This window comes from Paenibacillus thalictri (assembly GCF_004307995.1).
Taxonomy (GTDB): domain Bacteria; phylum Bacillota; class Bacilli; order Paenibacillales; family NBRC-103111; genus Paenibacillus_AF; species Paenibacillus_AF thalictri.
Genome location: NZ_SIRE01000021.1, coordinates 115,343 through 173,013 on the forward strand (window position 1 = coordinate 115,343; position 57,671 = coordinate 173,013).

General features: G+C 53.3%; 46 protein-coding genes (2 of these 46 running past the window's edge). 29 read left to right on the forward strand and 17 right to left on the reverse strand.

Going from position 1 to position 57,671, the window contains the following annotated elements:
• From EYB31_RS26945 to EYB31_RS26960, 4 genes are all read left to right on the forward strand, one after another.
• Positions 1 to 203, forward strand: the 3' portion of a protein-coding gene (locus tag EYB31_RS26945) for an ABC transporter substrate-binding protein (protein WP_131016540.1). Its footprint begins 1,147 nt before the window's first position; the window shows 203 of its 1,350 coding nt (coding positions 1,148-1,350); its start codon lies off the left edge, out of view; the stop codon is at positions 201 to 203.
• 22 nt (positions 204 to 225) lie between these two features.
• Positions 226 to 1,371, forward strand: a complete 1,146-nt coding sequence (locus EYB31_RS26950) for an enolase C-terminal domain-like protein (RefSeq protein ID WP_131016541.1) — start codon at positions 226 to 228, stop codon at positions 1,369 to 1,371.
• Between the two features lie 92 nt (positions 1,372 to 1,463).
• On the forward strand, positions 1,464 to 2,339 hold the full coding sequence (locus EYB31_RS26955) for a carbohydrate ABC transporter permease (RefSeq protein WP_165452644.1): 876 nt from the start codon (positions 1,464 to 1,466) through the stop codon (positions 2,337 to 2,339).
• 17 nt (positions 2,340 to 2,356) lie between these two features.
• Complete coding sequence (locus tag EYB31_RS26960; RefSeq protein ID WP_131016543.1) at positions 2,357 to 3,205, forward strand: carbohydrate ABC transporter permease; 849 nt, start codon at positions 2,357 to 2,359, stop codon at positions 3,203 to 3,205.
• Positions 3,206 to 4,138: 933 nt separating this feature from the next.
• Here the strand turns inward: EYB31_RS26960 and EYB31_RS26965 are convergent.
• The 9 genes from EYB31_RS26965 to nikC form a co-directional block, all read right to left on the reverse strand.
• Entirely contained in the window at positions 4,139 to 4,936 is a 798-nt protein-coding gene (locus EYB31_RS26965; RefSeq protein WP_131016544.1) for an IclR family transcriptional regulator, read from the reverse strand.
• A 127-nt stretch (positions 4,937 to 5,063) separates the two neighbouring features.
• Positions 5,064 to 5,228 (reverse strand): hypothetical protein, encoded by a 165-nt coding sequence (locus EYB31_RS40390; RefSeq protein WP_165452645.1) that lies wholly within the window; start codon positions 5,226 to 5,228, stop codon positions 5,064 to 5,066.
• 164 nt (positions 5,229 to 5,392) lie between these two features.
• Positions 5,393 to 6,724 (reverse strand): sodium:solute symporter family transporter, encoded by a 1,332-nt coding sequence (locus EYB31_RS26970; protein WP_131016545.1) that lies wholly within the window; start codon positions 6,722 to 6,724, stop codon positions 5,393 to 5,395.
• A gap of 3 nt (positions 6,725 to 6,727) precedes the next feature.
• A complete protein-coding gene (locus EYB31_RS26975; RefSeq protein WP_131016546.1) occupies positions 6,728 to 7,426 on the reverse strand; it encodes a response regulator transcription factor in 699 nt (232 codons plus the stop codon).
• Entirely contained in the window at positions 7,423 to 8,220 is a 798-nt protein-coding gene (locus tag EYB31_RS26980; RefSeq protein WP_131016547.1) for a sensor histidine kinase, read from the reverse strand. The genes EYB31_RS26975 and EYB31_RS26980 overlap by 4 nt, the downstream gene beginning before the upstream one ends.
• Positions 8,221 to 8,296: 76 nt before the next feature.
• Entirely contained in the window at positions 8,297 to 9,298 is a 1,002-nt protein-coding gene (locus EYB31_RS26985) for an ABC transporter ATP-binding protein (protein WP_131016548.1), read from the reverse strand.
• Positions 9,295 to 10,323 (reverse strand): ABC transporter ATP-binding protein, encoded by a 1,029-nt coding sequence (locus tag EYB31_RS26990; RefSeq protein ID WP_131016549.1) that lies wholly within the window; start codon positions 10,321 to 10,323, stop codon positions 9,295 to 9,297. The genes EYB31_RS26985 and EYB31_RS26990 overlap by 4 nt, the downstream gene beginning before the upstream one ends.
• Positions 10,324 to 10,337: 14 nt before the next feature.
• Positions 10,338 to 11,258, reverse strand: coding sequence for an ABC transporter permease (locus EYB31_RS26995; RefSeq protein ID WP_131016640.1), 921 nt, complete (start codon positions 11,256 to 11,258; stop codon positions 10,338 to 10,340).
• 16 nt (positions 11,259 to 11,274) lie between these two features.
• On the reverse strand, positions 11,275 to 12,177 hold the full coding sequence (nikC, locus tag EYB31_RS27000; protein WP_131016550.1) for a nickel transporter permease: 903 nt from the start codon (positions 12,175 to 12,177) through the stop codon (positions 11,275 to 11,277).
• Between the two features lie 369 nt (positions 12,178 to 12,546).
• On the opposite strand from nikC, the gene EYB31_RS27005 reads away from it, so the two are divergent.
• The 9 genes from EYB31_RS27005 to EYB31_RS27045 all read left to right on the forward strand — a co-directional run bounded on the left by EYB31_RS27005 (position 12,547) and on the right by EYB31_RS27045 (position 24,597).
• Complete coding sequence (locus tag EYB31_RS27005) at positions 12,547 to 14,103, forward strand: glutathione ABC transporter substrate-binding protein (RefSeq protein ID WP_131016551.1); 1,557 nt, start codon at positions 12,547 to 12,549, stop codon at positions 14,101 to 14,103.
• A 54-nt stretch (positions 14,104 to 14,157) separates the two neighbouring features.
• Positions 14,158 to 15,114, forward strand: coding sequence for an amidohydrolase family protein (locus EYB31_RS27010; protein WP_240762907.1), 957 nt, complete (start codon positions 14,158 to 14,160; stop codon positions 15,112 to 15,114).
• Between the two features lie 18 nt (positions 15,115 to 15,132).
• Positions 15,133 to 16,611, forward strand: a complete 1,479-nt coding sequence (locus EYB31_RS27015) for a sulfatase family protein (RefSeq protein ID WP_131016553.1) — start codon at positions 15,133 to 15,135, stop codon at positions 16,609 to 16,611.
• 365 nt (positions 16,612 to 16,976) lie between these two features.
• Positions 16,977 to 18,386: an ABC transporter substrate-binding protein gene (locus EYB31_RS27020; RefSeq protein WP_165452646.1), complete on the forward strand. Its 1,410-nt coding sequence runs from the start codon at positions 16,977 to 16,979 to the stop codon at positions 18,384 to 18,386.
• A gap of 85 nt (positions 18,387 to 18,471) precedes the next feature.
• Entirely contained in the window at positions 18,472 to 19,365 is an 894-nt protein-coding gene (locus EYB31_RS27025; RefSeq protein ID WP_131016557.1) for a carbohydrate ABC transporter permease, read from the forward strand.
• Between the two features lie 16 nt (positions 19,366 to 19,381).
• On the forward strand, positions 19,382 to 20,233 hold the full coding sequence (locus tag EYB31_RS27030; protein WP_131016558.1) for a carbohydrate ABC transporter permease: 852 nt from the start codon (positions 19,382 to 19,384) through the stop codon (positions 20,231 to 20,233).
• Positions 20,234 to 20,270: 37 nt separating this feature from the next.
• Positions 20,271 to 22,379, forward strand: a complete 2,109-nt coding sequence (locus tag EYB31_RS27035) for an FAD-dependent oxidoreductase (protein WP_131016560.1) — start codon at positions 20,271 to 20,273, stop codon at positions 22,377 to 22,379.
• 35 nt (positions 22,380 to 22,414) lie between these two features.
• Entirely contained in the window at positions 22,415 to 23,797 is a 1,383-nt protein-coding gene (locus EYB31_RS27040) for an FAD-dependent oxidoreductase (protein ID WP_131016562.1), read from the forward strand.
• Positions 23,798 to 23,817: 20 nt separating this feature from the next.
• Positions 23,818 to 24,597: an HpcH/HpaI aldolase family protein gene (locus tag EYB31_RS27045; protein ID WP_131016563.1), complete on the forward strand. Its 780-nt coding sequence runs from the start codon at positions 23,818 to 23,820 to the stop codon at positions 24,595 to 24,597.
• Here EYB31_RS27045 and EYB31_RS27050 read toward each other — a convergent pair.
• From EYB31_RS27050 to EYB31_RS27060, 3 genes are all read right to left on the reverse strand, one after another.
• The gene (locus EYB31_RS27050; RefSeq protein WP_165452647.1) at positions 24,594 to 25,370 is read right to left on the reverse strand and encodes a response regulator transcription factor; all 777 of its coding nucleotides are present in this window, start codon (positions 25,368 to 25,370) and stop codon (positions 24,594 to 24,596) included. The genes EYB31_RS27045 and EYB31_RS27050 overlap by 4 nt on opposite strands.
• 60 nt (positions 25,371 to 25,430) lie before the next feature.
• A complete protein-coding gene (locus EYB31_RS27055) occupies positions 25,431 to 27,239 on the reverse strand; it encodes a cache domain-containing sensor histidine kinase (RefSeq protein WP_131016567.1) in 1,809 nt (602 codons plus the stop codon).
• 160 nt (positions 27,240 to 27,399) lie between these two features.
• On the reverse strand, positions 27,400 to 28,983 hold the full coding sequence (locus EYB31_RS27060) for a golvesin C-terminal-like domain-containing protein (protein ID WP_131016568.1): 1,584 nt from the start codon (positions 28,981 to 28,983) through the stop codon (positions 27,400 to 27,402).
• Positions 28,984 to 29,233: 250 nt separating this feature from the next.
• Here EYB31_RS27060 and EYB31_RS27065 point away from each other — a divergent pair, with 250 nt between their 5' ends.
• The 9 genes from EYB31_RS27065 to EYB31_RS27105 all read left to right on the forward strand — a co-directional run bounded on the left by EYB31_RS27065 (position 29,234) and on the right by EYB31_RS27105 (position 44,571).
• Positions 29,234 to 30,307: a GDSL-type esterase/lipase family protein gene (locus EYB31_RS27065; RefSeq protein WP_131016570.1), complete on the forward strand. Its 1,074-nt coding sequence runs from the start codon at positions 29,234 to 29,236 to the stop codon at positions 30,305 to 30,307.
• Entirely contained in the window at positions 30,276 to 30,920 is a 645-nt protein-coding gene (locus tag EYB31_RS27070) for a helix-turn-helix transcriptional regulator (RefSeq protein WP_131016571.1), read from the forward strand. The genes EYB31_RS27065 and EYB31_RS27070 overlap by 32 nt, the downstream gene beginning before the upstream one ends.
• A gap of 102 nt (positions 30,921 to 31,022) precedes the next feature.
• The gene (locus EYB31_RS27075) at positions 31,023 to 32,420 is read left to right on the forward strand and encodes an ABC transporter substrate-binding protein (RefSeq protein WP_131016573.1); all 1,398 of its coding nucleotides are present in this window, start codon (positions 31,023 to 31,025) and stop codon (positions 32,418 to 32,420) included.
• A gap of 378 nt (positions 32,421 to 32,798) precedes the next feature.
• Entirely contained in the window at positions 32,799 to 38,960 is a 6,162-nt protein-coding gene (locus EYB31_RS27080; protein WP_165452648.1) for an S-layer homology domain-containing protein, read from the forward strand.
• A 281-nt stretch (positions 38,961 to 39,241) separates the two neighbouring features.
• Positions 39,242 to 40,771: a bifunctional 3-(3-hydroxy-phenyl)propionate/3-hydroxycinnamic acid hydroxylase MhpA gene (gene mhpA, locus EYB31_RS27085; RefSeq protein ID WP_131016577.1), complete on the forward strand. Its 1,530-nt coding sequence runs from the start codon at positions 39,242 to 39,244 to the stop codon at positions 40,769 to 40,771.
• Positions 40,772 to 40,833: 62 nt separating this feature from the next.
• Positions 40,834 to 41,757: a fumarylacetoacetate hydrolase family protein gene (locus tag EYB31_RS27090; protein WP_131016579.1), complete on the forward strand. Its 924-nt coding sequence runs from the start codon at positions 40,834 to 40,836 to the stop codon at positions 41,755 to 41,757.
• Positions 41,758 to 41,791: 34 nt separating this feature from the next.
• Entirely contained in the window at positions 41,792 to 42,901 is a 1,110-nt protein-coding gene (locus tag EYB31_RS27095; RefSeq protein WP_240762902.1) for a cupin domain-containing protein, read from the forward strand.
• A gap of 76 nt (positions 42,902 to 42,977) precedes the next feature.
• Positions 42,978 to 43,691 (forward strand): class II aldolase/adducin family protein, encoded by a 714-nt coding sequence (locus EYB31_RS27100; protein WP_131016582.1) that lies wholly within the window; start codon positions 42,978 to 42,980, stop codon positions 43,689 to 43,691.
• 124 nt (positions 43,692 to 43,815) lie between these two features.
• Positions 43,816 to 44,571 (forward strand): MBL fold metallo-hydrolase, encoded by a 756-nt coding sequence (locus EYB31_RS27105; protein ID WP_131016584.1) that lies wholly within the window; start codon positions 43,816 to 43,818, stop codon positions 44,569 to 44,571.
• 370 nt (positions 44,572 to 44,941) lie between these two features.
• Here the strand turns inward: EYB31_RS27105 and EYB31_RS27110 are convergent, their stop codons facing one another.
• Positions 44,942 to 48,340, reverse strand: a complete 3,399-nt coding sequence (locus tag EYB31_RS27110; protein ID WP_131016585.1) for an S-layer homology domain-containing protein — start codon at positions 48,338 to 48,340, stop codon at positions 44,942 to 44,944.
• Positions 48,341 to 48,708: 368 nt separating this feature from the next.
• On the opposite strand from EYB31_RS27110, the gene EYB31_RS27115 reads away from it, so the two are divergent.
• The 5 genes from EYB31_RS27115 (at position 48,709) to EYB31_RS27135 (ending at position 51,970) form a co-directional block, all read left to right on the forward strand.
• Positions 48,709 to 49,350, forward strand: coding sequence for a cupin domain-containing protein (locus EYB31_RS27115; RefSeq protein ID WP_131016587.1), 642 nt, complete (start codon positions 48,709 to 48,711; stop codon positions 49,348 to 49,350).
• 43 nt (positions 49,351 to 49,393) lie between these two features.
• Positions 49,394 to 49,966 (forward strand): cupin domain-containing protein, encoded by a 573-nt coding sequence (locus EYB31_RS27120; RefSeq protein ID WP_131016589.1) that lies wholly within the window; start codon positions 49,394 to 49,396, stop codon positions 49,964 to 49,966.
• A gap of 55 nt (positions 49,967 to 50,021) precedes the next feature.
• Positions 50,022 to 50,987: a TAXI family TRAP transporter solute-binding subunit gene (locus EYB31_RS27125; protein WP_206105504.1), complete on the forward strand. Its 966-nt coding sequence runs from the start codon at positions 50,022 to 50,024 to the stop codon at positions 50,985 to 50,987.
• A 34-nt stretch (positions 50,988 to 51,021) separates the two neighbouring features.
• On the forward strand, positions 51,022 to 51,324 hold the full coding sequence (locus EYB31_RS27130; protein ID WP_131016591.1) for a Rieske (2Fe-2S) protein: 303 nt from the start codon (positions 51,022 to 51,024) through the stop codon (positions 51,322 to 51,324).
• 154 nt (positions 51,325 to 51,478) lie between these two features.
• Positions 51,479 to 51,970 carry a GNAT family N-acetyltransferase gene (locus tag EYB31_RS27135; protein WP_131016592.1) on the forward strand — a complete coding sequence of 164 codons (492 nt, stop codon included), beginning with the start codon at positions 51,479 to 51,481 and terminating at the stop codon, positions 51,968 to 51,970.
• A gap of 12 nt (positions 51,971 to 51,982) precedes the next feature.
• Here the strand turns inward: EYB31_RS27135 and EYB31_RS27140 are convergent, their stop codons facing one another.
• Complete coding sequence (locus tag EYB31_RS27140; protein WP_165452649.1) at positions 51,983 to 52,843, reverse strand: helix-turn-helix domain-containing protein; 861 nt, start codon at positions 52,841 to 52,843, stop codon at positions 51,983 to 51,985.
• Between the two features lie 85 nt (positions 52,844 to 52,928).
• Between EYB31_RS27140 and EYB31_RS27145 the strand changes: the two genes are divergently transcribed.
• Positions 52,929 to 54,287 carry a sulfatase family protein gene (locus EYB31_RS27145; RefSeq protein WP_131016595.1) on the forward strand — a complete coding sequence of 453 codons (1,359 nt, stop codon included), beginning with the start codon at positions 52,929 to 52,931 and terminating at the stop codon, positions 54,285 to 54,287.
• Between the two features lie 80 nt (positions 54,288 to 54,367).
• Here EYB31_RS27145 and EYB31_RS27150 read toward each other — a convergent pair whose 3' ends face one another.
• From EYB31_RS27150 to EYB31_RS27160, 3 genes are read right to left on the reverse strand one after another with little or no spacing between them, the layout of a single operon-like run.
• Positions 54,368 to 54,928 carry a DUF1697 domain-containing protein gene (locus tag EYB31_RS27150; RefSeq protein ID WP_131016597.1) on the reverse strand — a complete coding sequence of 187 codons (561 nt, stop codon included), beginning with the start codon at positions 54,926 to 54,928 and terminating at the stop codon, positions 54,368 to 54,370.
• A gap of 24 nt (positions 54,929 to 54,952) precedes the next feature.
• Positions 54,953 to 55,498, reverse strand: a complete 546-nt coding sequence (locus EYB31_RS27155) for a histidine phosphatase family protein (protein WP_131016599.1) — start codon at positions 55,496 to 55,498, stop codon at positions 54,953 to 54,955.
• A 24-nt stretch (positions 55,499 to 55,522) separates the two neighbouring features.
• Complete coding sequence (locus EYB31_RS27160; protein WP_131016601.1) at positions 55,523 to 56,158, reverse strand: pyridoxamine 5'-phosphate oxidase family protein; 636 nt, start codon at positions 56,156 to 56,158, stop codon at positions 55,523 to 55,525.
• 218 nt (positions 56,159 to 56,376) lie between these two features.
• Here EYB31_RS27160 and EYB31_RS27165 point away from each other — a divergent pair, with 218 nt between their 5' ends.
• Positions 56,377 to 57,671 carry the 5' portion of a methyl-accepting chemotaxis protein gene (locus EYB31_RS27165; RefSeq protein WP_131016603.1) on the forward strand. It continues 403 nt past the right edge of the window, so the window shows 1,295 of its 1,698 coding nt (coding positions 1-1,295); it begins with the start codon at positions 56,377 to 56,379; the stop codon falls past the right edge of the window.

A 57,671-nucleotide genomic window follows, 5' to 3' on the forward strand; every position in this document is an offset into this window, starting at 1 on the left:
TGCAGATCGATACGTCCAAAATTCCGAAAGTAATCGTTCAGGCATCGGATATTGCCGATAAAAGACCGGGCAACTATTGGATGGGGAAAAAGATGGATAACGCGCAGCGCGATAAAGTATGGCCGTTGCTCGCCGATTTTTGGGTAGGGAAGTATACCGGCAAACAATTCGCCGAAAAACTGGATGAAGCCTATAAGAAATAAATGGTGAAAGAGGAGATAAAACATGAGCAATTCCCAGTTTCCATCCGATTGGCGGATTGAAAAAATCGAATATGCGGCGCTTGAGGGCATTAGACCGCGATTTGCAGGAGGCAATTCCAGATTGCGCACTCATGGGCTTACGGTTTCATACCCTCTTGTCCGTGTTACGATTGGCGGAATTAGCGGTTTTGGATGGTCACGCATTGACCGCAAGGAAGCGGGAGATCTGGTAGGAGTACATGCATCGCGGTTGTTTGCTGAAGACGGGAGGGTGACCCCGCCGTTTCGCAGCATTGAATTTGCCCTGCTCGATTGGCTCGGCGCTGTCAGGCAGCAACCGGTGTATGCTCTTGTCGGAAAAAGAGATATAGCCGCTCCGCTGCGTGTCCCTTGTTACGACACTTCCCTGTTGTTTGATGACCTTCACCTGCAGCATGACGCGGAAGCGGTAGCGCTGCTGCAAGCGGAAGCGGAAGAAGGCGCGGCACGCGGCCATCGGAATTTTAAAATAAAAATCGGCAGAGGAGCCCGGTTTATGTCATTGGCTGAAGGCATGCACCGCGATATTGCCATTGTCAACGGGGTAAGAGAAAACGTGGGCCCGGCTGCCAAATTGATGGTTGACGCCAATAACGGTTACAATCTGAATATGGCCAAGCAATTTTTGCAGGCAACGGAAGAAGCCGGCGTATATTGGCTGGAGGAAGCTTTTCACGAGGACCCCGAGCTGTACGCGGATCTGAAGGATTGGCTGGGCGGACGCGGATCACATACGTTGATTGCGGACGGTGAAGGATTGGCTGCGCCGCCTGTCATCGAGTGGGCGACCAAAGGACTGATTGACGTCATCCAATACGACGTTCGCTTTTATGGCTTTACGAATTGGCTGGAGTTGGCGGAGAAGCTGGATGCGGCCGGGGTGAGGTCTGCACCCCATAATTACGGCAGCTCGTACGGAAATTATGTAACCGGTCATTTAGCTGCGGCTATCGATCATTTTCAATTCGTGGAATGGGATGAGATGAGCGTGGAGGGCATAGACGCTTCGGCGTATAGGGTTAAAGACGGCATGGTATCGATTCCGGATGTTCCAGGTTTCGGGATTCAATTGGATGACGTTTTGTACCGACGCAAAATTTCTGAAAACGGTTGGATAGCGGAAACGTAAATGAACGGTGCTTTATAGCTGCATGAATGTCAAGAAATGGATCGGCTTGGCGCCGGTCCATTTCAATTTCCGGAGCGGGAGGAACCATTGCGATGGGTGAATTAAAGCTGAGAAAATCAGTTTTGCTATTTCTAGTACCCGGTTTGCTGATTTATTGCCTGTTTTTTATCGTGCCGTTTCTGCAAACTGCATATTACAGCTTTTTTAATTGGGACGGCATCAATAAGCCGGTGTATTCCGGCCTGAACAATTATATGTCGATGTTTAAGGACCCGTTGTTTGTAGGCGGGATTTGGAAAATCGCGGTTTGGGCGCTGCTGGCTGTGCTGATCAAGGTTGGTGCGGCGCTTGTATTGGCCAATGCGCTGAGAGACAAAATCAAAGGTTCGGCTTTTTTCAGATCCAGTTATTTTATGCCCGTTGTTATTTCGTCTTCAGCCATGTGTCTCATTTTTATGCTGATGTATGATAAAGATGTCGGCATCATTAATCAAGCTTTGAGAGCGGTCGGTCTGCAGGAGCTCGCGTGCGGATGGCTTTCCGAAGATAAAACCGCCTTTTACGCTACGATTGCGGTGCCGATTTGGCACACGATCGGATTGTTTTTTATTATTTTGCTTGCGGGATTGCAGGATATCAGCGGAGAAATTTACGATTCGGCAGTTATTGACGGAGCCGGCGCTTGGGTCACGTTCACGCGAATTACGATTCCTTTATTATGGGGAGTGCTGCAAATATGCATCATCCTGGCCATAACGGGCGCATTTAAAAATTTCGATTACATCTTTATATTGACCGGGGGAGGTCCCGGTACGACAACGGAAGTTCCGGCGACCATCATGTATAAAACGGCATTTGTCACGTTGAAGTACGGCTACGGCATGGCGATGGCCATGTTCATTTTCCTGCTCAGCCTTGTCGTTTCGCTGCTCTTTAAACAATTAACGAAAACGAGAGTCGAATTTTAACACTGCCGGGGGGACCTATGGAAAACAGGATGATGTTATCGGCTAAAATTCATTGGATAACGTGCATCAAATATGCGCTGCTTACTTTTCATGCGATTTTAACCATTGTGCCGCTGTTATGGATTTTCTCCAATTCGTTTCGGAGCAATGAAGAAATATTCGCCAGCGGAAAGCTGCTGCCGGAAAAGTTCGATTGGAGCAACTATGTCCATGTATTTAAAGATACGAATATCCCGCTTGCCTTCTACAATTCTTTGACGATCACGCTGATCAGTCTGGCCGGACTGCTTGTATGCGTCATACCGTGCGCTTACGCGCTTTCCCGGTTTAAGTTCAAAGGGGCGCATACGCTTTATATGTTTTTTGCGATGGCCGTGTTTATCCCGAATGTAACGATTTTGGCCAGTACGTTCAAGCTGTATCAGCAGCTGGGACTTTTGGGTGACCGCTATTCCATCGCTTTCACCTATATCAGCCACCAACTGCCGTTTTGCGTTTTTTTGTTGGTCAGCTTTATGCGGGTGATTCCTGTCGCTTTGGAAGAAGCGGCGATTATTGACGGCTGCGGTGTATGGCAGATGTTTTATCGGATTGTGTTGCCCATGAGCCAAAACGGGATCGTGACAATTTCTATTTTATCTTTTGTAGCTATTTGGAATGATTATATATTTGCGCTTATTATGCTGCCCAACCAAAAGTTCCGCACACTTACAGTTGCTGTAGCTTATGCGAAATCGGAGTTTGTGGTGGATTACGGGATGATGTCGGCGGCGATCATCATTGCCGTCATTCCTATGATCTTATTTTATATGATCATGAAGGAACGATTGATCAGCGGCATGGTCGCCGGTTCGGTAAAAGGTTAAGCGATAACATGGAAGCGAAGTCAAACGCTGTGCGCCCAAACCGAGCGTTAGCGATGGTGAGACGCACGAAAGCGCGGGCCCGAGGCAAGCAGCTGTGCCCCGCGTCAATGCGCCGCAGTCAAGCGCTGTGCGCCCAACCGAGCGTTAGCGACGGTGAGGTGCACGAAAGCGCGGGCCCGAGGCACACTCCTCCTGCTAAGGTGGCGGGTCCAGGGCGCAGCGCCCAATGTTGTCAGGCTAGCGATAGATGACCGGTATTCAGATCGCGTATCGGTTGCATTAGCGCAATCATATGGCGATTATGGAGTAACCCGGAATCACAGCATGCTCGAATGCGGCAAATGAAGCGATCTCGATTCAACTTGATGAAAGTTAATCTTTGGCTGGCGGTAACGGACATCCTCGTTGCTATGGTTGGCCTTATGCATGCAAACGTCACGCTCCAACGCTGACGGACAGGAGCGCTCTTATTTGGCAAAAAAATCGAGGTTATCATTTTTAACGGACACCCGCGACTTTATTTGCCCAAAAAAGTCGGGGAAACCGCGATGGCAGGCCAAATAAGAGCGCTGGTGTCCGTCCCATTGAGCAAACCACAGATTTGGTTTATATAGCTGCGCTGATGTCCGTTAACGTTGGGGGATGCACAATGCTTGGATCTGTTCAATGAATCGACAGTCTCACTCAGTCCGTGATCCATCCGGATAGTGCCTATGTCCAGAACGGGGCGCCGCGCATAATCATTCTTGTGACGATACTCTGATCCATCGGCTTCTTATCCTGACAACATTGGCGCAGCGCATGGAGTCCACGTGGGGAATGAGGGGGAAATCGATTTTACCGGGGAAAGCGGCTTTCTCGCAATAATTACCCATTGGTCAATTTAAATGTGCAGGCTGCCATATCCAAGATGGAAGTGGCGGCCTGCTCCTTTTAACCTGCGCTGATGTAACCCAATCTGCCGGAAATGTCGGCTGCGGCCTTGCGCAGCATTTCCTTAAATTGCTGCAGCTGATCTTCGCTTAGCTGAATCGAAGGACAAATGATGCCAGTTGCGGCAACGACATTTTTTTTCGCGTCATAGATAGGGGCTCCGATCGCAGTTACCCCCAACGTTGTTTCGTTGACTTCCACGCAAATCCCGGTTCTCCGAATTTCCGCCAGTTGCTCGAGCATCTGCTGCTTGTCCGTCACCGTATGCGGCGTCTCCTTCGGAATCGGTCCGCTTAACAGCTTGGCGATCCGCTCTTCGGGCAAATAAGCGAGAGCAACCCGGCCCAGCACTCCGTAAAATAAAGACCGGCGTTGTCCGACGGAAGAGGAATATTTCAGCCCTTCTTCTTTTTCCTTTTTAAACACGTATACGAGCTGCTCATCTTCGATCAGCACCATCAGCACCGTTTGCTGCGTCTTGACGTGCAGCCCCGTAAGAATGTCCTCCGCTTCCTTGACGATGTCCAGCGAAGAGGTGAGCTGGTAGCCGTAATCGAGCATTTTCAGCCCAAGCCGGTATTGGTAGGCGGCTGTGTCGTACCGGATCAGCCCTCTCCGCTCCATCGTATACAACAAGCGGTAAGCCGTCGCCCGGGTCAGTTCGGTAATCTTCATCACCTCATCGATCGTCAGCGCCGGTTTTTCCGCGGAAAAAGCGTTTAAAATGTCGATGGCCCGGTCCACCGACTGAATATAGTTGATGTTTAGATCGCGCAATATTCCTCGTCCTTTGTCCATTAAAATAATATCCGCAGGCTAGCAACTTTAATGTACCTGAAAACGGTGCAAATCACAAATAAAAAACGAATATTGACCGGCGAAAAAGGAGGTGCCCGATCAGCTCGATTATCCGCATATCGAAAAGTTACAAGGCCGAACGACGAGGCCACTGAAAAAGTGAACGCTGCATGAGCAAATCTTGCTTACGATCACCAATTGTTCCCGAATTTCTTGAATGTACCTGCTTGCGGCAGGTGAAATTAGGGAACAAAAGCGAACGTTGGCGCTTCTCCAACATGATTTCGCTCACTTAAGCTGCTTTTTCAGTGGCCTCCCGAACGACTAAGAGGTGTTGGGGGGGGGCTTACTGGATCCAGCTCATAAAAAATAGCCGACCGGCGATGAAATACCGGACGGCTTTTCGTGCAATAGAAAAAACAGATGACGCGTGCCGTTGTTACTTTCAACGTACGGTTAGAGGCTGCCGGGAGCCGTCCGCCGGCTCCAATATTTATGCAGCAGCTGGAAGCCGAGATATGCAATCACCAGTGCGGTCGAAACGATCATGCTGATCCACACGGCATTCAGATTGCCGACATGACTGCGCGCTATATAAGCGGACGTCAATCCAAGCACCGTGCATACGGGGATAAAGCTGCCCGCCTTTTGTCTGCTCAGCACGATGACAAGCACGGGAACGGCCAAGGCGGCATAGATGATGCCAAAGAAAAAAAGCAGGTCCAGCAGCGTCGGCGTAAAATAAAAAGTCAGAACAAACGAAAACAAGCCGATCACGATTGCAAGCGAATAGCCTTTGCGGATTTTTTGCCGCTCGCTGGCGTAAGGGTTAAACAAGGAATATACATTGCCCACGATCAGGCTGATCATCGAATGCAGCCCCGCCGAGAAAGCGGAAATAATCGCACCGAAGGTGCACAGCGCAAACAGCGTCAGCAGAAACAAGTTATCGATTTTGCGGACAAGGTCGAACAGCAACGAAAAAATGTTTTGAAACCCGCCGGTAAATATAACGACCATCACAAATGAGGAGAAGGCAAGCGGTATGGTCGACCAGATCAGTCCGGAAAGCACAAACGTCGGCACGACCTTCTTCTCTTCAAGCATGTACAAACGCTGCCAGGAGGCCTGATCGACAAACACTTGCCCAAAGCCGATCAACAGGCCGGTCACGATAAAAAACATCCCTTCGTGATTGTTGACGACAAGCAGATAAGGATGGTACAGGCGGATTCCCTCGTATACGTGCTCGACCCCTTTTTCGATAAAAAAGTACAGGGGAATCAGGATCGCCGTGGCAAACAAAAAAATCATCTGCACCACAGCAAGCCGGTGAATGACCACGATGCCGCCAAGAGCGACATACAGCACACACAACATAAAAAAGATCAGATTGCCGACTGGAATGGGTACGCCAAACAGGATATTGGCCAGCACGCCGGCAGCCATGCCTTGCATAAACATGCCTTCGATGCTTGTCATCAGCAGAATGCCGATCATAATCCAGTAGCCGAGCGGATGCAGCTTGAATTGGAAAAAGTCGCCGATCGTCTGGCCTTGCGAATACTGCTTGCGCACTTGTTTGCCGACCCAGCCGAACGCAACCAAGGTAATCGCACCCATCAGGGCGTATCCGATCCCGCCAAATATGCCGTATTTGACCAGCGCTTCCGGAGAAGCGAAAATCGTATTGCCCGTAACCCATCTGGCCAGGATCGAGACGACGCCGAGACCGATGCCGATTTTGGTCGCGCCTAGCACATATTCGCGAAATGAATGGTAGAGCAATGGTTATTTCCCCTTCTCGCGGTATTCTTTTGGTGTTTTGCCCACGCTTTTGCGAAAAATCGTGGAATAGTAGTGCTGGCTGTTGAAGCCGGTTTTCTCGGCTACGGCCGATATGCTCCAGTCAGGGCGGGAGAGCAGATATTTTTTGGATATTTCAACCCGGTATTGAATCAAGTATTCGGAGAACGACACGCCCACCTCGTCGTGAAAACGGCGGCTTAAATAGGTAGGATTGACGTGTACTTCCCCGGCCAGGTCGGGGAGCGTCAGCTTATCCGCAAATTTCTCATGAATGATCGTCAGCGCATCGTGAATGAGGCGGGAAATTTCCGATTGGGAGCGGTTGTTGCGGTATTTGCCCAATATGTCGGCTAGCTCGCTTTGGATGATCGGTTTGGTCATATAATCGACCACGCCGAGCCGGATCGATTGTTTGGCGTAATGAAAGTTTTGATATGCGGTGACGATGATAATGTCGATTGTCTCGTTATGCAAGCGCAAATCCGCGCCCAATTCAAGCCCCGACTTACCCGGCAAATTGATGTCGAGGAAGGCGAGATGAATTTTCGTCTGCTGGCTGATCGCCATCGCCTGACAGCTGTCTGCGGCTTTGTACAACTTCCAATAAGGGAATATAGGCTGAATTAAATATTCCAGCTGCTCCAGTTCGAGCGGTTCGTCGTCGACCAACAACACGTTCATCGGGGCACCTCTTCCGCAGCGGGTTTTGTAATAAAAGGCCATTTCACATGCACTTCGGTACCGCTTCCTTGTATAAAACGCATCGTGAGATCGGCTTGATCGGCAAAACATAAATGCAGGCGGCGCCGAATATTATCAAGGCCATAGCCGCTTTTTTCCAGCTGCTCCGTTGTCCCTCCCGGTTCCGGCGGTTCATCGGCGGGCGAGTCCGGCGGTCCGTTATCCAGCACGGTGAGGTAAGCGTTTTCATCTTTATGATAAAAACGCACGTTTAAGCTGACGTCTCCGACTTTCCGCTCCAATCCGTGCTTAAAGGCGTTTTCGACGATCGTTTGCAGCACAAAAGGCGGAATAAACGCTTGTTTGAGCCGTTCCTCGCATTCCATGGCGATCGAAAGACGCGCGCCGAAACGAAGCTTTTGAATTTCGATGTAATATTCCGTGTAGCGGATTTCCTCCCGGAGGGGAATCATCGGTTCGTCCGTTTTGTATTTAAATTTCAGAAATTGCGAAAACACTTCCAGCGCCCTGACCAGCTCTTCGTTGCGCTTCAGGCGCGCCAGCGTCAAAATGACGTTTAAGGAATTAAACAGGAAATGGGGCTGAATTTGCTGGTTGAGCTGGCTGTAAAGCGCCTGCTGCAGCTCTTTCTCCAGCTCGATCTTTTTGGCTTTGTTCTCCAGCAAATCGATGCGTTTCTCGAATATAAACAGAAACAATAAAATAATAGCTCCAACGATAGGAGCCAAAATAAACAGCAATATAAGCAGCGTAAAACCTTCGAAGCTAATCATGGGATCCCTTCCGTACGCATGATCGTTTTGCTCTAGCGGGAAAAGCTTACCCTTATCATAATTTATTTTTGCATTTTTATCTAGCGTCAAGCAGGTGGCAAGCGGCCTGGTGGTCTTCGCCCAGACGGCGAAGCGCGGGTTCCTGATGTTTGCACCGCTCGGCGGCCTGTGGACAGCGGGTATGGAAACGGCAGCCCTGCGGCGGATTGATCGGCGAAGGGACGTCGCCGGTAAGCAGGATACGCTCCTTTTTGACCGCCCCGCCCGGCGCCGGTATGGAAGATAACAGCGCTTTGGTATAAGGATGCTGCGGATTTTCAAAAAGCTTTGTTTTCTCGGCGATTTCCACGATTTTACCGAGATACATCACCGCCACGCGATCGGAAATGTGGCGGACGACGCCCAAATCGTGGGATATAAACAAATACGTCAGCTTGTATTCGCTTTGCAGATGCTTGAGCAGGTTGAGCACCTGGGCTTGGATCGACACATCCAGCGCGGAAACGGCTTCGTCGCAGACGATCAATTTGGGTTCCACAGCCAGCGCCCGCGCGATCCCGATACGTTGGCGCTGGCCGCCGCTGAACTCGTGCGGATATCTGTCGATGTGATCGGGCCGCAGACCAACGCCGGCCAGCAGCTCCTTGATCCGCTCGGGCCGTTTGTCGCGGGGGATGACGTTCTGCACGGCCAGTGCTTCGCCGAGAATTTGCCGGACGGTCTGCCTTGGATTCAGCGAGGCAAACGGGTCTTGGAAAATGACCTGCATCTCTTTGCGCAGTTTCCTGAGCTCGCTGCGGCCCAGAGCCAGCACATCCTTCTGGCGGAAGTGGATTTCTCCCGCTGTCGGTTCGTCAAGCCGGAGGATGGCACGTCCAGTCGTGGACTTGCCGCAGCCGGATTCGCCGACGATGCTGAGTGTTTCGCCTTCGTAGATCGTAAAGCTGATGTCGTCCACCGCTTTGACGTAATTGATCGTTTGCCCGAAGATGCCGCCTTTGATCGGGAAATACTGCTTCAGATGGCTGATTTCCACCAGCGGATTCAGTTTGCGTGTTTCTTGTGCCGTCACTGTCATGCAAGAATCCTCTCTTTCGTCGTTTGTTCCGGCTGTTTGTGCCACTCCGGCGTATACATCCAGCAGCGAACCTGGTCTTCGTCCCCCAGATCGGTCAGCTCCGGCAACGCCGTATGGCAAATGTGCTTGGCATGCTCGCAGCGGGGGGCGAACCGGCAGCCGAATGGCATCTGGTAGGGGCTTGGAACACTGCCGGGAATGGCGTTTAATTGCTCCTGGTCCCGGTCGGTGCGGGGCAGCGATTGCAGCAAGCCGACGGTGTACGGGTGCTTAGGCTGCTCGAACAGCCGTTTCGCGGTAGTCATCTCCACGATTTTGCCGGCATACATGACGGCTACGCGGTCGCATGTTTCGGATACGACCCCTAAATCATGGGTGATCATGATGATGCCCATGCCGAATTGCTGCTGCAGCCGTTTCATCAAATCCAAAATTTGCGCTTGAATCGTAACGTCCAGCGCGGTGGTCGGCTCGTCGGCAATCAGAATGTCCGGATTGCAGGCCATAGCCATGGCGATCATCACCCGCTGGCGCATCCCGCCGGACAACTCAAACGGCTCCTGCCCGGCGCGTTTCTCCGGCGAAGGAATGCCAACGATGCGCAGCATCTCGACCGCTTGGGCCCACGCTTCCTTCCGGCCGAGCTTCTGATGGTGGCGGAACACTTCGGCGATCTGCTCCCCGACCGAATATACCGGATTTAAGGAGGTCATCGGCTCCTGAAAGATCATCGAAATTTGATTGCCGCGGATCAAGCGCATTTCGGCTTCCGTTTTTTTCAGCAGATCGTCGCCTCTGAAGCGGATTTCCCCGCCTGCGATTTTACCCGGGGGAGCGGCGATGAGCCGCAGGATGGAGAGGGAGGTAATGCTTTTGCCGCAGCCCGATTCGCCGACAAGTCCCAACGTCTCTCCCTTGTGCAGCGTAAAGTCGATGCCGTCGACGGCTTTGCTTATGCCTTCGTCGGTATAGAAGTGCGTCTGCAAATTGCGCACTTCCAAAATTTTTTCCCGGTGTGTTCCCATGTCGGTTCCTCCATTTATTCCATTTCGATCCGTTTGTTAAAGCTGCGGTACAAGATGTCCACGGCCAGGTTGACGAGCACAAAAATGACGGATGCGACCAGCACGCCGCCTTGTACGACAGGCAAGTCGCGCATGCGAATGGCGTCCACGATGAGCCGGCCAAGCCCGTTAATGGCAAATACCGATTCGACAACAACGGTGCCGCCGAGCAATACGCCGAACTGCAGGCCAACTACGGTGATGACGGGAATCAGCGCGTTTTTCAGCGCATGTTTGTAAATGACGATACTTGCTGCAAGCCCTTTGGCTTTGGCGGTGCGAATATAATCCTGGCGGATGACGTCGAGCATGCTGGAGCGCGTCATTCGCGCGACAATCGCCGCTCCCGCCGCTCCCAGCGTGATCGCGGGAAGCACGATATGTTTCCACGTTCCCCAGCCGGCGACCGGAAACAGCTGCATTTTTACGGCAAAACAATAAATGAGCAGCAGTCCGAGGCAAAAGCTGGGCAGCGAAACGCCAAGCAATGCGGCGATCATGATCGTAAAATCGGCGGCGCTGTATTGTCTTGTTGCCGAAACGATGCCGGCCAGCATGCCAAGCACGATTGTAATGGCAATGCTCGCTACGGCAAGTTCGATCGTAACCGGCAGGCGGATCATAATTTCATTCAGCACCGGACGGTTCGAACGTAAGGAGAGACCCAGCTCTCCGTGGGCGACGTCCGCGACATAACGAACGTATTGCGTGATGATCGGCTGATCCAGACCTAGTTGATGGCGGATGCGCTCGATCGTTTCTGTGGATGCGCCGTCTCCGGCAAGCAGCGCCGCAGGGTCGCCGGGCACAAGCTGCATGACCAGAAACACGACCAAAATAACGCCGAGCAGCACCGGAATCATCTGCAGCAGGCGGCGGACGATGTATATGAGCATCATGATTTGTCTCCTTCTAATGTTTCATTCTTGGATCCAGCGCGTCCCGTAGTCCGTCGCCGAACACGTTGAAAGCGATAACAAGCATCGAGATGGCAAGTCCCGGGTATAAAGCGAGCTGCGGCTGTGTAAACAAAAAGTCGCGTCCGCTGCTCAGCATCGCGCCCCATTCGGGAAGCGGCGGCTGCGCGCCGAGACCAAGAAAAGACAACCCGGCCGCCGTCAGAATCGCCGTTGCCAAACGCAGCGTGGCCTGCACGATTAGCGGTGAGGTGATGTTCGGGAAGATGTGCAGGCAGATGATCCGCAGATCGCTGGACCCCAAGGAGCGGATTGCGTCGATATATTCCAGTTTTTTCACCGTTAACGCAGAACCGCGGGCGATGCGCGCAAACATCGGAACGGAAAACGCGCCGATCGCAATCATTACGTTGACCAGACTCGGACCTAAAGCGCTTACGATGGCAAGCGCAAGCAGAATTCCCGGGAAAGCAAGCAAAATATCGATCACACGCATGATGATTGTATCCGTCCATTTGCCGTAATAACCGGCCAGCAGGCCAAGCACGGTTCCGCAGACGGCGCCGATCAGCACGGCGACAAAACCGACGCCCATGGATAAGCGGGCTCCGAGAATAATCCGGCTCAGCATATCCCGGCCTTTATCGTCCGTTCCCAGCCAATGCTCGGCGGAAGGCGGTTTCAGCTTGTTCGGCAAGTCGACGAGAAAAGGGTCGTGTGTCGTAAACAGCGGTCCGAAAAGCGCCGTCAGCACATACACAACGATGATCGCTCCGCCGACCATCGCCATTTTGTTTTTGCGCAGCTTGCGGTAAAACGTTCGCCACTTGCCCGGGCGTGCGGGCGCCGCCGGTATTGGCAGCGCTTGCTTGGACGATTCCGCATAATCGACATTCATGATGATAACCTCCTTTGGTTACGTTCAACGTTATCAAAAATAAAGGCGTTGTAAATACGGTTTTGCCAATCCGTAAAGATACATTAAATAGTGGTAAAGATTGTGTAAATCAAAGTTCGTACGAGCCGTGAGCATGCTTGCGGCGTGCGCCCCGGAAACGGTTTAAGCTGTTTTATCGCTGCCGGAAACATGGTAAACTGGAGGACAAAACGCGCAATGACCGGAGGGGACACGAATATTAAGCGCACGACGACAAGGCAACATATAGGTCAATATTGTTTAAATACATGTAAAGATTATGAAACTCGGCCGTCTTAAATTTCTCTATGATGTAAAGAGAAAGATCAATTCATGCAAAGGGGAGTTTCCATGAAAAAACAAATTGTTAGCGCTTTCTTGATTGTTGCCCTCACTTTGGCCGGCTGTTCCTCCGGCAAGACGACAAGCGAAGGCAACGCGGGTGCGGCCGCTGCGCCGTCTAAAACCGGGGGGACGCTGGTGATCGCGCGCTTAAGCGACGCCAATAACCTGGATCCGCATTACAGCAATCAGAACGAATCCAACTCCATCGTGCTTCATAAAGTGTACGAAGGGCTTGTCCTGCTGGACAAAAGCAACAACTTTAAGCCGCTGCTGGCTACCGAATGGAAACAATTAAACGACGTTACGTGGGAATTCAAGCTTCGCCAGGGCGTAGCTTTCCATGACGGTACCCCTTTTAATGCCGAAGCGGTGCGTAAGACGGTCATGCGCGTGTTGGATAAAAACCAGCCCACTTCCAAAGCGCAAAACTTCAAAATGATTTCCGAAGTCAAGGTGATCGACGATTATACGGTCCAGCTTGTGCTGAATTATCCTTACGCGCCGCTGCTTTCCCTGCTGGCCAGCGTAGAGGGAAGTATCTTTAGTCCGGCGGCAATCGACAAGTACGGTAAAGAATTATCGAAAAATCCGGTTGGCACCGGTCCGTTCCGCTTTGAATCGTGGACGCCCGGACAAGAAATCGTCTTGGCCCAAAACGACAAGTATTGGGGCAACAAGGCGAAAATCAGCAAAGCCGTCTTTAAGGTTGTACCCGAGGATACGACGCGGATCGCGATGGTGGAAACGGGAGAAGCTCAGGTTGCGGAACAGCTGCCGATCACCGAAATCGAGCGGATTAACGCTTCTTCCACGATGAATGTCGGACGTTTTGACGCCTATCGTGTCGATTATATCGGATTTAATACGAAGAAAAAGCCGTTTGACGATCCGCGGGTGCGTCAGGCGATCTCGTACGCGGTGGATAGGGAGTCGATTGTCAAAGGTGTATTTAACAATGTCGGCAAATTGACCAACTCCATATTGGGCCGGGACGTATTTGGCTACAGCTCCAAGGTGGCGGGATATCCGTACGATTTGAACAAAGCGAAACAACTGCTGGCCGAGGCAGGTTATCCGAACGGCTTCAAAACGACGGTGTTTGTCAGCAACGACAAGCAGCGCGTGAACGTGGCGGAAGTGCTGCAGTCGCAATTAAAAGGCATCGGCATCGAGCTTCAATTAAACGTCATGGAATTCGGAGCTTATCTTGATGCGGCGGTTAAAGGACAGACGGAAATGTTCGTCAGCAGTTGGGCCAACGCCACGGGCGATGCCGATTACAGCCAATTCCAGTTGTTTCACAGCAGCTCCTTCGGCCAACCGGGCAATCATACGTTTTATTCCAACAAGGATGTGGACCAGCTGATTGAAAGCGGGGGAAGAGAATCGGACCCGGAGAGACGCAAGCAAATTTATGAAAAAATTCAAGAGATCGAAAACCGCGACGCGGTGGTCATTCCGTTAAGAAGCACGGAAAGCTTGGCGGCGATTTCGAAGAAAGTGGAAGGCGTCTGGATCAGTCCGTCCGGCTACATTGAAATTAATGATGTGACGATGAAATAAACCGGAGTATCGGATGCGAAGGAGTGAATTCACATCAAACGAACCGTGATTGACATGCATACGCATTTTGTGCCGGAGCGTTATCGGCAAGCTGCGGGGAAAAGCAGTCAGGTGAGCGGGAACAAGCTCATACTGCCGGAATGGAATGAAGACATGCACTTGGAATTTAATGATCAAATGGGAATTGATACAGCGATTGTTTCGTTATCTTCGCCTTTTGTCCATCTCGGGGACGATCGCGAAGCTGTGGAATTAGCCCGGATCGTTAATGAACGGGGATTTGAGCTGGTAAACAAATACCCGGATAAGTTCGGTTTCTTGGCAGCTTTGCCTGTCCCTTATGTAGAGGGCGCGCTTGCCGAGCTTGACTACGCCGTTCATGTATTAAAAGCCGACGGTGTGATGCTGCCGACAAACAGCCGGGGAGTGTATTTGGGCGATCCCTCCTTCGAACCGCTGCTGGAAGCGCTGAACGCCCGCAGCAGCGTTGTATTCATGCATCCGGCGCAGCCCAGCGCGATACCGTCTAACGTACTTGCCGGCGTTCCGGTTTCCATGATGGAATTTTTCTTCGATATTACGCGAGCCGTTGCCAACTTATTGTTTACGGGCAGCTTTGAGCGTTATCCGCATATCCGCTGGATCATGCCGCTAGGCGGAGCGGCCCTTCCCGTCTTGGCCGACCGGATGCAAGCGGCTGCCGCAACCATGGGGTCACACGGACAGGATCAGGAAAACAAGCCTTTGGACGTATTGGGGACGCTGCGGAAGCAGCACTACGATCTTGCCGGTTTACCGATCCCACGGCAAATCGCCGCCCTTCGCCAATTGGTTCCGTCTTCCGCCATGATGTACGGCAGCGACTGGCCGTATAACAAACTTCCAGGCTGCCGCAACCATCTTGACACGTTAATGAACAGCGGAACGTTTACGGAAGATGAGCTGGAGCAGCTGTTCAGCAGCAATCCGCTTCGGTTTTTTACGAGGTTAGCCATTTTGTACGCAACATGAAAGTGGGTGTGGAAAAATATGGGTAAAAATCCGCATATCGTGATTATCAATCCCGATCAATGGCGCTGCGATGTGATGGGCCATATGGGCAATCCGGCCGCTGTCACGCCGCATCTGGATCGGCTAGCGCGGACCGAAGCCGTTTCGTTCCGCAACGCATTTTGCCAAAATCCGGTCTGCACGCCAAGCCGCTGTTCGTTCATGAGCGGATGGTACCCGCATGTGCGGGGACATCGCACGATGCATCACATGATGCAGCCGGATGAGCCCGTGCTGCTCAAGACGTTAAAAGATGCCGGCTACTACGTCTGGTGGGGCGGCAAAAACGACCTGGTGCCCGCGGAGAACGGCTTCGCGGATTATTGCGACATCAAATACCAGCCTGCCGTGCCGCCGCGCCGGGAAACCAATCTGTATGTCAACGACGCATGGCGAGGCCGGCCGGAAGGCGACAATTACTTCTCTTTTTTTGCAGGCAAGCTGGAAAAAGCGGAGGATGAGCAGATTTATTATGACAGAGACTGGGCGAATGTGCTCGGAGCGATCGAGATGATCCGCCGTGCGCCGGCCGATCGGCCGCTGTGCCTTTATTTGGCGCTTAATGTTCCTCATCCGCCGTATGGCGTCGAGGAGCCGTTCTACAGTATGACCGACCGGAGCAAGCTGCCGCCGCGTATTCCGGCCCCGTCCGGCTGGGCGGGAAAACCGAGCATACTTAAGGGCATTTGGGAAAAGCAGGGGATGCAGGGATGGACGGAGGAACGCTGGAACGAGCTGCGCGCGACGTATTACGGCATGTGCGCCCGGGTTGACCGGCAGTTCGGCATGGTTATGGACGCATTGCGTGAGGCGGGAATATACGACGATACGGCCGTGTTTTTCTTCTCCGATCACGGCGATTTTACCGGCGATTACGGGCTTGTGGAAAAAACGCAAAACACGTTTGAAGATTGTTTGACACGTGTGCCGTTTATGATGAAGCCGCCTAAGGGCGTCCCGGTGAAACCCCGAATTAGCGAAGCGATGGTGGAATTGATCGATTTTCCCGCGACGGTGGAAGCGTTGCTGGGGATCACTCCCGGACATACCCACTTTGGGCGCTCGCTCCTGCCGGTGATCGCGGGGGAGACGGACGAGCATCGCGACGCCGTGTTCTGCGAGGGCGGCAGGCTGCACGGCGAGGAGCATTGCATGGAGAAGGAACACGGCGCGACCGGCGGCGCTGCGGGGCTGTATTGGCCGCGGATTCAGTGGCAGCAGCAGGAAGGGCCTGAGCATACGAAAGCGGTTATGGTCAGAACGAAACGGTACAAGTATGTACGACGTTATGATGAGCAGGACGAGCTGTATGATTTGCGGTGCGATCCCGGAGAAAACGTAAACCGGATCGGTGACCCGGCGCTGGCTGAAGTCGTGGCGGAGCTGAAGGAGAGATTGCTTGATTTCTTTCAGGAAACTTGCGACGTTGTGCCGCACAAGGCGAACAAGCGGATGTAACCTAATTCGGTTGATGCGCAGCCGGTGTTACAGCTTGAGCGGATAACCCATCACATAGGGGGTAGAGAAGCGATAGCACCTGCTTTTAAATAAACTGAACAAAAGAACTTTCAGGAAAAACGGAGTGCAGTGGAGAAAGGGAATTGTTTTAGGGACACTCCCCCCTCATTACGCGCAAAAAAATAACTTATCGCACCAAACCGTCCGTTCGCCGGACGGTTTTTTTGTATGTAAAAGAACGCATCGCTTGCCCGCCCGATGATAAATTTGTGCAACAACTGCAAGATTGTACGATTATCGCGGCCTGCAGACCCGTGTTACATTGAGCTTGCAAGCGAAAATATGTTGAAATGGGGGACAACGCAGTGAAGAAGATCGGGGTCAAAAAAGGGTTATCGCTTCTTATGACGGTGCTGATCGCATTTGCCGGTTTAGCCGGCTGCAGCCGCAGCAGCGGAGAAAACGCAAGCAATGCGCCCAAAGCGGCAACCGGAAGCCCGGCGGCAAGCGAACCCGCGGTTACGATCAAGTTTTGGTCATATCCGAAGTGGAACGGCATTACCGGCAAAGAACCCAACGGCACGCTTGGCGATTGGGAAGCGGATGCGGCGAAACGGTTTATGGCGCTTCATCCGAATGTGAAGATTGAGACTGAGTTCCTTAATGCCAAAGGCGGACCGGAGAAGGTCGCGATCGCCATTCAGTCCAATTCCGTGCCCGATGTGCTTGGCGATTCGGATATCCGGCTGTTCGAATATGCGCAAAAAGGACTGACGGTACCGATCGGCGACTATCTTGACGCGGATTATATCGCAGATTATCACGAGAACGTTTGGAAGCAGACGACCATTGGCGACGGAAAACATTATTATTTGCCATGGAGCGTTTCGCCGCAAATTTTGATGGTGAATCGCACCTTGTTTAAGCAAGCCGGCGCGGACGATCTTCTGCCTAAGAACAAGGAGCGCACCTGGACGATCGAAGAGTTTGAATCCGCTATCCGAACGGTATCCTCGAAGTTGAAGGGAGTTTACGGCGTAGGGATGTTCGGCGATACGACCTCCGGCGACGCGTTTTTGCTGAACTGGATCTGGAGTTTCGGCGCCAGGACCTTTGATCCGACTTACAGCAAAATCGCGCTGAATAACGAAAAAGGGCTGGCCGGCATGAAGTTCCTGCAAAAATTAGTCACTGACGGTTTGGCCAATCCGGGAGCCGCCGGCATCAAGCAGGCTGACGCGCTGACGTTGTTTAATCAGCAGAAGGTGCTTACCATTCAGGGAGCCACTTTGCAGTATGCCCGCACAGCCAGTGCGATGAAGCTTGGGGAATTGAATAAATTTGAACTGTATGTCACCACACCGCCTAATGCCAAAGGCGAGCAGCCGACCTCTTTTATGACGACGTACGGATACGGCGTGTTCAAAAATACGGATGCCAACAAGCAGAAATGGGCGATCGAATTCGCCAAATTTCTCGGAAGCAAAGAAAATGCGGCGGCCGTCAAAGCTTCGGAATCGCTTTCCACGCGTAAATCGATGGACAATATGTACAACGACAGCGATGATGAAAACACCAAATTTGCGGCTCAAGTGACACAATACGCGGTGGACGGAGGTTTGGCATCGCCCGGCTTCAATAAACAACGTGCGATTTTCTCCAAGCAGCTTCAGGCCATGTTCACGGGAGCCGCAACGCCTGAGCAGGCGCTGAAGAAGTTCGAGGAGGAAGCAAACAAGGCGATTGCCGAAGAAATCGCCAAGCTGAAGAAGTAACATGAGCCAGCCTGCGCCTTAAGCATCCATAGACCGAGCGGCGCGGAATCGGAAACGAAACCGGTTTCGCTTCGCTCACCCAGAGGTGACCGATCAATTGACGATGTGGTGGAAACAATGGAAGCGGAACGTTCCCGGTTATTTGTTTATCGGGCCTTCGCTGATTCTCTTTCTTGTTTTTCTTGCTTACCCGGCCGTCGAAGCCGTCAGAATCAGTTTCTACAGGCTGACGATGTCGGAAAACGAATTTATCGGGTGGGATAATTTTCGCAAGCTGTTCCAAGACGATACGTTTCTTATGGCCTTTGGCAATACGTTCAAATATGTGCTGTATATTGTTCCGGTCTGCGTGGCCTTCTCTATTCTGATCGCCGTGCTGATTCACAGCATGAGCGAGAGGTGGGCGGCCTTCTACCGCGGCGTCTTCTACATCCCTGTGGTCGCTTCCGTAGTATCGATTTCGCTGGTATGGGCTGCCGCTTTCGAGCCGGTCATCGGCATTCTCAATTATTTTTTGTCGGTGCTTCACATGGCGCCGGTGACATGGCTGGCCGATCCGAATACCGCATTTTTCAGCTTGGTCTTCATCATTATTTCGTGGAGTGTCGGACAGCCGATCATTTTGTATTCCGCTGCGCTTGGCGGAATCTCCTCCGAATATTACGAAGCCGCCTCGATGGACGGGGCGGGACGTTTACGCAAATTTGTGAACATCACATGGCCGCTCGTGAAACCGACAACGCTGTACATTTTGGTCATTACAACGATCCATGCGTTCCAGACGTTTGCCGTGATCAACCTGTTAACCAAAGGCGGGCCTTACGGCACAACGACCTCCGTCATTTACGAGCTGTATCAGCATGCGTTTGTGTACACCGACTTTGGTTACGCCTCCGCGATGGGCACCGTGCTTTTTGTTCTCATCGGCATCGTCTCGTATTTCCAATTCAGGTTCATGACAGCCAAGATCGAGTTCTAAGAGGAGGTGATCGGATATGGGGATCAAAATAACAGGCAAACGAAACGGCACGGATGTATTTCTATGGCTTGCGGCTCGAATCTTCCTGCTGCTTTGCGCAGTTGTCTGGTTATTTCCTTTCTATTGGGGCATTACCGGATCATTCAAAACGGAGCAGGCATGGTTTGCCATTCCGCCGCAGCTGTTTCCGCACGACATGTCGTTTCACAACTATGTGGAGCTGTTTGGCAAAACAAAGATGGACCGCTGGTTTCTGAACAGCTTGGTCGTTTCGCTTGGCACAATGACGCTGGTATGCGCGCTTAGCTGTATGGCGGGTTATGCCTTCGCCAAGCTGGAGTTTCGGGGAAGGAACGCAATATTTTACTTTATGATTTCGATGATGATGCTGCCCAAGTATGTACTGCTTGTTCCACTGTTCCGCTTAATCCGCGACTTGGGCTGGTTCGACACATACATGGGTTTGATCGTACCGGAGGCGGCAGTACCGTTTGGCATATTTCTGATCCGGCAGTTTATGGCGGGCATACCGAAGGAGCTGATGGAATCGGCGAGGCTCGACGGCTGCAACGAATGGTCGGCGTTCTGGAGAATCGTTATCCCGCTTTCCGCTCCGGCCATCGCGGCCCTCGCCATCTTTGAGTTTGTGAAGTCATGGAACGACTACGTCTGGCAGCTGATTATTATCAGCTCGGATGCCATGAAGACGATGCCGCTTGGCGTGGCCGGGCTGCAGCAGGAAAATATGGTCCAATACGGAAAAATGCTGGCTGGAGCGACATTATCCGCGCTTCCGATGATTCTGGTATTTATCGCTTTTCAGAAATTTTTCACGCGGGGCATCACGGTAGGCGCGGTCAAAGGGTAGAAGTCGCGGAATCGCACAACAAATAAAGGAGAACGACATGACGCCAATTCATTCAGTAACGGCAACTTACGATGTTGCCGTATTCGGCTCCACGCCATGCAGTATTGCCGCAGCGCTTGCCGCAGCGGGTTTCGGCCGGAAGGTAGCTTTGATATGCGGGGGCTTGCATTTGGGAGGCATGATGTCGAGTGGCCTCAGCATTACGGATTTGCGGTTTACCCATGCCTTCGGAGGCATTTTCCGGGCATTCGCGGACAAGGTGCTTGACTACTATACCGAACGTTACGGAAGTGATTCCCAGCAGGTGAAAGATTGCAATGGCGGTATCTGGTTCGAACCGCACGTCGCCGAGACGGTATTTGAGCAAATGTTGTCCGAGTTCAGTTCCATTGACATCTTCCGGGACTTTCGGTTGTCGGAGGCTCTAACGGAAGGCGGCTCGCTAAAGGAAATCCGCTGCGTTCACCGCGCGTCAGGTGAAACGCAGGCCTTTCGTGCCGGCGTTTTTATCGACGGCAGCTACGAGGGGGATTTGGCCGCGGCGGCCGGGGTGAAATACCGTGTCGGCCGTGAAGGGCGGGAGGCGTACCGTGAGCCGTATGCCGGATTTATTTTTCTCAAAAATCCCGGCTTGCAGGTGCTTGAAGGCAGCACGGGGATCGGGGACAACTTGATTCAGGCTTATAACTACAGGTTGTGTCTGACAAACCGGCCCGATGTTCGTGTCGCGCCGCAGAAGCCTGACGCATACGACCGCGAGGAATATGTGCCGCTTATTGCCTTGGTTCGCGACGGGGACGTAAAGCAATTTAATGACGTGATCCGTCTTGCCCCGATTCCAAACGGCAAGTTCAACGGCAACAACCGCTTGATCCCGGTCAGCCTCGATTTGCCGGAAGCCAACACGCGATACCCTGAAGCGGACGAAGAGGGCCGGGCCGCGATCATTGCACGATACAGATCGTATATGACGGGGCTGCTGTGGTTTCTGCAGCATGATGCCGAACTGCCTGCCGCGTTCCGCGAGGAAGCGGTAACCTGGGGATTCTGCAGCGACGAATTCGCGGGCAACGGCCATGTGCCCTATGAGCTTTATGTCCGGGAAGCGCGGCGGATCGTCGGCAAAAAAACATTCACATCGCTTGACGCGTTCCTCGCGCCCGGCAGTGAACGGACTCCGATTCATGACGATTCGGTCGCCGTGGGAGATTACCATGTCGATTCCCATATCGTACAGCGGAAACAGCCGGGCTGGCCGCAAATCGAAGGCCATGTGTATTTGCGTCCGATCTCCAGGCCTGCCCATATCCCGTACGGGGTCATCGTGCCTGAGGGAATCGAAGATCTGCTTGTTCCCGGCGCGCTGTCGGCAACGCATCTCGGCTTCAGCGTGCTGCGCATGGAGCCGCCTTGGATGGCGCTGGGCCAAGCGGCCGGGACGGCCGCGCATCTGGCGCTGCAGCAGGGAACGCCGCCGTCCGCCATCGAGGTGAAGCGGCTGCAGCAGCTGCTGCTGGATAGCGGACAAGTGATCAGCTTTTTCTACGACGTTCCCGGTCCCGACCCGGTCTGGTGGGCGCTCAATTTGCCGGGAGAGCGGACGAGGCTAGACAGCAACGCTGAAATCCGGCCGCCGGCGAGCTGCAACAAAGGGCTTCAATACTTTTGTACCAAAGGTTTTTTCTCCACTTATCATGCCCGCCCGTACGATCCGGTTACCCGTTCCGAAGCGGCACGCTGGCTTTACGCTTATCTTGACATGGAAAACCCGGAATGGAAGACGGGGGATAACGGGGAACAGTGGTTTGACGACATGGACGAAAGCCATCCGGACGCCGAAATGGCGGGCCGGCTTAGGGCGGCGGGAATTATCGAGCCGTGGCTGCAATCATCCGGATTTTATCCGGGCGCGGCGCTTTCCAGGAAAGACGTTTGGCGCTGGATCGCAAAGACGGCGGCTTATTTGCAGGGCGCCGGGCCGGGTGGCGATAAAACGGATCCGGCTGCGGAGGAATGGATGCGGCGCATTGAAGCACGACATCTTCCGCTCAGATGGAGGAAAGATTGGGGTTTAAACGATTTGTTTTATGCGACAAGAGAGGAATTTTGCGAGCTGCTTTACAACATTCATATGGCGGATGAATAAAGGTCCGGCCGGCGAAAACGATAGGAGCGTAAGAGATGCTTAAACAATACGGATATGATGTGGTCGTTGTCGGCGGTGGAGCAACCGGCATCGTGGCGGCCATGGCAAGCGCCAGAGCCGGAGCAAAAACGGCGATCGTCGAATACAACGGTTTTGTAGGCGGAAACGTCATTCCAGGGCTGCCGCTGCTCGGATTCCACAACAATAGCGGCCAATTGATCGTCAAGGGGATCGCTTACGAAATTGCCCGAAAACTTCAGGAGATGGGTGCGGCGACATCGTTTTACATGGATCCGATCACAAGTGATGTGCTTGGCGTCGATCCGCATTGGTTCAAATATTTGGTCACGAAAATGCTGCGTGACGACGGCGTGGATTTTTTCCTGCACAGCATGCTGACGGATACTGTCGTGGAAGACGGCCAAGCGAAAGGCGTGGTTATCCAGAACAAAGAAGGGACGCAGCTTCTTGCAGCCAAGCTTGTCATCGATTGCAGCGGAGACGGCGATGCGGCTGTCAGGGCGGGGGCTGATTATGTTTACGGCCGCCGTTCGGACAATAAAACGCAGGTGTCCTCGCTTGTTTTCCGGGTTGGCCAGATCGACTTTGCGCCGCTGGTGAAGTTTTTCCGGGAGCATCCGACGCAGATCCGGCCTTGGGACATGAGCGAAGAAGTGGTTTCGAACTTGCTGGATCAGATGGACGAAGCCGAGGTGTTTGTGCTTGGCGGTTTCCAGCAGTACATCGAGCAAGCGATTGCCGATGGCGTCGATTTTCCGCGGGCGAATCTGGTCGGCGTGTGTATTCCGAAATTTAATCAAATGATTGTTGTCTCCAGCAGGGTGGAAAATGTCAATCCGAACGACAACCGCAGCTATTCAAACGGAGAAGTGACCGGCCTGCTGCAGATGAAGGAAGTTTTCGATTTTCTGAAAACGTACGCGCCCGGCTTCGAGCAGGTGCAGCTTCTGGATACAGCTCATCAGATCGGCATTCGGGAAAGCCGCCATATTGTGGGCGACTATTTGCTGACTGGCGAAGATTTGACGACGGGCCGGTTTTTCGACGATGTCATCTGTTTGGGCGGATACCATATGGACATTCATATCCCGGGCCAATCGAAAACGATTGCGTCAACGAAGGTGGGCACTTACGAAATCCCGTTTTCCTGCCTGCTTCCCAAAGGGCTTGACGGCATGATTGTTGCGGGTAGGCCGATTTCGGCCACACATGAAGCGATGTCTTCGACCCGGGTGATTCCGATTCAGATGGCTCAAGCGGAGGCCGCAGGCACAGCGGCAGCGATGTGTGTTGAGCAGGGAATATCCGTACGTAATCTTGATATCGCCGAGCTGCAGAAGCGGCTGATTTCGTTAGGGGCGGAGCTGGGGCAAGGCATTGGCAGAAGAACATTCTGAACGGGGAGGTGGGACCGGCTATGTATCCCAACCGGTTACAACAAAAGCTGCGTAGCGGGGAGGTGGCGTTTGGCGCGGCGATTCAGATTGACTCTCCGTGGCTTGTGGAAATATGCGGTTTGGCCGGGTTCGATTACGTCCTGCTGGACGGGGAGCACGGATTTGCGGCCTATCATATGCCGCAGCTGATTGTTGCCGCCAATGCATCCGGGATCACGCCGATCGTGCGGGTGCCGAATCACGACCGCGGGTTGATTTTGCCGGCGCTTGACGCCGGCGCCGGGGGCGTGCATGTCCCGATGGTCAATGACGCGGCGCAGGCCAAAGCGCTTGTGCACGAGATGAAATACGCGCCGCTGGGCGAACGCGGTTTCTCGCTGGCGACACGCGCATCGGGTTACGGCTCGCTGACGCAGGACGAACACGTCAGACGCGCAAACGAGGAGGCGCTCTGCATCGTCACGCTCGAAACGGCGGAAGCTATCGCCAACGCCGCGGAGATCGCCGGCATACCGGGCATTGATCTTATTTTTATCGGCCGCGACGATCTGACGGAATCGCTGGGCGCCGCAGACCGCGGAGCACCCGAAGTCCGCGAGGCGATCCGGCGGACGGTGGAGCAGGCGGGCGGCAGAGTGGCGGTCGGAACAACCGCCTTCTCGGAAGAAGACGCCAAGCTGATGATTGAAACCGGAGTCCGCTTCCTGCTCACCGGGACAACAAGGACGATCCGTCAGGCGCTGGCGGATTCTTGCGCGGCCCTGCAGAGCGGAGCGGCGAAAGCTCAGAGGTTGGATTAGAGACGATTGCGCAGCACTTGGTTGACGTATTCATTGGGTGTCATTCCCGTCCGGGCTTTGAACACCCGGTCGAAATAGGTGATATTGCTGTAGCCGACCATGTAGGCGATCTCGTAGATTTTGTAGCCGCCTTGCTCCAGCATTTTTTTCGCCAATTCCGTACGTACGCCGTTCAGCAGGTGGACGAAGTTGACGCCAAGCGTCTTCTTGAACAGCAAGCTGACATAGGTGGGCGTTACGCGGAATGTTTCAGACAAATCGCTTAACTTCAAGTTTTTCATATAATTCATGCCAATATAACGCAACATTTCAATCATGACGGGATGAGATACCTCTTGGCGGGCAATCATCCCGTCGATCAATTCCATTCCCATGGTTGGCGTCAAATCGGCTTCTGCGGACGCGGATGTTACTTGTCTATCGAACAACTCCTGCAAGGCGTTTTCATCCAGCGGCTTCAGCAGGAAATCGGCGACTCCGTAACGCAGCGCCTGCTGCGCATATTCAAATTCGGAATGTGCCGTAACAATGACCGATTTTGTTTGTGGCGCACGTTTGCTCTCATAAAGCCTCTGCACCAGCTGAAGTCCGTTCATGACAGGCATCCGAATGTCGATGAAAGCGAAATCGGGCTGCAAGAGCTCGATTTTTTGCAAACCGTCCTGCCCGTTCCGCGCTTCAGCCACGACACTGATGTCCATATCCAATTGCTCCAGCAAATACATCAACCCTTTGCGGATCGTATCTTCGTCATCCACCAGGACGATTCTCATTGTGTTCATCATCCTCCAAGTAGTCACACCAGTTTGTTCACCGGTCTTTAACCCTGACCATCACTCCATTTCGGCCTCGACCGGATCGACCGGATCCTCTTGCAGAAGCCTGATGCGGACGGATGTCCCTTTGCCGGGGATGCTTCTCAAATAAACGTCGCATCGTTCTCCGTAATACAGGAACAGCCGCGAGAGGGCGTTCACCATACCGATCTTGTCCCGCCCCAAGGATTGGATGTTATCGTTGGTCACAAATTGATTCAGCTCGCCGGGGAACCCGCAGCCGTTATCTACGATTTCAAAATAAAGCGCATCTTTATCCAAGTAACTGTTGACATGCAGGATGCCGCCCGATTCAATGTCCTGAAATCCGTGAAGAATCGAGTTCTCAATGAACGGCTGCAGGATTAACCGATGGATACGAAGCTGATGGACGTGGACGTCGATTTGGAAGAAAACTTCGAACCGGTCCTGGAACCGCAGCTGCTGCAAATAAATATAACGTTCCAGCCATTGCACTTCTTCCTTGACGGTGACTTTGCCGCTTGTGTCCGAAATGGTGTACCGAAGATTGGTGGAAAGCGCAAACAGCATTTTTCCAACCTTCTCATTCCCGTCTCTGATTGCAGTGAACCTGATCGTATCCAACGTGTTGTACAGAAAATGGGGGTTGATCTGGGCCTCGAGCATTTTTTTCTCGCTTTCCGCCATGGCCAGCCGGTTTTTGTAGTCTTTGTTGAACAACTCATGGAGACGGCTCATCATTTTATTGAAGCTAAAGCTCAGCCGCCCGATCTCATCGGTTGTGCTGACGGGCACCCTCGTGTCGAACGGCTCCTTGACGCTTCCACTCATGACCTGCGCGAGGTTGACGAGCGGGATCATTTTGCGGTTGAAATAATATAAGGAAACGCAAATCAGCAGGAGCATCAAGATAATAAGGATAACGTTAATGTTCAGGATGTAGGCCATATTTTCGGAAATAAGATACGAGATTGGAATCATATGAATCAGCTTCAGCGAAAAGCGGTCCAACGTTTCGTAGACGATCAAATATTGCTGTCCGTTCAGCTTTGTTTTGAAGGAGCCGGCGGAAGGCCCCGTGTCGATCGATTGCTGAATCTCCGGAGGCAGGCTGCCGTGCTCCGCCGTCTGAAGCCGCGAGTCGTAAATCATATTGCCGCGCAGGTCGCTAATGACAAATGCGCTGTTATCGTTAAACGAAGACTGCCCGATGACGTCTTTCATCACATTAAAGTTGAAATCCATCAGCACCACGCCGATTGGATCGGTGGAGAGCTTGATCAGGCGCGACATGGAGAACAGCGGATCGGTCGGCTTCTGAATCGGCAGCGTTGTGCGGATAATATGGATTCTGCCGCCGGCTTGCACGGTTTCCCGGAACCAAGGTTCGCCTACCGGGTTATATTTTGTTTGCGGCGCATAGTCGATCCATACGCCGTTGAGATAGACGTAGATCAGGTTTCCGTTTAAATCATAATAATAGTAGTTGAATACGTCCGGTCTCGAATTGGACATGTTGCGGAACAGTTTCTCAAAACGCGGCGTGACGACGCTTCGGACGTTGGCGTTTGTCGTCAAATCGGGACGGGCGAGCAGCGCGGACAGATCGGGTTCATAATAAAGCGAAAGGGTCAGGCTCTCCATTTGCCGCAGATGAACGTCCACCAGCTCTTTGGAATAATGCAAAATTTTCTCGGAATGATCGATCGAAGTCGCCATGGACGAGTTCCACCAATACGTCGATGTAAGCGCATACGATACGATGAAGGGAACCGCTGTCAAGGCCAAATAGCTGAACGCGATTTTCCATACCAGTTTATCCTTCAGGCGATTTGTCCGTTTCATGACATCCCCTCAAACATGCGATAATTTTCTTAAGTATACATGATAAATCGAAATTTGTGGAAACATCGCTTCACGTTTCGCTCGCTGTGAGCAAGTGCAAAACCCTGTACGGAACGGCAAAGGAGCCACCGGATTGGAAGGTCCGGCGGCTTCTTAAGACTTAAGGAGCGAGCTCGAATTTCACGGCGTCTGCAACCGTGTAGCCATTATCGGTGGCCAATATTTTTACGTTAGGTGCGGAAGCGGGAGTCAGAGAATAGGTGCCGAGCAGAACCCATTTGCCGTTATTGGTTTGTTGGTTTACGGTCACCGAGGTATCCGTACCGCCGTCGTGGACAATTCGCAGCGGAGCGGCGTCAGGCCGGTTGGTTGCTGTTGTCCACCGCATGTAGATGCGGTAATTCCCGGCTGTCGTGAGAGTTGGCGTCCAGGCCGCCCACCTTGCCGAAGTATCCGCTCCGCTTGTTCCGTCGGTCACATAGTTAGCGCCCAAATATCCGGCAACGATGGTTGATGCCACCCACGGCGCGTTAGCCGAGAAGCCGGGGTCGGTATTGTCTACGACTATGGGCACGGTATTGTTTGGCGCGCTCCAGGCGATGCGGGTCACATAAATCCGGTTTTTGCTGGTCGAAGTGCGCTGCCATTCCGCGGATGTGATTAGGCTTGTATCCCGGGAGGCGGCAGCCGCTCCGAAATTGCCCAGATCGTCCTTACCCGGAGAAATGGGCATTACGATGTGTTCGCTTGACTTCACCAGTCTAAGCGTCGATGTATTAAGCTCCGACATCCATAACGGCGCCCGGTTGCGAAAAATGCCCGTATTGCTGGAATCAACCCTTGTGTAGACCAGGAATAAACCGCCACTGTGCGTAACCCAGCGCATCTGGGTATCGACACTTTGCACCGAAGTGCCGTCCTCCCACTTCACATTTACGGCGCTGGCGAAATTGACGCCGTCGGAGCTTGCCGCGATCCGGTTGGCGGTCGTTGTATCGCGGATCGCCAAATAATATTGGCCGCCGTAATAGGTTAGATGGGCTTCCCCGCCCGTTCCGCTGTTTGCGACTACTGGCCCCATGTTTGTGATCGACAGCGCTGTGCCGTCAAAAGTCGCCGTTGCGATCTGCACGCCGCCGAGCATCATCGGCCAAAGGATCGTTCCGTCCGGTTTGACGAACGGGTAAGCGCCGGTCGGGTTGTAGTTTTCATAAGCCGTTATGACGGTGTAATCCGGGGCCCACGTATCCGTCACCGGGTCGTATACGGTATAAGCCGGATAACGGGTGCCGGCAATAACGCCGGACGAATTGTAACACACGATGTTGCCAAAGACGATCACTTTACCGCTGGGCGGATGATAGACCGGCACGGCGCTTGCCATGATGCCCATGTAACCGTTAGGCATCATGCGGCGGGCATAAGGCAGTTCGGTCAGCGCCGACCAGGTTGCGCCGTCGTCGGCGCTTGTCATGAAACCTATGCCGAACATGGCATCCGTGCCGGTTACAGTTCTTTTCACCACGGTCATCAGTTGTTTGCGGCTGGCAGCGCCGGGCTCAATGGCCGTGGAACGCGGCTGCACCCAGGCATATCCGCTTGCAAGACTGAGACTGTCCGCGACCAGGTTAGTCGTGACCGTATAGGCCGGGGCGCTTTCCGCGACCGGCAGAAGCCCGCAGGTCATTGCGGCAAATACGAGCCACGCGCATAAGGTGATTTTGACTTTTTTTTGAATCGACATCAAACAAACACTCCTTTTTTGTTAAAATAATGATGAGAGCGTTTACTAGAAGGGAATGGTCTTGCCAGCGTAACTTCAGTATGGCAGAAAAGCGAATGGCCGGGTACAGGAATGAATTGACCGGATGCATGATGTTTATGACTGAAAAAAAGTGCAGAAATCGCAAATCTGTATGATTCCCGTATGAGGCGTTTTGCCTTACAATAGGTGAAAATAAGTGAAATTTGATGAATCAGGGGGATGATGGATCATGAAGTGGATGAGTGCGGAAACGGCGGGAATATGCGATTGGGCGGTGCGGCACGCGGAGGAGAACGGAACATGCCGATTGGCCCGGCTTCCTGCAGAGTGGCTGGGGCGCTTCCCGGGTGAAATGGCGAGAACGGCGGTGTACCCGACAGGACTGGAAATACGGTTTCGCACCGATGCCGATGTGCTGCAATTCGCTTATTCGTTCCGGCGGGCTCCAGGGGCGGGAGGACAGCAGCTTGCCGTTTATACGCAGCATGCCGAACAAGAATACGAGCTGCGCGACGGAGAATACACGGAATTAGCCGTCAAACCGGCGGGAAAAGGGCTGCGGTCGGTACGGATTGTACTGCCTTGGAAAGGGGAGTTGACGTTTCACGGTATCGGAGTGGGCTCGGAATTTCAATACGAGCCGGAAGCCGATGACAAGCGGCCGCGAATTTGCTTCTATGGTGATTCCATCACGCAAGGATCGTACGCGGGCAGCCCGCTCAGCACGTATCCTTATCTTGTCGGGAAGATGTTGAATGTACAGACGGTGAATCATGGGTATGGCGGCGCCGGTTTTCCCGACCCGGCCATGGCGATACATCTGGGACGGGACGTGGCTTGGGATGTATTGTGCCTGGCGATCGGGACCAACTCGTACGGGAGAGGGCTGGAGAGCGGCGAAGAATATATGGAGTTATTCCGGACTTTTATTCACACGGTAAGAAGGTATAAGCCGCATGCGCCTTTGCTTTGCGTATCGCCGATCTGGCGGGGGAACTCCGACGGGCGTGGAGAATCGAACCGCAGGGGGAGCCAACTTGCCGATTACCGGCGCTCCATCGAAGCCGCCGTTGCTGAACTTCAGCAAAGCGATAAGCATCTTGCGATCTTGGACGGGATGACATTGATCGGCGGGCCTGACGGATTAACCGGGGATCTCCTCCATCCGGACGACACGGGAATGGAGAAAATCGCCGTTGGCGTTGCGAACTGTCTGGATCGTTGGCTGCACTTGAGCGGGCCTCAATACGCTGCCGAACGGGAGGCAGGAGATGACGGAACAAGAAGCGATACGAACGCTTAAAGGCGCGCTGCTGCAAGGCAATGAAGACGTGGCGGTCGAGGCGCTGCGGTTTCTTTCGGCAAGACGTTTCGTGCGGCCTGACGGCAGCGAGGATGTAGAGGAGCTCGCTTTCTACCTCGGCGGCATTCTGATCCGCATTATCCACGTCAGCGGAGGAACGATCCGCGAAGCGGCCGGTACCGATCCGGCCAGCCTCTTTCCGATGTGGGGGGTAAGCGATAAGATCAACTGTCTTGCCATATTCGAGAACGTGGTTCGCCGCTTGGCTTCATCCGCTTCTGCGGATGGAAGGAATGGCAAAAAAGCTACGGTAAGAGGCATTCTCGTTTATTTGGACAACGAGCTGACCAACCCGAACTTAAGTTTGCGGATGGTAGCGGATCATTTCGGCATGCATCCGTCGTATTTGAGCCGGATGTTCAAGCAGGAGCAGGGAATGGCCTTTTCCCGTTGTCTTCAATCCAAACGTTTGGAACGCGCCAGAGCGATGCTGCGCGAAGGCGCTTCCGTCCTGGAAACCGCTGCCCGCCTTGGCTACTCAGACCGCAACCATTTCTGCCGTCTGTTTCGGCGATATTGGGGGACGCCGCCAAGAACGTTGAGACATCGTTAATAGGGAGCCAGCTATCGTAAATTGGTTTCCTGCAGCTGCCGAACGGTGTATGATAAATGAAGGTATTGCAGCGGATCAGACGGTATCGGGGAGGAAACGGTCGTGAAAAAAAGTGCGGACGGCAGGAGGCGCTGGGCGCTCCCGTTGATGCTTGCGGCGGTTATTGGATTATCCGCCTGCACGGGGACTGTCAATCGTTCCGATCATGCCGGAGATGGGGTTGCGCAAGCGGAAAAAGTGACACTGACGTTCTGGTCGTACCCGAAGTGGCTGGGTATTGCCGGGACGGAACCAAACGGAACGTTGGGGGATTGGGAAGCCGATGCCGCCAAACGTTTCATGGACAAGCATCGGAATGTGAAGATCGAAACGGAATTTCTGAATCCCAAAGCGGGGCCTGAAAAGGTTGCGATAGCGATCCAAACCAACTCGATGCCGGACGTGTTGGGGGATTCGGATATCCGCTTGTTCGAGTACGCACAGAAAGGGCTGATCGTGCCGATCGGAGACTATTTGGACAAGGAATATACGGATGACTATTACGAAAACGTGTGGGCGCAGACCGAACTGCGCGACGGTAAACATTATTACCTGCCTTGGAGCATTTCGCCGCAATGGCTGATGGTCAACCGTACGTTATTCGAAAAGGCGGGGGCCGCCGGATTGCTGCCGGTTAATGAGGACCGGAGCTGGACGACGGATGAGTATGTGGCGGCGATTCGCAAAGTTTCGGCGTCGTTAAGCGGCGTTTACGGAGTCGGACTGTTTGGGGACACAACCTCGGGCGACGCCTTCTTGTTGAACTGGATTTGGGGATTCGGCGCCAGGACGTTCAGTGCGGATTACTCCCGCATTACTTTAAACAATCATCAAGGGATCGCCGGGATGAAATTTTTGCAAACAATGGTCGATGAAAAGCTGGCTAACCCCGGAGCGGCGGGCATTAAGCAGGCGGACGCGCTCGTTTTGTTTAACCAGCAAAAAGTGGCGACAATCCAAGGCGCGACGATTCAATACGCACGTATGAAAAGCGAGATGGCCAGAGGTGATGTCGAGAAGTTCGATATTTATGTCACGGCGCCTCCACATGCCCCTGGCGAACGGGCGACCTCTTATATGACGACCTACGGCTACGGCGTATTCAAAAGTGAGGATCCTGTGAAACAGAAATGGGCCATCGAGTTTGCCAAATTTCTCGGAAGCAAAGAAAACGCGGAGGCCGTAAAGGCCAGCGAATCGCTTTCCACACGCAAATCATTTGCGGATATGTACAAGAATAGCACGGACGAAAATGTAAAATTCGCAGGAAGATTAACCGACTTGGCCGTGGACGGCGGTTTGGCGGCACCGGGCTTCAACAAACAAAGGGCGATTTTTGCCAAAAAGCTTCAATCCGCATTTACGAAGGTTTTGACGCCCGAGCAAGCATTACAACAATTTGAAGATGAAGCAAATGAAGTTGTTAAGCAAGAGCTTATGGCGTTGGAAAAACGCGGCTGAAGCGGGCCGTTCAAGCGTCGCGCAATCATAAGGAACACTTGTTTGTTCGCAATAAAACAGCCCGGGCCGCTCCGGGCTATTTGGCATGTATGAAGGAAAATAGCGATTAGAATGCGAGCGGAATGGCCGACAGGGGACAGGAGGCAATCCTTCGATGGGGAGGCTTTAACGTATCTTAATACAATATTAGAGCGGACTTAATCATTATTTAATATTGGGAATCAAGGAAAATGACGGATTTTATCGAAAGTACTAAATAGGCATAAAGTTTTATTTTCGACAAGCAAAAGGCAGGGGGTTATTTATGGAAAAACGTATTTCTTAAGTGTCGTATGGGTCTATTTACCTGGTTTTGCACAATGAAAAAGGGGAATGGTTATGAAGAAAATGACAAAATCCGCAATTCGGCTTTTACTTGCGATTTGCTTGCTGCTTCCGGGCTGGGCAGGGCTAGACATGCGGGCGGAAGCTAACGGCGCAACAGACTATACCGTGAATGGAAATCCGTATTCGTGGCAGGATGCCACACTCGCGGCGGATGGGGATACGCTGGAAATAGTGACGGACGACGCTCCGTCTTCGCCGGTAAAAATCCATGTGACTGCACCGGCCAATGCCTCCGTTACGCTAAAGGGCAAAGCAGGTAAGACATACGACAACGTATATGTCGAGGTTGACGAAAACATCACTTTGAACATCGAAAACTTCAATATTACAGCGCCAACCGGGGACAGCTACAACGGCATCAGCTTTACGAAGCTGAACAGTCCGAACGCTACGGCGTTGAACGTGACCGGAAGCAATACGATCAGCGGCTTTGACGGGATCAATTCGAAAACAAACCATCAATTGACGATCAAAGGCGCGGGGACGTTGACGGCGTTAGGCAAAGCGTCCACAGCAGCCAACACAGCCAGCGGCCACGGCATTCATGTGTTGTCGGACGGCACCGGCGTTACGCAGCCGGGAGCGAAACTTATCATCGAAGGCAACGTCAAGGCGGTCGGCGGCGATTCGCTGGACGAATCGGCGGGCAGCGGCATTTTCCTCGATTGGGGCAATATGCAGGTGAAAAGCGGCACGGTCGAGGCCATTGGCGGTAAAACAAACGGCGATCGCAGCGCGCAGCCATACTCCGGGTCGATTGTAACAAGACGCGGCGGATATGGGATTAATCTTAAAGGCTGGGGTTTTCCGCAGACAGCCGGCGAGCTGACCGTAGAAGGCGGTCAACTGACGGCAACGGGCGGCGAAGCGCTGGCGGTCAATTCCAACGGCTACGCGTTTGAAGGGGGCCGGGGCATACTTGCCGATACAAGCATCACGATCAGCGGCGGCTCTGTAACGACAACCGGCGGCATAAGCGCCGATACTAATGCCAAGGGCGGCGACGGAATGTTCTCGCTGGCGTTGACGATCTCCGGAACAGCCACCACGGTCACTTCAACAGGCGTCAATGGCGGGTTAGAGGGCGGATCGGGGATGTTTATTACCAACGATGTCAGCATTGAGGGAGCTGCGGTAACCGCAACGGGCGGCAGCGGTTTTGTTAACGGGTATGGGATTTTTGCTCCCAGCGGCAAAATTACGATCAAAGACGGGGCACGCGCCTCCGCTACTGGCGGCATGGCTGTAACCGGTACCTCAGGCGGCACGGCCGTATATGCAAATGGCGGTGGTATTGAAATTACTAACGCCGATTTAACCGCAACGGGCGGCAACGCCACCGCTGCCGGAGCTTCAGGAGGACCCGCCGTATATGTGAGCGGCGATATTCAGGTCACCAACGCTACGGTTTCCGCAACGGGAGGAAACGGTCCGGTCAACGGCTCGCATGGATTGTTTTCTTATAGCGGAAACATAACGATCGGCAGCGGGGCTAACATCACATCTATTGGCGGCAACGGAACGACCGGCGTCGGCGGTGTTGGTCTGCGGGCCTTTGGTGGCAATAGCGGTAAGACCGTGCAAATCGACAGCGCTGCTGGCAACATATACGTCCGCGGCGGGCAAGGCGCGACAGCGCAAAGGCCGTCCATTCTCGGGAAGGATATTTACATCGCGACGGGCAACGTCGGCGAGATTGCAATGGAAGTGTCAATGAATCCGCGGTCCATAAAAAATAAAGCCGGCGGCGACGACGTCTACATGCTGACGGCAACAACCAACCCGCCGGCAGCCGCCACAATTGAGTCTCAGGTCGCCGGCGCACTCGGCGGCAGCTACACCTACAAATCGCCGGCGAAGGTGGACGGCAAAGCGTTTTTATGGCTGCCGACCGGCAGTCAAATCGCGTCCGCGACAAATTACCAAAGCGAAAGCAAGATGATGCCAACAAACGACACGGCATCGGTTGTGTTATCGCTGCTGCCGGGGGCGGTCGTTGCTCAATTGGAGCACGGCGGCGCAAGCATCGGGTATCCGACCATTCAAAGCGCGCTTGATGCGGCAGTGGACGGCGACACGGTTACGATTAAGCCGGGTACGTACAGGGGCCAGCTGACCGTAACGAAAAACATTACGCTGCAAGGCTCGGGCGCGGATACCACGATGATCGAGTCTCCGGATTCAAGCAGCCTGGCGCAAAGCAGCTGGAAAAACCTCAAGGATCAGTTTATTTATGCGGTTATTGGCGTCAAAACCTCAACGCCGGGAACCGTCAACATCAAAAATATAACGGTCGACGGACGCAAGCAAGGTTACATTGCGGCGCATAACGGCGAGGAGGGGCTTTACACTTTTAACGGCATAGCTGTCAGGGATACGACGGTGACGATCGACCACGTCAAGGTTGTCGATGTGCGCGACTTGTGGTCCGATTACGGCACTGCTCCTGCGCCGCTGCCGGGCGATTATGTGCCTCAAGACCAGCCATCGGGCGCCAATCACAACGAAAGTATTTTGCTCGAAGGCGCTGCAGGCGCAGGTTCGCATAAAGTGACGGTGACGAATTCCACCGTCTCGAAATTTCACAAAACCGGTATTTTGGGATGGGGACCAACGCTGGAAGTCGATATCCAAAATAATGATATTCAAGGCCACGGGAAAACGTTGTACAGCACGGGCAACGGCATTCAAATCGCCTCCTCCGACAGAAGCGGAATGGGAGGCGCCAACGGGGACCGCAGAGGCACAACCGGCGTCGTGAAAAACAACCGTATTTACGATATCGGTCTGGTGATTCCGGAACCGGGACAGCCCGGTTCATATTTGAATGTGGGGCTTTACGGGCCTTCCGGCATTCTTTTGTATGCGGCGGGAGAAGGTTTTCTAATCGAAGGAAATACGATTACCGGCCCCGGCGTTATGCCATGGCATAACAGTGATTCGTCAAACGACGGGGGTTATTCCAATGACGGTATCGGCGTCAATTACTCCAAGGGCGTCGTCCTCAGAAACAACACCATTACCGGATTCAGCACCGGCATCATAGAAGGAGACATTTTGGCAGGGTCATCCCTGCATCTTGTCGGCAACAGCTTCGGCGGCAACGATATCGACATTTGGACAAATTCCGGCAACGATACAATTGAACTGGGAACGGGGGCCGACACAATCGCTTACCGCCAAGGCAACAACGGTGTGGATACGATCTCGTCGTTCGGAGCCGGAGACCGGATTCGTGTCGTCGGTTTTGTCGACGGATCCGTCAATGGACAGATTGGGACAGTTGCAAACGCAGTGTATGTGACCGATACAAATTCCACCCAGGTCATTAACGGATACACCGACGCTCACCCTGTTGTTGACTTTACCGGCGGCACAATTACAAGCGGCGACGGAACGTCGGTGGCGGCGCGGTCTGTGCAGGTGTCGGTAACCGGCAATGAAACAACGCTGTTCATCGATACCGAAAACGACACGGACGCACCGGAGCTGACGATCAAGTTGGCGGGTGTTTACCGTACGGACAACTTCAAGCTGAACGGCGGCTACATCGAGTATGTGCCGGACAGCACGATCAGTGCAGCTAGTGCGACATTTGACACCAATACGTCCGACACGAGTACAGGCCATTACGCTGATGTGACGACGACGCTGACGGCAAACGGCCGCACGCTGACAGATTTCAAATTAAACGGCGTAAGCATTGGCAGCTCGAACTATAGCGTGGATAATTCAGGCGTGGTTACGATCAAAAAGGAGTATTTGGCTTCGCTGGGCGCTGGAGCCCATTCATTTACGCTGGATATGAACATCGGCAATGATCCGGTGCTGACGGTAACCGTCAGCAATTCGGCTGCAGGTTTGACTGGCATTGCCGGGCAAGTGCCGGCGGCGGCGGGAGGGGGCAACGGCCAAACCGCAGGAACGGCTGCCGCATTGACGCTGAGTGTGCCGTACAGCAAGACAGTATTAAATTTGGCGGACATCGCGACGGTCACTGGAGCAACGTACAAGCTGTATACGGACAGCGCTTTTTCAAGCGAGATCGTTGGAGGTTCGACCGTACCGCTGTCTGCAGGCGGTTCGACAACCGTGTATGTCAAAGTTACTGCACAGGACGCAGCGACGGTGATGTATTATGCGGTGACAATAAACCGCGCGGCGGCACTGAGCAGCGATGCCGGCTTGGTTAGTGTTGCGGGACAAACTCCTGTCTCTACGGGCGGCGGCAGCGGCACAGCGGCTAACGCTGCGATCACCTGGACGGTCAACGTATCGTACGGCAAACAAACGCTGCTTCCGGCGGATATGGTCACAGTTACCGGAGCGACGTACAGGCTGTATACGGATAGCGCTTTTACAAGTGAGATAACGGGCAGTTTGACGGCTCCCTTGGCGGCGGGTGGAGCAACCCGGGTGTACGTTAAGGTGACGTCCGAGGACGTGACGACGGTGAAATACTACGAAGTGACAGTGAACCGCGCCGCGGCGCCAAATGGTGACGCCAGCTTGGTTAGCGTGGGCGGCCTGACGTCGGCGTCGATAGGAGGCGGCAACGGCGGCTCGGCAGGAGCGGCGGTAGTCTGGAATATGAGCGTACCCATCGGCACCTCATCGTTTAATCTGTCGAGCATTGTCACGGTTACCGGGGCGACGTATAAGCTGTACACGGACGGCGGTTTTACGACGGAAATGACCGGCAGCTCCTCCATTGCGCTTGCTATAGGCGGAGTGACCAAGGTTTATATTAAAGTGACGGCGCAAGATGGGACGACGGTCAAGTATTACATTGTGTCGATTTATCGTGCCGGAACTTCAAGCGGCTCGTCCACCAATACAAGCAATAACAGCACCGGCAATACCGGCGCGACGAATACAAGTACGACAAGCAGTACAAGTACAAGTAAGGAAGTTATTGTTTATGTCAACGGCAAAGCGGAGAATGCGGGCAGTGCCGCCGTCGCGCAGGTGAACAATCGTACGGTCACAACCATCGACGTCGATAAGCAGAAGCTGGAGGCAAAGCTGGCGGCTGAAGGTAAAGATGCGACGGTAACCGTCGTATTTACCGACAAATCGGATGTCGTTGCCGGGGAACTGACCGGTGAGATGATTCGGAAGATGGAGCAGATGAGCGCCACGCTGGAGCTGAGAACCGAACAGGCCTTCTACAAAGTGCCGAGCTTGCAAATCAATATTCAAAATCTTGCCGCCAAGCTGGGGCAGGTCGCGGATCTCAACGAGATCAAGGTGAGAGTCGAGATTTCCCAAAGCGAAGCGGGCAAGGTGAAAGTGGTCGAAAATGCGGCGAAGGACGGCGGTTTTAGCGTTGTTGTTCCGCCTGTGGATTTTTCCGTCACCGCCTCATACCGGGGACAGTCGGTTGAAATCACGGATTACACGGTATACGTAGAGCGGACGATTGCGCTGCCGGAAGGTATCGATCCGAATAAAATAACAACGGCTGTTGTTACAGAGCCCGACGGATCAGTGCGCCACGTCCCAACCAAGATTACCCAAAGCGGCGGCCGCTATTATGCGACGATTAACAGCTTAACGAACAGCACCTATACGGTCGTATGGCATCCGCTCGAATTTGCCGACGCGGCTCAGCATTGGAGCAAGGATGCAGTGAACGATATGGGCTCGCGTATGGTCGTGCAAGGAACGGGGAACGGTTTGTTTGAACCGGACCGGGATATCACGCGGGCGGAATTTGCGGCAATTATCGTCAAGTCGCTTGGCTTAAGCGTACAGGCCAAAGGAATGCAGCCGTTCCGCGATGTCGCTTCGGACAAGTGGTACAACGGCGCTGTGCAGACTGCATATGCCTACCGTCTGATTACCGGTTATGAGGACGGAACGTTCCGGCCGACGGACAACATCACCAGGCAAGAAGCGGTAGCAATCATTGCCAAAGCAATGCGGATCACGGGGCTGACAAGCAAGCTGCCTGCAAACAGCCAGGTTCTTGCGGCTTTCCTCGACCAGTCGGACATTGCGGAATGGGCGCATGAAAGCTTTGAAGCGGGTGTGCAGGCGGGAATCGTCTTAGGCAGAAGCGCGGGGCGGATCGAACCGCAAGCTTATATCACGCGGGCAGAAGTTGCGGCCATGGTGCAGCGTTTGCTTAAAAATTCACAATTGATTTAAATTGGCTTGTAAAAGGCCTAAGCAGATCAGGGTCGTCCTTAAAGCATCCAGCTTTCAGGGACGGCCCTGTTTTTTGTTGTTCATGAAAATCAACAAAATCAACAATAACCCGCCAATAAAAAATCCACAAATAAAATCCGTATTGACCGGCTAAAAAAGTAATGATATTCTAAAAATGTAGTTCACATTATGAATTGTATAATTCATAATGTGAATAATAAGGTTTGCCAATATGGTGTGTTGATCGGAACGATGCCATTTGACTACAGGGAGGGGACACGATGGAGGGAGAAATCGGGGGCACCGCCGCAAAGGCCGAATTTGATGCGGCGATTATAGGCGGAGGCCCGGTGGGCGTTACGCTTGCCAATATGCTTGGGTTTTACGGTTTAAAGGTAGCAGTGTTCGAAAAGGAGCCGTCGGTGTATCATATGCCGCGGGCCAGCCACATGGACGCCGAGGTGATGCGCATTTACCAATCGTTTGGGTTATCCGAAGCATTAAACCGCATCGTTATCGGCGCTAAAGGCTACGAGTTTTTGAATGGGGACGGGAAGGTGCTGCTCAAGCTGGATAAGCCCGAAGGGGACAGTCCGCAAGGCTGGAAGTATCATTACCGCTTCTATCAGCCGAATTTCGAACAGGTGCTGCGCGCCGGGACCGAGCGATTCGAGCAGGTCCGAATGTTCCTTGAGCACGAAGTGACCGGTATCGAGGAAAAGCACGGTTATGTCCAATTGCGGGTGGACAACCGGACCAAACATGAGAGTATCGAAGTAAGCGCTTCCTATGTCATTGGCTGCGATGGCGGCCGTTCCATGGTGCGCCGTTCGCTCGGAATTGAGATGGACGATGTGGGACTTCGCCAGCAGTGGCTTGTCGTAGACGTGAAGCTTAAACGCGAAGTTGCGCTTCCTCCGAAAGGAATCCAGTATTGCGAACCGTCCAGGCCCATCACCTACGTGCCGATGATCGGCGATTACGACCGTTACCGCTGGGAAATCATGCTGCTGCCGGGCGAAACTAAAGAAGAGATGGAGCGTCCCGAGCAGGTGTGGGGTCTGTTGAACCGGTGGCTTCAACCGGAGGATGCTACCCTGGAAAGGGCTTCCGTTTACATTTTCCACTCGGTGATCGCCAAGCAGTGGAGGAAAAGCAGAGTGTTCCTGGCAGGAGATTCGGCTCATCAGACACCGCCTTTTCTCGGCCAAGGCTTGTGCGCAGGGGTTCGCGACGCGGCAAATCTGGCCTGGAAGCTAAATATGGTCGTTCACGGACAAGCGGAAGAGAGCTTGCTCGACACGTACCAATCGGAGCGTTCGCCGCATGTGCGCCAATTTATCGATATGGCGACTGAACTTGGCAAAATCATTACCGTGCTGGATCCTGAGGAAGCTGCCGCACGCGATCGCAAGCTGTTAAGCGGAGACACGCGGACGTTAGTGCAGCCTGCTCCGTTGTTGGGCTCCGGCATTCGCCTTGCAGACGGGGAGCTGGCGGGAACGTTGTTTGCTCAGCCTCGGCTGGGCAGCGGGCAGCTTATGGACGATGCGGTCGGCAACCGGTTTGCCGTGATTGCCGAACCCGACGTGATCGACAACGTATCGGAGGAGACAAAAGCTGTCTGGAGCCGCCTGGATGCAGTGGTGCTGACGGATCACGGCGATGAGCTGAAGTCTATTTTTCAGATGCATGATACCGCTGCTTTTATGATTAGACCCGACCGGTACGTATTCGGCAAAGCGGCGGGAGCGGCCGAACTTGAACGGTTAACGGCCGAGCTGGAACGCAAACTGCATTATGTCTCCTAAACGCTTCATGCACAAATCCAATCGCAAACCAATAAATACAAGAGCAAAGGAGTTTAAAAAACATGAGACTTGTCACTTATTCCACAAATGGAAGTCCGCTGCGGCTTGGCATTTTGCTGGGCGACGATACGATTCTTGACCCGCAGCTGGCCTATTGCGAGAAGCTGATTGCAGCCGGGCAAGGCCGGGCGGAGGAACTGGCGCAGGCGCTGCTGCCAAGCGACCCGACCGCTTTTTTGGCCAACGGCGATTTTGCTGTAAAAGCGGCGGGCGAAGCGATCGAATACGCAGCGGGCACACCGCAGACATCGGCTTTGTATAACAAAGCGGACGTCACCTTAGGTTCACCGGTTCCGAAGCCAAACAAAATTATTTGCGTTGGCCTCAACTACCGCGATCATATCCAAGAAATGGGACGCGAGATTCCAAGCGTGCCGCTTATTTTTGCCAAGTTCGGCCCGGCGGTGATCGGTCCGTTCGACGATGTGCCGCGTAATGCGCATCTGACCCAAAAGCTGGATTATGAAGCCGAGTTTGCTTTTGTCATCGGGAAGAAAGGAAAAGATATCCCCAGAGCCGACGCTTTCGATTACGTTGCCGGCTACTGCGCAGTAAACGATATTACGGCGCGCGACATGCAGAAACGGACTTTGCAGTGGCTGCAGGGCAAAACGCTCGACGCCAGCCTGCCGATGGGCCCGTGCCTGGTTACGAAGGACGAAATCGAGGACCCGCACAACTTAAATATTACGCTTACCGTTAACGGGGAAATAAGGCAAACCTCCAATACGAAGCAGCTTGTTTTTGATGTACCGCAGCTGGTTGAGTTTCTGTCGCATATCGTGACTTTGGAGCCCGGGGATGTCGTATGTACCGGAACGCCGGGGGGTGTCGGCGAAGCGCGCGGCATCTTCCTGCAAACCGGCGATGTAGTCAGAGTCGAGCTGGAGAACGTCGGAGTTATCGAGAATCGTATCGCCGAATAGGCGCAATCTCAACACACGCGAAAGGATGATTTATATGGCGGCATGGTCAAAAGATCTCGAACAGTTCCATGAGGAGTTGGACAGCGTCAATCTGGGCCCGCTGTGGGCGCACATTCATCACATGAATACGATTGAGCCGAAGTCTAAGGCGATCCCGTATTTGTGGAAAAGCGAGCTGATTGAAAGTTATCTGACTCGCGCCGAAAAATTGCTCGAAGTAGGAACGGGTTCGGCGGAACGGCGCGCGGTGTATTTGGTCAATCCGGGGATGAAGCATTTAAAGCCGATTGCCTGGGGAGGAGCGACTCAGACATTGTATGCGGCCGTGCAAGCGGTCAAACCGGGCGAAATCGCCCCGTCGCATCGGCATACGGCCACGGCGCTGCGGTTTGTCATGAAGGGCAAAGGCGGGTTCGGCCGTGTCGACGGCGAGCAGATTACGTTTTCGCCCGGCGATTATTTGATTACGCCGACATGGTCGTGGCACGATCATACGAACAAAGGCGATGAGACGGTGTTTTGGATGGATTGTCTGGACACTCCGTTTATTATGGCGATGGACGTTTCCTTTACCGAATTTCATCCGGATAAACAGCAGCCTTTGCTTGTTCCGGACGACTTCAGCTCCAAACGTTATCAGGGCGGCATGGTCCGACCGCTGAACGACCGCCAGCCTAAAAACGTCGCATTGGGAAGATTCAAGTGGGAATTGACAAAAAACGCGCTTGACGGATTATCCGAATTTCCGGCCGACCCGTTCGAAGGTTATGCCGTCGAATATATCAATCCTTCCACAGGCAAAGACGCCAACGACCGGATCGGCGCGCGCATGCAAAAATTGCCGGCCGGTTTTAAAGGCACAGCGCACCGCCATGTGCACAGCAATGTGTATCATGTCCATAAAGGGCAGGGCTACACCGTGATGAACGGCGTTCGGTTCGATTGGTCGGAGGGGGACTTTTTCGCCGTGCCGGCTTGGACTTGGCATGAGCATGTGAACACCTCTTCCAGCGAAGAAGCCTATTTGTTTTCCACGAACGATCTGCCGATTCTCGAAGCGTTCCGTTTTGAAAGACAGGAAGATTACAAGGAAAATAACGGCCATCAGGATATTAACGATGTGTTTGTTCCGATTCGCCCTTAAGTCATCACAGGTTTCTTTATCGTTTGTTCCGGCTATATAATGGGAAGGGAAATGATTCCTTTCAGGAGGTGCTCACATGTCAGGTGCCGACATGCTCTCAAGTACGATTGAAAAGCTGGTTTTGGCCAATCAAATATTAAGCAATGAAGGGATTCTTGATGCTTTCGGACACGTGAGCGCCAGAAACCCGGACAATCCCGAGCAATTCCTGCTGTCGCGCGCCGTCGCTCCTTCGCTGGTGACGGAGGATGGCGTGATGCTTCATGACTTCGACGGCGATGTGCTGGATAAGGCGTACGCGCCGTATGCGGAACGCATTTTGCACGCGCGAATATACAAAGCTCGTCCGGACGTGCAGGCGATCTGCCACAACCACGCCGCCCCGCTGCTTCCGTTTACCGTAACCGGAGTCGAGCTGAAGCCGATTATGCATATGGCCGGTATGTTTTATGACGGCATCCCGGTATACGACGAAGGGGAGGCAGCCAGCGGCATGCTGATTGTCAGCGCAAGCGAAGCGGACCGGGTTGCCCGCGCTTTGGGCGGCAAGCGGGGATTATTGATGCGCGGGCACGGCGCCGTGGTGGTCGGTTCGACGGTGGAAGAAGTGGTAATGAGCTCCGTTTATTTGGCGGCCAATGCGGAAGTGCAATACCGGGCGATGCAGATGGGAACTCCGAAGTTTATTTCACCCGAAGAAGGCCAAGCGGCGATGGAGAAAAATTTCCGTCCGATCGCGTTGGGCAGGGCCTGGAGTTATTGGGTTGACCGGGTAAAAAGCAAGGGATAAGCAAAATGAAGGATGACCCAACCAGCGGGTAAATCATGGGCCAGCGAGTTACCGTCGGGCAAATTGTGGTAATCCAATCATAAGGGGGTGCGCCCGCGCTCCCGCAGGGAGACGGGGGAAAACGATGAACACGCAAGCGGCATACGGTATCCAAGCGATACCGCTAACGAGGGGATTTAATGGCAGTCAAGGGATTATCCATCCCGTTTTGATTTGGGACGAACACAACGCCATCTTGGTCGACACCGGGGAGCCGATTCATCTGCAAGCGGTGCAGACGGCCATGGAACAGGCGGGCATCCCGTTGGCCCGGTTAAACCAAATTATTATGACCCACCAGGACATCGATCATATCGGCAATTTGCCAAATTTGCTGCAAGCAACGCCGCATAAAATCGAAGTGCTGGCGCATGAAGCGGACCGGCCTTATATCGAAGGCGTTAAGCCGCTGATGAAGCTGAAGGCCGATGTGCTCCGAGACAAGATGAACGCGCTGCCGGAGAGCGAACTGCAGCTGCGTGCGGACATCGCGCTGCTGCTCGATAATCCGCCGAAAGCGGGAGTGGATAGGGTGGTGGCTGACGGCGATACGCTGCCTTATTGCGGCGGTATTACCGTCATTCATACGCCAGGACATACGCCGGGTCATATCAGCTTATATTTGTCGCAAAGCAAAACGCTGATTGCCGGGGATGCGATCGTCATTATGGACGGCAAGCTGCGTAAGCCGGTTGAGCAGTTCACCCCGGATATGGAGACGGCGATCAAGTCGCTCAAAAAGTTTGTGAATTACGATGTGGAGACGCTTATTTGTTATCACGGCGGCGTATTTAACGGCAATGCCAACGAGGCTTTGGCCGAGCTGGCGGCAAGCTTGTAAGCAAGGTGTGAGGCAAGCGAACGTATAGGCAATGTACGGCAGGCGTGTAAGCAAGATGTATTAAGGATATAGGGCTGATTGCTTACAGCATCAGATTCCCGCCTCTTCGCTCCGTATGGCGATCTCCGTTGCAAGGGGTCTCCCGATCATGATCGTGTATCCTTTTTTTCAAAAATATGTTGTCAAACGTATCACGATCGGCGCGGTCAAGGGATGAGCCGCGTCCACGTTCCATGCTGCTGTAAAAAGGCGGCCGGAGCGAGCCCGGCAGAAGCTTTTTTTAAGCTAAACTGCCTGGCCCGCTCCGGCCGCCTGCGCGTTCATGTATATCAGACGAATTGTACCGAGGCGATAAACATATGCGATGTAACTATTCGATAAAATGAACGGCCTGCAAAAACCGTTTCAGCATCGTCGCCGCTTGGGCACGGGTGGCATTATCGGCCGGTGCGAATATGCCGCCGTCCATTCCGTTAATGATTCCCGCTTGGACCGTCTTTGAGACGGCGGCTTGCGACCATGCGGAAATCGCATCCCGATCCTTAAATTCGGCGAGCGTTTCGATATGTTCCCCGATGTTTTTTCCATCCGGCGTCAGGTTTAACGCTCTGGCCAGCATCACCGCCATTTGCTCGCGGCTGATCCGGCTGCCGGGCTCAAAGCGGTCGTCCGTCACGCCGTTTACCAGACCGGCTTTAACCGCCGCATTCACCAAAGGCGCGTACCAAGCCGCCGCCGGCACGTCAGCAAAACCTTGGTAAGACGGATCGTCTTCAGTCGATAATCCCAACGAGCGGACCAGCAGGGCGGCAAACTCGGCGCGCGTAATGCTTTCGTCGGGTGCAAACCGCTCCGGCGCAGCGCCGTTTACGATCAGCTTCGAAGCCAGCTGCTCCACATCTTCTTTGGCCCAATGAGATGCCATGTCGCTAAACGTCCGTTTGTCGGCTTCCACGGCAGCATAAATGCTGTAATGGGTGGCTTGCATAACGGCTTCTTTTTTTCCGTCGCTTCTGGCGCCAAGATGAGTCGGAATATAGGAAACCGTGCTGGCGTAAGGGTCGTAATACACGGCGATGACGTTGCCGTCTGCTTGAAAAGGCGTATATACGATGCCGCGGGTCATATATTTGCTGCCGAAGTCGCGCAGCTCGATTGTTTGCCCGTTAGCAGACGCTTGCACGCGGAAATCTACGGCATGGTCCAGCACGCGGAAACCGAGGACAAGGCCCAACTGATCCAGCTTTGTGCCGATCGCGCTGCTTACCGGTTTCATCGAAGTGACGATGTTCAGATCAGCCAACGCAACGCCGAGGCGTCTTGCCAAGCCGTTCAAATCCAATACACTGGCTTGCAGCTCCAGGCTGGAGCCGTCCAACTCGACGCCGACGGCAGCCTGCGGATATGCCCCGGCAAGCTCCGCAAGTGCCTCTCCGGGCAGCTGAACTTGTATGTCCGGATCCACATTGCCGGCTTTTATAAGAATGCTGGGTTTCCCGGCGTCTTTCAGCAGCTCCTGCACTTGGTGGAGCACATCCGCCGGTACAATCAGCTTTTGCGTAACCGTCCCGTCCGGTTCCGTCTCCGTCACCAGAGATGACGAATCGGCGGTAATCACGACGCCGCCTGCCGGATCCACAGCGATTTCATATTTGGGCGATGCTGTTTCGGAAGTCGAAGCATCGTTTGAACTCGAACTGGAGCCGGAGCTAGGAAACCAGTTGGATACGGCGATGGAGAGCATCTGATCGGCTCCGCCGCTGAACGTAAACGTCAGGATTGTCGTGCCGATCGGCTGTGCGTTCAAATAAGCTTTCAGAATCGTCACGGTATCGCCCGACACGGTATAATCGGTGCCAAGCACAAGCGGTACCGCGTTGTTGGCGATGCCGGTAAATGTGTTGCCGTTTAAGCTCAGCGTTGTCGGCACGTCGGTGTTGGCCGCAGCTCCTGCGTATTTGTCGAAAACGGCCGCGGAGGGGCTGATCGTACTATTGTCAGGCGGCGTGACAATATTGGTTACAGGGATCTTTTTGACCGCTTCATTGCCGGCCAAATCTTTGGCGTACACCGTATAAGAACCGTTCGCTGTGACGGTAAACGTTCCCGCAGACAAAATATCCGTCCCGGCGCTGGCAAATGCCGCCGCTGCGTTGTCTCCCGGCAGCCATTTCAAGCCGGCTAAGGCGTTCGAGCTACCGTACGTTTGCGCCGTTACCGTGAAGGTGACAGGGCCAATGATCGGCGCCGTTGTCGACGGCGTGACGGTGATGAATGGCGCAGCCGGCATATCAACGGTAACGTTCTGCGCATTTGTGGTCCCGGCCAAATAAAGACTATCGCCCTCATACAATGCTGTGAACGTATGTCCGCCGGGCTGTGGAATAAAACTCCATTGCGCATTGCCCCCGGCATTCAAAGGCACGCTGCTTAACACCTGTACGCCATCTTTAAACGTCACATTGCCCGCAGGGAAACTGAAATCGCCGTAAACGGCGGCCGTAAGTGTTACCGGTTCAAGGTAAGTGGCATGTGTGACTGACGCGGTTAACGCTGGTCGCGGCTTGATAAATATTTTTTTCGGCGTCTTTTGCTGCCCGCCTCCCGACGTATTATCGCCGAGCAGGTCCTGCGTGCCCCACGACCACAAACGCCCGCTGGCGTCCAGTCCGTAGGACGCTCCATAGCCTCCCCATACGGAAGCGAATTGAACGGGATTTCCGTTGTCTGCAACCGGCACTTTATGCGGAGCGGCGTTAACTGTGGTACCGTCGCCGAACTGCCCCGAGCTATTCAGTCCCCATGTCCACATGTTTCCGGTATCGTCAAGCGCCAGCACATGCTTGAGCCCTCCGGAGACATGAACAAATGTTACCGGATTGCCATTGTCCGTAATGGCGACTTTGGCTGGCGCCCATAATGATCCCGAAATGCCGCCGTCGCCGAGTTGTCCCTGATCGTTGCCTCCCCAAGACCATATGTTGCCATTCGTATCGATAGCTAAACCAAGGAACGGTCCCGTGCCGTAAGCGGATCCTGCGGAAATCGCTTGGAATTTCGCTTCCGTGCCGCCGTCCATGACCGTAAACTGCGAGGGGGAATAAGCGGGCTGAAAGAGGGTCCATAGATGCTGCTGGTCGTCGATGGCGAAGGCAAATTCGTCGTTGGCCTCCAAGGTTTGGAAAACAACCGGGGTCCCGCCGCCGTCGTTAATCGTCTGCCGGATAGGAACGGCAGGATCTGCCGTAAATGTTCTTTGGCCCCATATCCATAACTTGCCGTTGCTGTCCAAGGCAAACGTAGACGAACGCGTGCAGGCAATTTTTTGAAATACGACAGGCGGGCTGCCGTCCGTTACGTTCAGTTTGGTCCAGCTAAGCGCAGGGGGAGTTCCCGCGCCGAGTCCCAACTGGCCGCTGACGTTGTCGCCCGCCGCCCACAACCGTCCGCTTGTATCCAGGGCGATCGCGTGATTGAAGCCGTTTTTTATTTCCTTAAACGTTACCGGTGTCTCATTGTCCAGCACCTTGAGCAGAAGAGGGGTATTGGATCCGGAGGTGGTTCCGTTGCCGAACTGGCCGGATATATTCGAACCCCACGCCCATATGCGGCCGTCCGCATCCAAAGCAAATGTCGTATTCAATTCCGACGATACCGAAGTGAACATCGTGCCCGCCGCAGCCGCCGGCGTCGGTTGGAGCAAGGGGCATGCCGTAATAACCGCACACAAAATAGCAATGATCCAGCTTTTGATAAATGTTTTCCTCACTGTTTTCTTCCTTTCCGGTATTCCATTTCATTGACGCCCGAAGGCGGTTCGAACTGCAGTGAAACGCCGGTTTGTTGTTTTTTGTTACCGCTGAAACTCAAAACCGGACGTTTGCTTATGTCCCTATCCCGATTATTTTAGCACAGTGTCCTATTTGCTCGGCAGTGACTACAGAATCAGTTTTGACAGCGGGGGAAAAGCTTCTTTCGACGAGCTTCGAGGAGGCTTGTATTATCGGGTCAATCTCGAAGCGTTTCGAACATGTAAAGATCCTTTAAATAGTAGTAAAGATTATGAAATTTATCGGATGGAAAATGTTTTATTATTTAGTCAAGCAAAATAATTAGTATGTACGAGGAGGAATCAGCATGTTTTCCGAAATTACAGTGAAGGAGCCGCTTGACCGGATTGCCGAGGATTGGGATTTTCTGAATGAAAAAATCATTAAAAAATTCCAAGGTTTTTTGCCGGTCGGGCAAAACATTTACGGGATCAGGCAGCGCAAATTCGCCGCAAACGGCGACGTCATCGATCTGCGCAAAGGCAACATCTCCAAGCACGTGGAGCTGGGGCCAAACGGGATATATTCCTGGAAGCACATACCGCTGAACACGCATTTTATTTTTAGCGGAACGCCTCACCGGGTGTCCCATAATTTCGGATATTGGCATATCAACGACAAAGACGAAATGTATTTGCCGCTGCCTTCAAACGATCCTGACGGTCTCAGTTATTTCCTGGTCATTATGGGCGAGCCGAAAGGCGATGAATGCGACCGGTTTGCATGGTATTGCGATCAGTGCTACACGATGCTGCATGAGGAAGTGTACGAAACGGGGCGGCTTGGCTTCGACGGCTTCTGGAAAGCGGAGATTGAGGCGGTCAAGTCGTACAATGCCGACATTCGCCACCGCACCTGTTCGGAATGCGGCAAAGTGAATCCGGTCGGGTATTGCTGGAATCCGTCCAGAGATACGCCCGAGCAGCAAGAGGCGAGAAAAATCTGGTAAGCTGCCGCATCAAACCACGTAAGCCAAAAGGAGGCGAGTTTTGTTGAGCAAGGCGAATTTGCTGAAAATGCACGAGGACATCAAGCTGACGACAATGGAAAACGGCTATCAAGGTTGGGTCAAAGTCGGTCAATACATCATCTGGGCCAAAGAATATGCGGCTTCGGCGCCGGCTTTGACGGTGCTGGAGAAAATCGACAAGGGGGTCGTCGTTTTTAACGAAGAGACGGAATATTTGGTGCACCGCATTCCGGCCGGGACTCCCGTGCACATTACGAACCTGTTTGGTTTCTGGCATACAAGCGATGCCGACCGGATCTGGATTTGCGCTAAATACCCGCACAGCAAATACCACATGATCATTAGCGGCGGCAACTTCGGAGTGAACACGGTGAGCATCGTATCGTGGTTTTGCCCGAAATGCGGCCATGAGCTTGCCCGCTTCGAAGATAAAAATCCCGACGAAGGCCCGGATTTTTGGGACGTCGCCGCCGAACATGTGAACACGTTTAACAACTCGGCGGAGATGCGCACTTGCGGCCCATGCGGTCACGTGCATCCTCAGGCGTATCCGTTTGTGCATGACGAAGACCGCGAACCCGCGGAGCGGTGGTAAAGCCGGAGAGCCGCACAAAACGTAAGCGCTATCAATTAGGAGAGGGACGGTTGTTATGGACAAATTGACGGAAGCAATCGACGTAAAAATATCGGCGCCCGGATTAAACTGGATTCGGCTTGCCTCCTTGCTGGCGATCGGGATGGACGGTTATTACAGCAGCTTGCCCAAAGGTTCTACCGTTTCGGTCATCACCGGCAACCCGGGAACAAGGTGCGTCAGGGCCCCGGAGCTTGTGGCGAACGGAGATGTGCATATGGCGATCACGACGCCGAGCTGGTACGCCAAAATAGCGGCGGAAGGCAAAGGGCCGTACAGCGGAAATCCGCTGCCGCTGCGGGCGCTGGCCGCTTTCCCGCACGATGACCGGCTTGTTATGGCCGTCAGGCAGGAGGTTCCGATTCATTCGTTGCATGAACTCCAAGAGAAAAAACTGCCTTTGCACATTTCGATGCCGGTCAAGGAAATCGAACATCCGGCCGGTTGGGTGGTTGAGGCAGTTTTGGAGCAATATGGCCTCAGCCTTGAGGATATCGAGTCGTGGGGCGGAAAAGTGCTCAAAGACCGGCCGCGTTTTCAGAACTCGCCGACTTCCATTCCGGTTGATCCCAGCTTTAGCGCCGTATTTGACGAAGCGATTATGACAAGGCGCTGGCCGAAAATCGCCAATCAATATCCGCTGCGTTATTTGCCGCTTGACGAAAATGTCGTGGCACATTTTGAGGAGATGGGCATGGCGCGAGGTTTTCTGGAAAAAGGAAGATTGCCGGGCGTTCAGGAGGACGTACTGACGATTGACTTTTCCGGCTGGCTGCTGTTCTGCAGGGAAGACATGCCTTTTGAGCTGGGTTATTTGGCGGCCAGGGCGCTGGACGAGCAGCACGAGGCAATCAATGCGATTTTTGCCGGGGAGTTTGCGCCGATGACCAGCCCGATCCGCATGCATGAAATCGGAAGAAACACGCCGATCCCGCTGCATGCCGGAGCGGAAGCGTATTACAAGGAAAAGGGCTATCTTTAGTGAATCGCCCGTAACGTGAAGGGCAGGTGAAGTGATGAAAGAACTGTTCAGAATCGCCATAGACAGCGTAAAAGAGAAAGAAAGCCAAGTGTTTTGCGCCGAAGGCCATTCGGTTGTTGTGCACAAGGAAGAAGATGTGTATTACGCTTTTGAAAATTCATGTCCGCACAAACAAATGGAACTTCACGAAGGCCAGATTAAAAATGGGGTTATCACATGTCCGTGGCACCGGTTCAGATATGATCTGCAGAGCGGCTTAAGCCTTACGAACAAGCAATCCGAATTGAAAATTTACCGCATCCAGGCGGAAGCGGAACAATTGGTCGTCTACGGCTGATACAATGAAAAATACCTTCCTAATCCCGCAAGTTGGCGGACGGAAGGTATTTTTTGCCGAAAATATGGCTTTTGCGATTTTCAAAAAATGCTGCTATCATAAATTTTATCCGCAGTCCGGATGTCTTTAATTTGATGAAAAGCAGGTGCAGTTGATGTATAACATTAGAAAAGCAACCGTTGCCGACGTGCCCGGCATTACGGAGATATATAATGAAGCGATTGCCAATACGGTAGCCACATTCGACACGGAAACGAAGACGGTGGACAACCGCGAGGTGTGGTTTCACGGACACGGACCGAAACATCCGGTTCTGGTTGCGGTCCAAGACGCTAAGGTGCTTGGTTTTGCCTCGTTGAATCCGTATTCCGACCGGCAGGCGTACGAGAACACAGTAGAACTGTCGCTTTACATCCATGCCGACCATCGGGGACAAGGCATCGGCAAAGCGCTGATGGAACAAGTGCTGGAAGCGGGACGCGAGGCCGGTCTGCACACGGTGCTGTCGCGTATCGTGGCAGGCAATGACAGCAGCATCCACCTTCATGAAGTGTTTGGCTTCGACCATGTCGGCATTATGCGGGAAGTCGGCTTTAAGTTCGGCAGCCTGCTGGACGTTTATTTGATGCAAAAAATATATAAATAGCAACGTCAAAAGCTACTTTCCTGTGCCGCTGCGCAGCGTTTCGGACGGGGCGATGCCCGTAACGGCCTTATATTGCTTCGAGAAAACAAACGGATCGGGGTAGCCGAGCTGCAGCGAAATTTCTTTGACGGATTGAGAGGAATGCTCCAGCAAATATGCGGCGTATTCGATCCGCGACTTAATCTGGTATTCCTTGATTGTCAGTCCCGTCGACTGCCGGAACAGCAGGGAGCAATATTTGGGCGACAGTCCGGAGAGGGCGGCCAATTCCTTCACCGACAGCCGGCTGAGCGGATTTGTGTCGATGTAACCTTTGATCTGCATAATGGCATGGCGGGTCGGCTTGTTTTGCTCAAGCTCTTCCAGCTCGCGCGACATTTCGGCCAACGTCTGGCAGATGGAGGCATGACATAACGCGTCTTTTTTGACGGACGGAGGGAGGCAATGATGCCGATGAATCGCCTCGAACAGCAGGCGGAATTTTTGCGTGTCCTGAGACTGGAAGAAAAAGTAACATGGGTTGGCGGTTGGCATATGCCGATCTTCTTTATAGCGGACGATTCTGAATCGAACCGTAATAATGCTTAAAGGTTCGGATAAATTGCGGGATGCCGAATGCATCGTGCCGTCGGAGACAACAAGCAGGCTGCCTGCGGTCAGCTTTACGGAGCGGCCGCCAAATTCGTACGTCGCACAGCCGCTTCGGACAAACAGCAGGTGAACCTCGTCCAACACGCGTTCGTCGATGCGCCAGGAGGCTTTCACCGTTACGTTAAAACATCTGTGAAGCTGGAATATATACGAAGACAACGCCATCTGAAGAAGGGTGTCCAAATAAGCGGAGGCATCGCTTGGCATCAGACTTTTTGACATGCCAATTCTCCTTTTTACCATGTAAGTTTAGATGATTGGTGTTTATAATTATAGTCATCCTAACATGGAATTCAAGGAGGTTCTTATGGCTGTCCGACCTAATGTGATTTTTATTATCGCCGATGATCATCGGTACAATGCGATCCGGGCGACCGGAGACAACACGGTGGTTACTCCCGCACTTGACGCTCTGGCCAATGCCGGCACCGTGATGGCTTCCACACATATCGTCGGCGGCGTCGACGGCGCGGTTTGCGTCCCGTGCCGCGCATGCGTCCATACGGGCACTCATATTTTTCAGGCGACGGAAAGCCAGGCGATCGGCAATCGCGCGGGAACCCATGTGATCCGCTCCGGGGCGGCAACGATGCCTGCGTGGTTTCGCGCACACGGCTATTATACGCATGCGATCGGCAAATGGCATAACGACACCGCCAGCTTTACGGCAGGTTTTTGCGGCGGCGATACGCTGCTTTTCGGAGGCATGAGCGATCATCGGCAAGTTCCCGTATTCGATTACGATCCGGAAGGCCGTTATCCGCAGGAGGCAAGAAGAGTCGAAACGACATTTTCGACCGAGCTGTTTACCGGCAAGGCGATTGATTTTCTTGAGCGGCACGACTCGAACGAGCCGTTTTTCCTGTATTTGGCCTATACGTCGCCGCACGATCCGCGAACGGCGCCCGAGCCTTACGCCAGCATGTACGATCCGGCCCAAATCCCGCTGCCGCCGAGCTTTATGGACCGGCATCCGTTTGATAACGGTGAGATGGCCATTCGCGACGAAAAGCTTGCCGCCTTACCGCGCACGGAAGAGGAGACCAAGCGGCACATCGCCGACTATTACGCGATGATTACCCATATGGACCATCATATCGGGAAACTGATGGAGGCGCTTGCCGCAAGCGGCAAAGCGGACAACACGCTGATCGTCTACACGGCGGATCACGGGCTTTCCGTCGGGCAACACGGGCTGTTCGGCAAGCAAAATATGTACGATCACAGCATCCGGGTACCATGGCTGCTCAAAGGCCCGGAGGTACCGGCGGCGAGGCGGGTGGATGAACTTGTTTACCAATTTGATATTTTTCCGACTTTATGCGATCTCACCGGCATCGAACCTCCGCCGAATATCGAAGGAAAAAGCATGAATGCGCTTATCCGCGGGGAGGGGGGCCAAGGCAGGGAATCTCTTTATTCGCTGTATAAGGACATTCAGCGGACGGTGAAGGACGACCGCTGGAAGCTGATCCGGTACCGCCGCTCTCATCTGACCGGACAAGGGACCAACTGCGAGCAGCTGTTCGATCTGCAAAACGACCCGTGGGAAACCGTCAATTTGGCGGACGATCCTCGTTTCCGGCCGGAGGCAAGCAGGCTGCAGAACGAATTGGCCAACTGGATGCACCGTGTCGGCGATCTGTATGCCGATCGTTTCCTGTAAGATTTCTGCTGCGGCACCGGAGGTTTTTCATAGAAAGTGATGTTACGCTCACGTACAGGGCAGGCGTCCTTGACGCCGCCCTAAGCTTCCATTTCATCCGCCATGGAGACAAGTTTGCTCAGTGTCTTCCAGTTGCGTACGGTCGCCGAAACTCCGAGCTTATGCAGATTGTTTGCCAGCTTGGAGTCCAGTATGCTGCTGCGGAACAGCAGATACACCTCGCGTCCGATAATCCGGTAATCATCGCTGGCGCTTTTATACGAGTCCACTTTGTCGATCCCTTCTTGTGCCGGAATCCCGGTTAAGAAGGCGACATGCAGACATTCTCCCCTGCAGGAAGCGGCCGCTTCCTGTACTTCCGCTGCGGAAAACGGGCAGTTTGCCGCCACCTGCCGCAGCTCCTCGGCCTTTCGCAGCACCACTTTCAATTCGATGCCAAAATCCGCCTTTATCGCTTGTTCAATCCGGCTTTGCAGCGTTTCTTCCGGCTCCTCCGCATCAAACAAGACGTTGCCGCTTTGAATGTAGGTTTGAACCCGGCTTAAGCCGAGGGCCGTTAACGTGTGCCGCAGTTCGGCCATTTTGATTTTATTGTTTCCGCCTACGTTAATGCCGCGCAGCAGCGCAATATATGTTGCCATCCGCCATACCTCTTTCATTGAAGTTTAAGTCCATATCCGCCGGATCGCCTTGTCCTTCTGATGGCCATGCAAGACCAGCTCATATACATCGGGATTGGTCAGCTTTGTCCATGTCTCATATCCGAAACGATCGTCGAAACGGTTCAAAATTAGCGACATCAGATTGCCGTGAGTGACGACAGCGATGTTTGTTTCGGGCCTTTCGAGCAGCGCGGAAATGCTGCTCATCCCACGGTCCGCCGCTTCCCGCGACGATTCTCCGCCCGGATACGATAAATCCATATCGGTAAACGTCCTGCGAAGCATGTCCATCCAATGGTCCGCGTTTTCGCCCGACAATATTCTTTCGCACAAACGCGGGTCCGTATCAATCGACAGTCTTGTCTGCCGGGCCAGCGGAGATACGCTGGACACCGCTCTGGCGTATGTGCTTGAAACGATCCGCTCGATGTTTCTTCCGGCCAAACAGGAAGCGAGCACATCGGCTTGCCGCCGGCCTTCATCCGTTAAAGGGGCGTCCGGATGTTGTCCGTGGGCTTGGCAATGCCGGATGAGGTAAATCGTTTTCACGTGGATCGCCTCCCGGGACGTGATTTAATATAAACGTTTCTCGTAGCTTTCTTTCAGCGATTGGGCGACGTCTTCTTCGGTGACGCCCATATGTTTGACATGTGCGGCTATGATGGCCGCAGGCCTTGGCAAATCTTCTTTGGCCGGCCAATGCCCGGGATCCCAACATTGCGATCGTTTAAACGCTTTGGCGCAGTGGATGTAGCACTCTTCAACCTCCACTCCGATGCCGACAAGCGGGGTTTTGCCGTGTGCCGCCATCCGTTCCATGATGTCAGGGTCCTTGACAATGGCTGCCCGGCCGTTGATTCTTAAGGTTTCCTCAAGCCCGGGGATGATAAAAATTAATCCGATTTGAGGATTCGCTAGGATGTTTCGCAAAGAATCGAAACGTCTGTTGCCGGGCCGCTCGGGTATGACAAGATGCTTATCGTTCAAGACGCAAACGAATCCTTCCGCATCCCCTCGCGGAGAAACGTCGCAGCAGCCGGTCGAATCGCTGGTGGCGATAAATAGCAGCGGCGTTTTGCTTATGTAATCGCGGCAGTGAGCGTCAATAGAATCGATACATTTGTTTTTGACCAGTTCGCCGGGGTATCCGAACAACGACCTTAATTCTTCTTCCGAATGAACAACTTGCTTGAAAGCTGTGCTATTCAATTTGTTACCTCCTTGCAGTAACTGCGTTTTCTTTTTTTGCCACCGCTGTCCTAATTTTACCATATGAAAGTCACAATGGTCTCGATCCACCAATCAAACGTCAAATTTCTCTAAAAAGTATATAATATTGCTGCGTATCGGAACAGGTTGTTGTATGATGAATCCGTATGCATTATGATGAAAATTATGGGAAATTCACAACATGAAGAGGGGATTTAATGAAATTGGGGATCGTTTCGAAGGTGATTTTACTTGTAGTCGCAACGGTATTGTTCAGCGTCGTTTCGCTTGTTGCAATCGGGTATCATGTAAACTACAAACAGATTGATGAAGCGGCGGGGGAAGAATTAATCGGATGCGCGAATATTACGTCCGGTTTATTAAGTGTGAATGATATCGAAGGATTAGCCGCAGGCAAAGTAACGGCTGATATGCAGATGAAGCTGGATTGGATCGTTGATCACAAGCCCATTTTTAAAAATGCATCGATCATGACCTTGGACGGAAAGCTGCTCGCTGTGGACAAAAGATTGCAGCAGCAAGGTTTTAAGGCAGGGGATGACTTCTACATCGATTCCAAAGATGCGGAGATGCTGAAGCAGATGAAACATCCTGTCGCTTCTACTATATATACATACGGCGGCGCGGAGAGAAAGACGGGTTATGCCCCGATTTATAAAAATCACGATGCCGGGCAAGAGATTGTGGCGCTAATGGCGATTGATTTCGACGCCAAAATTATTAGCGAACGCACTTGGAGCATGCTGACGTTCACACTGCAAGCCGGCGGTATTTTCCCAATCGTCTGTGCGCTGCTCGCTTTTTGGATCATCCACAGGATGATGAAACCGATCGGGCCGATTGGCGCCCGCGTACAAAGTATTGCAAGCGGCGATTTGACCGGCGCCGATATCCATGTTCGCAGCAATGACGAATTGGGACGGTTGGCTCGTTCCGTCAACGCGATGACCCACAGTTTGCGTGAAATGATCGATACGATCAATTATACGACCAATGAGGTTAACGGGAACTCCGTTCAATTGGCCGATGAATCGCAGCAAGGAACGGTTTCGATCCATCGCATGACCGAAGCGTTCCAACAAATTGCCGAAGGGGCCAAACTTCAAGAACAAAATGCGGTGGAAACAGCGGCTTCTACGGAACAGATGGCGATCGGTGTGACGCAAATAGCTGAGCGTACCCAAGTCATGTCCGAATTGATGCAAGATACGGTCGCAAATGCGGAAACCGGATCAGCCGAGATGGAGCGGGTGGTGCGGCAAATGCAGCGGATTCATGAGTCCGTTGGCCGTACGGGTACGGTTGTAGCGGATTTGGAGAAAGATTCAAGCGAAATCGGCAGCATCATGGAAGTCATGAATGAGATTGCTTCCCAAACGAATTTGTTAGCGCTTAACGCTTCAATTGAAGCGTCGCGTGCCGGGGACCAAGGGCGCGGTTTTGCCGTGGTGGCAAGCGAGGTGCGGAAGCTGGCCGAGCAGTCCAAGGTATC

Bases quoted from the DNA above. Each gene is read 5' to 3' on its own strand.
- EYB31_RS26950 (WP_131016541.1), top strand. From the start codon at position 226: ATGAGCAATTCCCAGTTTCCATCCGATTGGCGGATTGAAAAAATCGAA.
- EYB31_RS26955 (WP_165452644.1), top strand. From the start codon at position 1,464: ATGGGTGAATTAAAGCTGAGAAAATCAGTTTTGCTATTTCTAGTACCC.
- EYB31_RS26960 (WP_131016543.1), top strand. From the start codon at position 2,357: ATGGAAAACAGGATGATGTTATCGGCTAAAATTCATTGGATAACGTGC.
- EYB31_RS26965 (WP_131016544.1), bottom strand. From the start codon at position 4,936: ATGGACAAAGGACGAGGAATATTGCGCGATCTAAACATCAACTATATT.
- EYB31_RS26975 (WP_131016546.1), bottom strand. From the start codon at position 7,426: ATGAACGTGTTGTTGGTCGACGACGAACCGCTCGAACTGGAGCAGCTG.
- EYB31_RS26980 (WP_131016547.1), bottom strand. From the start codon at position 8,220: ATGATTAGCTTCGAAGGTTTTACGCTGCTTATATTGCTGTTTATTTTG.
- EYB31_RS26985 (WP_131016548.1), bottom strand. From the start codon at position 9,298: ATGACAGTGACGGCACAAGAAACACGCAAACTGAATCCGCTGGTGGAA.
- EYB31_RS26990 (WP_131016549.1), bottom strand. From the start codon at position 10,323: ATGGGAACACACCGGGAAAAAATTTTGGAAGTGCGCAATTTGCAGACG.
- EYB31_RS26995 (WP_131016640.1), bottom strand. From the start codon at position 11,258: ATGCTCATATACATCGTCCGCCGCCTGCTGCAGATGATTCCGGTGCTG.
- nikC (WP_131016550.1), bottom strand. From the start codon at position 12,177: ATGAATGTCGATTATGCGGAATCGTCCAAGCAAGCGCTGCCAATACCG.
- EYB31_RS27005 (WP_131016551.1), top strand. From the start codon at position 12,547: ATGAAAAAACAAATTGTTAGCGCTTTCTTGATTGTTGCCCTCACTTTG.
- EYB31_RS27010 (WP_240762907.1), top strand. From the start codon at position 14,158: ATGCATACGCATTTTGTGCCGGAGCGTTATCGGCAAGCTGCGGGGAAA.
- EYB31_RS27015 (WP_131016553.1), top strand. From the start codon at position 15,133: ATGGGTAAAAATCCGCATATCGTGATTATCAATCCCGATCAATGGCGC.
- EYB31_RS27030 (WP_131016558.1), top strand. From the start codon at position 19,382: ATGGGGATCAAAATAACAGGCAAACGAAACGGCACGGATGTATTTCTA.
- EYB31_RS27035 (WP_131016560.1), top strand. From the start codon at position 20,271: ATGACGCCAATTCATTCAGTAACGGCAACTTACGATGTTGCCGTATTC.
- EYB31_RS27040 (WP_131016562.1), top strand. From the start codon at position 22,415: ATGCTTAAACAATACGGATATGATGTGGTCGTTGTCGGCGGTGGAGCA.
- EYB31_RS27045 (WP_131016563.1), top strand. From the start codon at position 23,818: ATGTATCCCAACCGGTTACAACAAAAGCTGCGTAGCGGGGAGGTGGCG.
- EYB31_RS27050 (WP_165452647.1), bottom strand. From the start codon at position 25,370: ATGAGAATCGTCCTGGTGGATGACGAAGATACGATCCGCAAAGGGTTG.
- EYB31_RS27055 (WP_131016567.1), bottom strand. From the start codon at position 27,239: ATGAAACGGACAAATCGCCTGAAGGATAAACTGGTATGGAAAATCGCG.
- EYB31_RS27060 (WP_131016568.1), bottom strand. From the start codon at position 28,983: ATGTCGATTCAAAAAAAAGTCAAAATCACCTTATGCGCGTGGCTCGTA.
- EYB31_RS27065 (WP_131016570.1), top strand. From the start codon at position 29,234: ATGAAGTGGATGAGTGCGGAAACGGCGGGAATATGCGATTGGGCGGTG.
- EYB31_RS27070 (WP_131016571.1), top strand. From the start codon at position 30,276: ATGACGGAACAAGAAGCGATACGAACGCTTAAAGGCGCGCTGCTGCAA.
- EYB31_RS27080 (WP_165452648.1), top strand. From the start codon at position 32,799: ATGAAGAAAATGACAAAATCCGCAATTCGGCTTTTACTTGCGATTTGC.
- mhpA (WP_131016577.1), top strand. From the start codon at position 39,242: ATGGAGGGAGAAATCGGGGGCACCGCCGCAAAGGCCGAATTTGATGCG.
- EYB31_RS27090 (WP_131016579.1), top strand. From the start codon at position 40,834: ATGAGACTTGTCACTTATTCCACAAATGGAAGTCCGCTGCGGCTTGGC.
- EYB31_RS27095 (WP_240762902.1), top strand. From the start codon at position 41,792: ATGGCGGCATGGTCAAAAGATCTCGAACAGTTCCATGAGGAGTTGGAC.
- EYB31_RS27100 (WP_131016582.1), top strand. From the start codon at position 42,978: ATGTCAGGTGCCGACATGCTCTCAAGTACGATTGAAAAGCTGGTTTTG.
- EYB31_RS27105 (WP_131016584.1), top strand. From the start codon at position 43,816: ATGAACACGCAAGCGGCATACGGTATCCAAGCGATACCGCTAACGAGG.
- EYB31_RS27115 (WP_131016587.1), top strand. From the start codon at position 48,709: ATGTTTTCCGAAATTACAGTGAAGGAGCCGCTTGACCGGATTGCCGAG.
- EYB31_RS27125 (WP_206105504.1), top strand. From the start codon at position 50,022: ATGGACAAATTGACGGAAGCAATCGACGTAAAAATATCGGCGCCCGGA.
- EYB31_RS27130 (WP_131016591.1), top strand. From the start codon at position 51,022: ATGAAAGAACTGTTCAGAATCGCCATAGACAGCGTAAAAGAGAAAGAA.
- EYB31_RS27135 (WP_131016592.1), top strand. From the start codon at position 51,479: ATGTATAACATTAGAAAAGCAACCGTTGCCGACGTGCCCGGCATTACG.
- EYB31_RS27140 (WP_165452649.1), bottom strand. From the start codon at position 52,843: ATGTCAAAAAGTCTGATGCCAAGCGATGCCTCCGCTTATTTGGACACC.
- EYB31_RS27145 (WP_131016595.1), top strand. From the start codon at position 52,929: ATGGCTGTCCGACCTAATGTGATTTTTATTATCGCCGATGATCATCGG.
- EYB31_RS27150 (WP_131016597.1), bottom strand. From the start codon at position 54,928: ATGGCAACATATATTGCGCTGCTGCGCGGCATTAACGTAGGCGGAAAC.